The organism is Pseudoalteromonas rubra (assembly GCF_000238295.3).
GTDB classification, from domain to species: domain Bacteria; phylum Pseudomonadota; class Gammaproteobacteria; order Enterobacterales; family Alteromonadaceae; genus Pseudoalteromonas; species Pseudoalteromonas rubra.
Genome location: NZ_AHCD03000030.1, coordinates 1 through 57671, shown reverse-complemented (window position 1 = coordinate 57671; position 57671 = coordinate 1). Strand labels below are relative to the sequence as shown.

At 48.1% G+C, this 57671-nt stretch carries 53 protein-coding genes, 3 tRNA genes and 5 pseudogenes (1 of these 61 running past the window's edge); 35 read left to right on the top strand and 26 right to left on the bottom strand.

Annotation, left to right across the window (positions count from 1 at the left end; genetic code table 11):
* The 3 genes in view from PRUB_RS07265 to cyaY are tightly spaced (at most 17 nt apart) and all read right to left on the bottom strand, a layout consistent with a single transcriptional unit that may run on beyond the window.
* On the bottom strand, positions 1-577 hold the 5' portion of the coding sequence (locus PRUB_RS07265) for a DUF2914 domain-containing protein (protein ID WP_010387073.1). The gene continues 293 nt to the left of window position 1, outside the view; 577 of the gene's 870 nt are visible here — the first part of the coding sequence; it begins with the start codon at positions 575-577; its stop codon lies off the left edge, out of view.
* A gap of 17 nt (positions 578-594) precedes the next feature.
* Positions 595-1248: an alpha/beta hydrolase gene (locus PRUB_RS07260; protein WP_010387072.1), complete on the bottom strand. Its 654-nt coding sequence runs from the start codon at positions 1246-1248 to the stop codon at positions 595-597.
* Positions 1248-1568, bottom strand: coding sequence for an iron donor protein CyaY (cyaY, locus tag PRUB_RS07255; protein WP_010387071.1), 321 nt, complete (start codon positions 1566-1568; stop codon positions 1248-1250). The genes PRUB_RS07260 and cyaY overlap by 1 nt, the downstream gene beginning before the upstream one ends.
* A gap of 127 nt (positions 1569-1695) precedes the next feature.
* Here cyaY and lptM point away from each other — a divergent pair, with 127 nt between their 5' ends.
* The 12 genes from lptM (at position 1696) to PRUB_RS07195 (ending at position 13276) form a co-directional block, all read left to right on the top strand.
* Positions 1696-1893: an LPS translocon maturation chaperone LptM gene (gene lptM, locus PRUB_RS07250; protein ID WP_010387070.1), complete on the top strand. Its 198-nt coding sequence runs from the start codon at positions 1696-1698 to the stop codon at positions 1891-1893.
* The gene (lysA, locus tag PRUB_RS07245) at positions 1894-3147 is read left to right on the top strand and encodes a diaminopimelate decarboxylase (protein ID WP_010387069.1); all 1254 of its coding nucleotides are present in this window, start codon (positions 1894-1896) and stop codon (positions 3145-3147) included.
* A gap of 89 nt (positions 3148-3236) precedes the next feature.
* Positions 3237-4067, top strand: a complete 831-nt coding sequence (dapF, locus tag PRUB_RS07240) for a diaminopimelate epimerase (protein ID WP_010387068.1) — start codon at positions 3237-3239, stop codon at positions 4065-4067.
* On the top strand, positions 4064-4708 hold the full coding sequence (locus tag PRUB_RS07235) for a DUF484 family protein (RefSeq protein ID WP_010387067.1): 645 nt from the start codon (positions 4064-4066) through the stop codon (positions 4706-4708). The genes dapF and PRUB_RS07235 overlap by 4 nt, the downstream gene beginning before the upstream one ends.
* Positions 4705-5649: a tyrosine recombinase XerC gene (xerC, locus tag PRUB_RS07230; RefSeq protein WP_010387066.1), complete on the top strand. Its 945-nt coding sequence runs from the start codon at positions 4705-4707 to the stop codon at positions 5647-5649. Before PRUB_RS07235 ends, xerC begins: the two co-directional genes overlap by 4 nt.
* Positions 5650-5709: 60 nt before the next feature.
* On the top strand, positions 5710-6414 hold the full coding sequence (locus PRUB_RS07225) for an HAD-IA family hydrolase (RefSeq protein WP_010387065.1): 705 nt from the start codon (positions 5710-5712) through the stop codon (positions 6412-6414).
* A 118-nt stretch (positions 6415-6532) separates the two neighbouring features.
* A complete protein-coding gene (locus PRUB_RS07220) occupies positions 6533-8032 on the top strand; it encodes a peptide MFS transporter (RefSeq protein WP_010387064.1) in 1500 nt (499 codons plus the stop codon).
* Positions 8033-8310: 278 nt separating this feature from the next.
* Positions 8311-9192, top strand: coding sequence for a dTDP-4-dehydrorhamnose reductase family protein (locus tag PRUB_RS07215; RefSeq protein WP_010387063.1), 882 nt, complete (start codon positions 8311-8313; stop codon positions 9190-9192).
* Between the two features lie 6 nt (positions 9193-9198).
* A complete protein-coding gene (locus PRUB_RS07210; RefSeq protein ID WP_010387061.1) occupies positions 9199-10332 on the top strand; it encodes a retropepsin-like aspartic protease family protein in 1134 nt (377 codons plus the stop codon).
* Between the two features lie 43 nt (positions 10333-10375).
* The gene (locus PRUB_RS07205) at positions 10376-11068 is read left to right on the top strand and encodes a pseudouridine synthase (RefSeq protein WP_010387059.1); all 693 of its coding nucleotides are present in this window, start codon (positions 10376-10378) and stop codon (positions 11066-11068) included.
* Between the two features lie 194 nt (positions 11069-11262).
* Positions 11263-12135, top strand: coding sequence for a multidrug transporter (locus tag PRUB_RS07200; protein ID WP_010387058.1), 873 nt, complete (start codon positions 11263-11265; stop codon positions 12133-12135).
* A 79-nt stretch (positions 12136-12214) separates the two neighbouring features.
* Complete coding sequence (locus PRUB_RS07195; protein ID WP_010387057.1) at positions 12215-13276, top strand: GGDEF domain-containing protein; 1062 nt, start codon at positions 12215-12217, stop codon at positions 13274-13276.
* Here PRUB_RS07195 and PRUB_RS07190 read toward each other — a convergent pair.
* Positions 13273-15564: a penicillin acylase family protein gene (locus tag PRUB_RS07190; RefSeq protein WP_010387056.1), complete on the bottom strand. Its 2292-nt coding sequence runs from the start codon at positions 15562-15564 to the stop codon at positions 13273-13275. The two genes, PRUB_RS07195 and PRUB_RS07190, sit on opposite strands and share 4 nt — an antisense overlap.
* 238 nt (positions 15565-15802) lie before the next feature.
* On the opposite strand from PRUB_RS07190, the gene PRUB_RS07185 reads away from it, so the two are divergent.
* The 6 genes from PRUB_RS07185 (at position 15803) to folX (ending at position 22617) form a co-directional block, all read left to right on the top strand.
* A complete protein-coding gene (locus tag PRUB_RS07185) occupies positions 15803-19129 on the top strand; it encodes an ATP-binding protein (RefSeq protein ID WP_155946213.1) in 3327 nt (1108 codons plus the stop codon).
* Positions 19130-19248: 119 nt separating this feature from the next.
* On the top strand, positions 19249-19866 hold the full coding sequence (locus PRUB_RS07180) for a YceH family protein (protein WP_010387054.1): 618 nt from the start codon (positions 19249-19251) through the stop codon (positions 19864-19866).
* A 114-nt stretch (positions 19867-19980) separates the two neighbouring features.
* Positions 19981-20817, top strand: a complete 837-nt coding sequence (gene nadE / locus PRUB_RS07175; RefSeq protein ID WP_010387053.1) for an ammonia-dependent NAD(+) synthetase — start codon at positions 19981-19983, stop codon at positions 20815-20817.
* A gap of 127 nt (positions 20818-20944) precedes the next feature.
* Positions 20945-21652 (top strand): dihydromonapterin reductase, encoded by a 708-nt coding sequence (gene folM / locus PRUB_RS07170; protein ID WP_010387052.1) that lies wholly within the window; start codon positions 20945-20947, stop codon positions 21650-21652.
* Between the two features lie 35 nt (positions 21653-21687).
* The gene (gene folE, locus PRUB_RS07165) at positions 21688-22242 is read left to right on the top strand and encodes a GTP cyclohydrolase I FolE (protein WP_010387051.1); all 555 of its coding nucleotides are present in this window, start codon (positions 21688-21690) and stop codon (positions 22240-22242) included.
* A gap of 9 nt (positions 22243-22251) precedes the next feature.
* Positions 22252-22617, top strand: coding sequence for a dihydroneopterin triphosphate 2'-epimerase (gene folX / locus PRUB_RS07160; RefSeq protein ID WP_010387050.1), 366 nt, complete (start codon positions 22252-22254; stop codon positions 22615-22617).
* Positions 22618-22635: 18 nt separating this feature from the next.
* Here folX and PRUB_RS07155 read toward each other — a convergent pair whose 3' ends face one another.
* Entirely contained in the window at positions 22636-23061 is a 426-nt protein-coding gene (locus PRUB_RS07155; protein WP_010387049.1) for a YqaA family protein, read from the bottom strand.
* 128 nt (positions 23062-23189) lie between these two features.
* Here PRUB_RS07155 and PRUB_RS07150 point away from each other — a divergent pair, with 128 nt between their 5' ends.
* Positions 23190-23696, top strand: coding sequence for a TlpA family protein disulfide reductase (locus PRUB_RS07150; RefSeq protein WP_010387048.1), 507 nt, complete (start codon positions 23190-23192; stop codon positions 23694-23696).
* Positions 23693-24157: a DUF2721 domain-containing protein gene (locus PRUB_RS07145; RefSeq protein ID WP_010387047.1), complete on the top strand. Its 465-nt coding sequence runs from the start codon at positions 23693-23695 to the stop codon at positions 24155-24157. The genes PRUB_RS07150 and PRUB_RS07145 overlap by 4 nt, the downstream gene beginning before the upstream one ends.
* A 447-nt stretch (positions 24158-24604) precedes the next feature.
* Here PRUB_RS07145 and PRUB_RS07140 read toward each other — a convergent pair whose 3' ends face one another.
* The gene (locus PRUB_RS07140) at positions 24605-28708 is read right to left on the bottom strand and encodes a S8 family serine peptidase (protein WP_010387044.1); all 4104 of its coding nucleotides are present in this window, start codon (positions 28706-28708) and stop codon (positions 24605-24607) included.
* Between the two features lie 366 nt (positions 28709-29074).
* On the opposite strand from PRUB_RS07140, the gene PRUB_RS07135 reads away from it, so the two are divergent.
* A complete protein-coding gene (locus tag PRUB_RS07135) occupies positions 29075-29524 on the top strand; it encodes a c-type cytochrome (protein ID WP_010387043.1) in 450 nt (149 codons plus the stop codon).
* A gap of 103 nt (positions 29525-29627) precedes the next feature.
* On the opposite strand, the gene PRUB_RS07130 is transcribed toward PRUB_RS07135, so the two are convergent.
* Positions 29628-29810 carry a PA3496 family putative envelope integrity protein gene (locus PRUB_RS07130; protein WP_010387042.1) on the bottom strand — a complete coding sequence of 61 codons (183 nt, stop codon included), beginning with the start codon at positions 29808-29810 and terminating at the stop codon, positions 29628-29630.
* Between the two features lie 313 nt (positions 29811-30123).
* On the opposite strand from PRUB_RS07130, the gene PRUB_RS07125 reads away from it, so the two are divergent.
* Positions 30124-30906: a DUF2884 family protein gene (locus tag PRUB_RS07125; protein ID WP_010387041.1), complete on the top strand. Its 783-nt coding sequence runs from the start codon at positions 30124-30126 to the stop codon at positions 30904-30906.
* A 51-nt stretch (positions 30907-30957) separates the two neighbouring features.
* Here PRUB_RS07125 and PRUB_RS07120 read toward each other — a convergent pair whose 3' ends face one another.
* Positions 30958-32403 carry an aminotransferase-like domain-containing protein gene (locus PRUB_RS07120; protein WP_040644524.1) on the bottom strand — a complete coding sequence of 482 codons (1446 nt, stop codon included), beginning with the start codon at positions 32401-32403 and terminating at the stop codon, positions 30958-30960.
* Positions 32404-32499: 96 nt separating this feature from the next.
* Here PRUB_RS07120 and PRUB_RS07115 point away from each other — a divergent pair, with 96 nt between their 5' ends.
* Positions 32500-33420: a DMT family transporter gene (locus tag PRUB_RS07115; protein WP_010387039.1), complete on the top strand. Its 921-nt coding sequence runs from the start codon at positions 32500-32502 to the stop codon at positions 33418-33420.
* Here PRUB_RS07115 and PRUB_RS07110 read toward each other — a convergent pair.
* Positions 33386-34249: a diacylglycerol/lipid kinase family protein gene (locus tag PRUB_RS07110; protein ID WP_040644520.1), complete on the bottom strand. Its 864-nt coding sequence runs from the start codon at positions 34247-34249 to the stop codon at positions 33386-33388. The two genes, PRUB_RS07115 and PRUB_RS07110, sit on opposite strands and share 35 nt — an antisense overlap.
* Before the next feature lie 298 nt (positions 34250-34547).
* Here PRUB_RS07110 and PRUB_RS07105 point away from each other — a divergent pair, with 298 nt between their 5' ends.
* Positions 34548-34697, top strand: coding sequence for a hypothetical protein (locus tag PRUB_RS07105; RefSeq protein ID WP_155946211.1), 150 nt, complete (start codon positions 34548-34550; stop codon positions 34695-34697).
* 203 nt (positions 34698-34900) lie between these two features.
* Positions 34901-35467, top strand: a pseudogene (locus PRUB_RS07100) (DMT family transporter); the annotation flags it as partial.
* On the opposite strand, the gene PRUB_RS07095 reads toward PRUB_RS07100, so the two are convergent.
* The gene (locus PRUB_RS07095) at positions 35433-36296 is read right to left on the bottom strand and encodes a diacylglycerol/lipid kinase family protein (protein ID WP_040644520.1); all 864 of its coding nucleotides are present in this window, start codon (positions 36294-36296) and stop codon (positions 35433-35435) included. The pseudogene PRUB_RS07100 and the gene PRUB_RS07095 overlap by 35 nt on opposite strands.
* 298 nt (positions 36297-36594) lie before the next feature.
* Here PRUB_RS07095 and PRUB_RS07090 point away from each other — a divergent pair, with 298 nt between their 5' ends.
* Entirely contained in the window at positions 36595-36744 is a 150-nt protein-coding gene (locus tag PRUB_RS07090) for a hypothetical protein (protein ID WP_155946211.1), read from the top strand.
* Positions 36745-36943: 199 nt separating this feature from the next.
* Positions 36944-37034 (top strand) — tRNA-Ser (locus tag PRUB_RS07085).
* 3 nt (positions 37035-37037) lie between these two features.
* Here PRUB_RS07085 and PRUB_RS07080 read toward each other — a convergent pair.
* Complete coding sequence (locus PRUB_RS07080) at positions 37038-37580, bottom strand: diacylglycerol/lipid kinase family protein (RefSeq protein ID WP_198452335.1); 543 nt, start codon at positions 37578-37580, stop codon at positions 37038-37040.
* Positions 37581-37878: 298 nt separating this feature from the next.
* Between PRUB_RS07080 and PRUB_RS07075 the strand changes: the two genes are divergently transcribed.
* From PRUB_RS07075 to PRUB_RS07065, 3 genes are all read left to right on the top strand, one after another.
* Complete coding sequence (locus tag PRUB_RS07075) at positions 37879-38028, top strand: hypothetical protein (protein ID WP_155946211.1); 150 nt, start codon at positions 37879-37881, stop codon at positions 38026-38028.
* Between the two features lie 199 nt (positions 38029-38227).
* Positions 38228-38318: transfer RNA gene (locus PRUB_RS07070), tRNA-Ser, on the top strand.
* An 18-nt stretch (positions 38319-38336) separates the two neighbouring features.
* Positions 38337-38429, top strand: a tRNA-Ser gene (locus PRUB_RS07065).
* Positions 38430-38560: 131 nt separating this feature from the next.
* On the opposite strand, the gene PRUB_RS07060 is transcribed toward PRUB_RS07065, so the two are convergent.
* Positions 38561-38872, bottom strand: coding sequence for a hypothetical protein (locus PRUB_RS07060; RefSeq protein ID WP_010387037.1), 312 nt, complete (start codon positions 38870-38872; stop codon positions 38561-38563).
* Positions 38873-39384: 512 nt separating this feature from the next.
* On the opposite strand from PRUB_RS07060, the gene speD reads away from it, so the two are divergent.
* The 4 genes from speD (at position 39385) to PRUB_RS07040 (ending at position 44660) form a co-directional block, all read left to right on the top strand.
* Complete coding sequence (gene speD / locus PRUB_RS07055; RefSeq protein ID WP_010387036.1) at positions 39385-39822, top strand: adenosylmethionine decarboxylase; 438 nt, start codon at positions 39385-39387, stop codon at positions 39820-39822.
* Positions 39823-39841: 19 nt separating this feature from the next.
* Positions 39842-40804, top strand: coding sequence for a polyamine aminopropyltransferase (gene speE, locus PRUB_RS07050; RefSeq protein WP_010387035.1), 963 nt, complete (start codon positions 39842-39844; stop codon positions 40802-40804).
* Between the two features lie 150 nt (positions 40805-40954).
* Positions 40955-42748, top strand: a complete 1794-nt coding sequence (locus PRUB_RS07045; RefSeq protein ID WP_010387034.1) for an ABC transporter ATP-binding protein — start codon at positions 40955-40957, stop codon at positions 42746-42748.
* A gap of 439 nt (positions 42749-43187) precedes the next feature.
* Positions 43188-44660: an FAD-binding protein gene (locus PRUB_RS07040; RefSeq protein WP_010387033.1), complete on the top strand. Its 1473-nt coding sequence runs from the start codon at positions 43188-43190 to the stop codon at positions 44658-44660.
* Positions 44661-45103: 443 nt separating this feature from the next.
* On the opposite strand, the gene PRUB_RS07035 is transcribed toward PRUB_RS07040, so the two are convergent.
* From PRUB_RS07035 to PRUB_RS26420, 11 genes and pseudogenes are all read right to left on the bottom strand, one after another.
* Complete coding sequence (locus tag PRUB_RS07035; protein WP_155946210.1) at positions 45104-45736, bottom strand: hypothetical protein; 633 nt, start codon at positions 45734-45736, stop codon at positions 45104-45106.
* Between the two features lie 219 nt (positions 45737-45955).
* Complete coding sequence (locus PRUB_RS07030) at positions 45956-46459, bottom strand: hypothetical protein (RefSeq protein WP_010387028.1); 504 nt, start codon at positions 46457-46459, stop codon at positions 45956-45958.
* A 280-nt stretch (positions 46460-46739) separates the two neighbouring features.
* A complete protein-coding gene (locus PRUB_RS07025; RefSeq protein ID WP_010387026.1) occupies positions 46740-47252 on the bottom strand; it encodes a hypothetical protein in 513 nt (170 codons plus the stop codon).
* A gap of 132 nt (positions 47253-47384) precedes the next feature.
* Positions 47385-47747, bottom strand: coding sequence for a hypothetical protein (locus PRUB_RS07020; protein WP_010387024.1), 363 nt, complete (start codon positions 47745-47747; stop codon positions 47385-47387).
* A gap of 213 nt (positions 47748-47960) precedes the next feature.
* Positions 47961-48473, bottom strand: coding sequence for a hypothetical protein (locus PRUB_RS07015; protein ID WP_010387026.1), 513 nt, complete (start codon positions 48471-48473; stop codon positions 47961-47963).
* 132 nt (positions 48474-48605) lie between these two features.
* Positions 48606-48968: a hypothetical protein gene (locus tag PRUB_RS07010; RefSeq protein WP_010387024.1), complete on the bottom strand. Its 363-nt coding sequence runs from the start codon at positions 48966-48968 to the stop codon at positions 48606-48608.
* Positions 48969-49212: 244 nt separating this feature from the next.
* Complete coding sequence (locus PRUB_RS07005; protein ID WP_198452334.1) at positions 49213-50184, bottom strand: transposase; 972 nt, start codon at positions 50182-50184, stop codon at positions 49213-49215.
* Between the two features lie 190 nt (positions 50185-50374).
* Positions 50375-51256, bottom strand: coding sequence for a tetratricopeptide repeat protein (locus PRUB_RS07000; RefSeq protein ID WP_010387019.1), 882 nt, complete (start codon positions 51254-51256; stop codon positions 50375-50377).
* Between the two features lie 558 nt (positions 51257-51814).
* Complete coding sequence (locus tag PRUB_RS06995; protein WP_198452333.1) at positions 51815-52786, bottom strand: transposase; 972 nt, start codon at positions 52784-52786, stop codon at positions 51815-51817.
* A 376-nt stretch (positions 52787-53162) separates the two neighbouring features.
* Positions 53163-53468, bottom strand: a pseudogene (locus PRUB_RS06990) (transposase); the annotation flags it as partial.
* 309 nt (positions 53469-53777) lie between these two features.
* Positions 53778-53900 (bottom strand): annotated as a pseudogene (locus PRUB_RS26420) (transposase); the annotation flags it as partial.
* A 131-nt stretch (positions 53901-54031) separates the two neighbouring features.
* Here PRUB_RS26420 and PRUB_RS06985 point away from each other — a divergent pair.
* On the top strand, positions 54032-54664 hold the full coding sequence (locus tag PRUB_RS06985) for a DUF2971 domain-containing protein (RefSeq protein WP_010387416.1): 633 nt from the start codon (positions 54032-54034) through the stop codon (positions 54662-54664).
* 65 nt (positions 54665-54729) lie between these two features.
* On the opposite strand, the gene PRUB_RS06980 is transcribed toward PRUB_RS06985, so the two are convergent.
* The 3 genes and pseudogenes from PRUB_RS06980 to PRUB_RS26735 form a co-directional block, all read right to left on the bottom strand.
* Entirely contained in the window at positions 54730-56085 is a 1356-nt protein-coding gene (locus PRUB_RS06980) for a Fic family protein (RefSeq protein WP_010387415.1), read from the bottom strand.
* A 361-nt stretch (positions 56086-56446) separates the two neighbouring features.
* Positions 56447-57109, bottom strand: a pseudogene (locus tag PRUB_RS06975) (transposase); the annotation flags it as partial.
* Positions 57101-57671, bottom strand: a pseudogene (locus tag PRUB_RS26735) (transposase); the annotation flags it as partial. The pseudogenes PRUB_RS06975 and PRUB_RS26735, both read right to left, overlap by 9 nt.

Here is a 57671-nt window from a genome sequence, read left to right as displayed (position 1 = left end):
GGTTCATCACTTCTGTGGTCAGCACGGCACGGCTAATGTGCTTAGTATCCACCTGAGCAGCCATGGCCACACTGGCAACCTGTGCGTCCTCAGCAAAACGCTTAGTCGGACCATTGTTGGTGCCTTCGTCAACGGTCAGATCAGCGGCCTCCTGTTCATCAGCGACCACCTCTTGTTCATCGGTCAGCTCAACAGGTTCAACCTGACTGTTTACCGCTGCTGACGACACAACCAAATTCGCTGTGACTTGCGGCAATGCAGCCACTACCGGTTCGGAGACTAATGGCGCAGAGACAGGCTCACCTTCGGGCTCATTGATCGGCTCAGATGTGTCCATACCAGTAGCATCATTTACACTGTCGGCCTGAGCCGTTTGCTGGTAGGTATTCATCGTCGTCACAGGCTGCTCATCGGCACTAACCGAATTCACGATCCCATAAAACAAAGCAGCCAGGCCACATGCTGCCGCGCTGCCGACCACACCAATGCGGCGCCAATGGTACTGGTATGTGATGGACTTAGCCGGGGCCTCATTTGCTTTCGTTACCGCTGTTTTAATCACAATGCGTTGTGTCATGGGGGATCACTCTGTTATCACGTTAACCTGGCCAGTAACCAGGTGCGAATTGCCTCCAGCTCTTCCTGACAAACCTGATGCTGCATCGGGTAATCCTGCCAGCTTACTTCATAGCCTTGTGCTTGTAAGGTGTCAAATGCTTGTCGCCCTGCAACCATAGGAACCACGGGATCCAGGCTGCCATGGGCCATAAACACGTTCAGGTCGGTTTGTACTGCTTGTTGCGCAAGTTTTTCAGGGGCACACATATAGCAAGATAACGCCATCACGCCACCCAGGCGCGCTTTAAAACGCGGCGCCACATGCAGGGCCATCACCCCGCCTTGCGAAAAACCAGCCAGGATGATGCGTTCTGCTGGGATCCCAGCCGCCAGTTCAGCCTCAATAAGCGCTTCAACCAACTTCGCAGAGTCTCTCACACCCGCTTCGTCGGCTCTTTTATCCAGATCAAAGGATTTGATGTCATACCAGGAGCGCATCACCATACCATTGTTCACGGTGACGGGTTGTTCTGGCGCATGCGGAAAAACAAACCGTACGCCCAGTTCAGCAGGTAATCGTAACTCAGGGGCAATCGGCAAGAAGCCCTCTCCTGAATCACCAAGACCATGTAACCAGATCACGCTTGCCCTGTGGGTTCCCTGGGCCGGGTATTCTACAAACGGCAACATCAGTCGTGCTGCCATTCAATGGTCTGACCGGCCTGACGCGTGGCAGCATCACTCATAAACTGCCAGAACTCAGCGCCGCTGCGGTTATCTATCCACTGCGTATCGCGCAACTCAAAATGATGCCCATTAAACTTAGTAGCGACCCACACCTGATGCAGCGGGGCTTGCTTATTAATCACAATTTTACTGCGGTCCGGAAAAATGATTTCCAGGATCCCGGATGCCGATTCATAATCCAGGTCGACCTCGCAGTCGTCAATTTGTTCCTCAATGGTCAACATTAACGCATCGGCTAACTCATGATATTCATGATCTGTCATAGCTTGATCCTTACTGTGCAAACCCCGAAAGTCCGCCGCTCGGACGGAATTAAATTTACTTTCTAAGCTGCTTTTTTTACCAATTCTGTTACTCTGCGATTATAAAGGCACTGACATCATTAATCTAATGAAAGCGACATACACTCAATTTAGCCTATTTACCCTGATCTTGACCAGCCTCTTGCTACTAAGTGCATGCGGTCAAAGTGGGCCTCTGTATTTACCCGAGCAACGTTCACAACCGGCCAATGCGCCCGAGCAAGCACCTCAGCCTGCTCAGGATACTACACCGTCTGAAGACGATGATACGAAACAGGAGTCGTAAATGGATTTCTTTCACTACCAGGATAACCAATTGCATGCCGAGCAAGTGCCCATAAGTGACATCGCCGCACAATATGGTACGCCCTGTTATGTGTATTCACGCAAGACGCTGGAGCGTCATTATCATGCATTCACCGATGCAGCACAGGGACATCCGCACCTGGTTTGTTATGCCGTCAAAGCCAACAGCAACCTGGCGGTACTCAATGTCCTCGCAAGACTCGGTGCAGGCTTTGATATTGTCTCGCAGGGTGAGCTAGCACGGGTGCTCAAAGCAGGCGGCGACCCGGCCAAAATTGTGTTTTCTGGTGTAGCGAAAACTGCACAGGAAATCGCTTTTGCACTCAAAACAGGCATCAAGTGTTTTAATGTCGAGTCCGCTGCTGAACTGCATCGCATCAGCGAAGTCGCCAGAGAGCTCAATCTGCTCGCGCCTGTTTCAATTCGTGTTAATCCGGACATAGATGCCAAAACACACCCCTATATTTCCACCGGGCTAAAAGAAAACAAGTTTGGTATCGATATCAAAGAAGCCTTTAATGTCTATCAACTGGCTTGCGCTTTGCCGGGTCTTGAGGTGGTGGGCATAGACTTCCACATCGGCTCACAGCTTACTGAAGTTACCCCCTTTATTGCCGCACTGGATAAAGTACTGGCCTTGGTTCAGACGCTGGAATCAGCCGGTATCACACTGAAGCATCTGGACATTGGCGGTGGCCTGGGTGTGCCGTACGACAGCGAAAAGCCACCTCATCCCAGTGCCTATGCGGCTGAGGTCAAAGCGCGACTGGCTGACTATCAACATCTGGAACTGATTTTTGAACCTGGCCGTGCCATTGCCGCCAACGCCGGGCTGTTGGTCACCAAAGTGGAATACCTCAAGCCAACCAAGGATAAACACTTTGCCATTGTTGATGCGGGCATGAATGATATGTTGCGGCCGTCGCTGTATCAGGCCTGGCAACAAATCATCGCCGTTGCCCCCAGACAGGACGATACCCCATTGCACACCTATGATGTTGTGGGCCCGGTGTGTGAAACAGGTGACTTTATCGGTAAAGACAGACCGCTGGCTATTCAACCCGGTGATCTGCTGGCGCAACGCGGTGCGGGTGCCTATGGCTTTACGATGAGTTCGAATTACAATTCACGCCCTCGGATTGCAGAAATCATGGTCGATGGCGATACTTGTCACTTGATCCGCAAAAGAGAGACTTTGGAATCACTGTGGCAGGGTGAGCAAGTGCTTCCGTAATGGCGCACAGCATGGCAAAGTAGGGTTATCACAATCATAAAATAGGTGCGGCGCATACTGGCCGCCGACACCAAAATAGATAAGGCTTTATGTTTGTAAATTTTTCTAAGATGCATGGTTTGGGTAATGACTTCGTTGTCGTGGATAACGTGACCCAGAATGTCTTTTTGTCACGAGACCAGATCCGTAAACTGGCACACCGTAATTTTGGCATCGGTTTCGATCAGCTGCTTTTGGTTGAGCCGCCCTATTCCCCGGACCTGGACTTTCACTACCGCATATTCAATGCCGACGGCACCGAAGTAGAACAATGCGGAAATGGCGCGCGCTGCTTTGCCCGCTTTGTACGCATGAAGGGTCTGACCAATAAGCATAAAGTGAGTGTCTCCACCAAAGGTGGCAACATTACCCTGTTCACCGAAAAAGATGGTCAGGTTACGGTCAACATGGGCAAACCCGAGTTTGCGCCTGCGCAGGTCCCATTTAAGGCAAAGCAACAAGAGCAAACCTATATTTTGCGTGCCGAGGAACATACCGTCTTTTGTGGCGTGGTTTCCATGGGTAATCCCCATTGTGTGATAGAAGTCGAGGACATTGAACAGGCAGACGTTGACACGTTGGGCCCTTTACTGGAGCAACACGAACGTTTTCCAAAGCGTGCTAATATTGGCTTTATGCAAATCATTAATCGTGAACACATCAAGCTGCGTGTCTGGGAGCGAGGAGCTGCGGAAACGCTGGCATGCGGCAGTGGAGCGTGCGCCGCTGCGGTGATCGGTATTGCTCAGGATAAACTGGCCAGCACAGTGCGCGTCGACTTACCCGGTGGTAGTATTCAGATACGCTGGAACGGGCCAGGGCAAAGCGTCAAAATGACCGGTCCGGCAGAACACGTCTTCGACGGACAAATTGCATTATGAGCCACTCTTCAGAGCCACTGACACCCGAGCAGGTACAGGCATTTCTCCACCAGCACCCTGATTTTTTGCTGGCGCATCCTTACCTGCTGCTGGAGCTGAATCTGTATAATGAGACGCAAGGTGCGCCTAACCTGGCGTTATTGCAACAACGCACATTGCGTGAGCAAAATCAGCAACAGCAAAAACAAATTGCGCAGATGGTCGCGCATGCACAAGAGAATGAACAAATTTATCGTTTGTTCAGCGAGTGTCAGCGACGCCTCTGGCAATGTCAGGATGTCGGTGCGCTGAGTGAGTTATTGAGTGATGAATTAACACAGCTGCCTAACGTCAGTCACTGCCAACTGGTCAACCTCAATGACGACAGTGAGCAGGCCCGTGCGGTCAACGCGCTCAGGCACAGCCGTCTGAAGGAGTGTAACCGTTACCTGGGTCGTCTGAGCGCCTCAGAACGTAGCAGCCTGATCACAGACACCCGCTGTCAATCCTTTGCTCTCTATCCACTCGGAGAGAGCGATAACACACATGCGGTATTAGTCTTTGCAAGTCACTGCGCCGATCACTTTGCCCCCGGCAATGGGGATTTGTTTGTCAGTGAGCTGGTGTCTTCTTTGCAGCTCAGATTGCAGCATCTGGCATGAGCAAGCCGCACCTTGATGCAAACCCCAATGCGCTCGGCCCGGGCTGGCTGGAGCCAATTGCTGACTTTGCCGCGTATCTAAAGTTTGAGCGCCAGTACTCGGCACACACACTCGGACAATATCAGCGCCAATTATTGCAAGCCGCCGCGTTTTTTGCCCCACACTGTGATCACTGGCTGGCCGTCAACAGTGAGCTGGTCAGGCGTTACTCAGTGCAGTTGCGCAGCCGACAGTATAATCCACGTAGTATCAACCTAAAGCTCAGCTGTGTACGCAGCTTGTACAAGTTTTTACAGCATAAGCAATCCGTCAACCATGACACCCATAACCCGGCACAAGGGCTACGAGGGCCAAAGTTTCAAAAACCGCTCCCTAAAAGTCTGGATGTGGATCAGATGGCGCAACTGCTGGATATTGAGGATGACGATGTGCTTGCCGTGCGCGACAAGGCCATGATGGAACTGATGTATTCCAGCGGGCTGCGAGTCAGTGAGCTGGTCAATGCTAACCTGCATGATATCCGCGATGGCGAAATCCGGGTACTGGGTAAGGGTAACAAAGAGCGAGTTGTGCCGGTTGGCTCCAAAGCCCTGGACGCCATTGCACAGTGGTTAAAACACCGTCCGCAATTTGCCCATGCCGATGAGCCAGCGCTGTTTGTCAGTAAACGAAAAAACCGTATTTCGGCCCGCCATGTGCGTGCCAGAATGCAGGAGTGGGGGATCCGCCAGGGAATAACGGGCACCATTCATCCCCATAAACTACGCCACTCCTTTGCCACGCACTTGCTCGAATCCAGTGGTGATCTGCGGGCCATACAAGAGATGTTAGGCCACACCAGTTTATCTGCTACCCAGGTCTACACCCATGTCGATTTTGGCCACCTGGCCAAAGTGTACGACAGCGCGCACCCCAGAGCCCGCAAACAACGCAAAGACTGAGTAGGCTTTCAGGCATTCTTTAGGTACACTCAAGCGGACCAAAAAACCAAGAGAGATGTTATGCGATTTAACCGTGCCATTGATGAGATTCAGGTGCTGAGCTTTGACCTGGACGATACACTGTATAACAACCACCCCGTGATCGCAGCTGCGGTTAAAGCGATGAACGATTATGTCAATGCACTGGCCCCCTGGCGTGCTCAGGGCCCGCAGTTTTGGCTCGCATGTCGTCAACATGTCGCATCACAACACCCGGAACTCACCCATGATGTCACCCGTTGGCGTCAGGTTGCACTGCGCTACGGCTTACAAAAAGCCGGATTCAGCGCCTCAGAAATAGATCTGCATGCCAAGGCAGCCTACCAGGCGTTTGCTATAGCCCGCAGTCAGATCGTGGTTGACGCGTCGGTACTGGCGCTATTGGCACGCCTGAGAAAGCGTTTTCGGCTCATCGCCATCACCAATGGCAATGTGGAAGTTGACCGCTTCAACCTGGCCGATCAGTTCGAATGCGTACTCATGGCAGGTCGAGATGGTCGCGCCAAGCCCCATGCCGATCTGTTTGAAGCCGCATGCCAACAGTGCGCAGTAGCGCCGCACCAGTTGTTGCACATTGGGGATAGTCTGGATACAGACGTACAGGGTGCAAACCTGGCAGGATGTCGCAGTGTATGGCTGAATAACCAGGATACTTCCTACCGTTATCAGGGCCTTGCAGATCTCGAGATTTCAGACATTCATGCCCTGTCTGTGCTGGCTAACTAAACGCACAAACACGTATATTTCAAAGACCGACTGGCGACCTCGTCGTCAGTTGCAAAATTTTAACAAATCACGTACTAATAAAACTTTCGTATAATAAAACAACAATCGGAAGTCTATTATGTCATCACAGGATACCCATCAGGATACCGGGTTTTATGGCCACCCCCGGGGCCTCTCTACTCTCTTTTTCACCGAAATGTGGGAGCGCATGAGCTTTTACGGGATGCGTGCCTTACTCGTGCTCTTTATGACCGCCTCTTTACAAGAGGAAGGCCTTGAATTTACTGTTGCCGCAGCAGCCGCCATCTACGGTTTATACACAGGTGCCGTGTACTTTCTGGGTTTGCCAGGTGGCTGGATAGCGGATCGATTGCTGGGCGGACAACGCACCGTCTGGTATGGCGGGATCATCATAATGTGTGGTCACATTGTACTGGCCATTCCCGCCCATGAGACTTTTTTCATTGGGCTGATACTGGTTGCGGCAGGCACTGGTCTGCTCAAACCCAATATCAGTGCAATGGTTGGCCAGCTTTATCGTGATGAAGACGAACGGCGCGATAGTGGCTATGCCCTTTATTACATGGGTATCAATTTAGGCTCTGTGCTGGGGTATACGATCTGTGGCTATTTCATGGAAAACCTGGGCTGGCACTGGGCGTTTGGTGCTGCCGCAGTGGGTATGGGTGTGGGCCTTATTCAGTATCGCAAAACCCTGGGTAATATTGCCCATGTCGGAGATCAACCCAGCAACCCGTTACCTGCAGAGAAGGCACGCAAAGCCTGGTCGATTATCGGGGCGGTAATTGCCGTCGTCGCTGGCGTCGTGGCGCTGACCTACACTGGGCTGATCACCATTAACCCGGTTGTCGTTGCCCAATATGTCGCTGTGGCGTTTACCCTCATCTTCTTCGCCTATTATGGGTTCATCTACTTTGCCGGTGACCTGGCGCACGATGAGAAACGTAAAATGTGGGCACTCTTTTTGGTCTGTGTGGCCTCAGCCTGCTTCTGGTCCGGGTTTGAGCAGGCCGGATCTTCACTGAATCTGTTTGCCCGCGATTATACTGACCGACTCATTGGTGACTTTAATATTCCCACAGCCTGGTTTCAGTCTACCAACTCCTTTTTTATCATCATCTTGTCTCCTTTCTTTGCAGCCCTGTGGATCAACCTGGCAAAGCGCATGATCTCCCCGTCATACACCGTAAAATGTGCTGTTGGGCTGGTGATCATGGCCAGCGGTTTTATCGTCATGTTCTTCGCTGCGCAATATGCTGCTCAAGGTCTTAAAGTGGCTCCTATGTGGCTGGTAACCACTTACTTCCTGCATACAGTTGGTGAATTATGCCTGAGTCCTGTGGCGCTGAGCGCCGTCAGCAAACTATCGCCAAAACGCTTTGCCGGACAAATGATGGGCGTGTTTGTGTTAACTTACTCAATCGGAAATATTATCTCTGGCCTGATGGCAGGAAACTTTGACCCCAACAACGTTGAACAGATGCCTAACCTGTATCTGCAGATCAGTCTGTTCTGTATTGGCATAGGGATCCTCGTTGGCCTGTTTGGCATACGCGCTAAAATCTGGGAAGGTCAGACTCAGCAACAATCCGCTTAGTGGGTTCGGGCCGGCTTCGCCCGGCCCGGGTTTAAACTACGGTCGCAGAGACAATGAAAAACCGCGCGTCGCATCTGGACACTGTCTGTAAATTGGGTAAGCTGGCAAAGGTTGCCACACTTCACGGTGGTCGGTGAAATACACCGCACATTCATGCAACCTTGCCGATGTGGAGCGCTTATTGAGTAACACAAAAAGCGTGTGGCACAATGATCCGTTCGCGAGTGATATGATTTTCACTCCTTGTATAAAACAGCCAGACAATCAACGGAGTTGCTATGCAAACCATCGCCATTACCGGCGCGACCGGGCTACTGGGACGTGCACTTGTCAACGTACTGAAGACGCAGCACACAGTCATAGGGTGTGGCTTTCGCCGTGCCGCCCCGCCACTGGTGTCGCTGGATTTATCCGACCAGCAAGCCGTCAATGCCTTTCTCGATCAGTATGCACCGGATGTGCTTATCCACGCTGCGGCAGAGCGAAAGCCGGATGTCTGTGAAACAGATCATGCTCAGACGCTGGCACTGAATGTGGCAGCCAGTGAGCACCTGGCAACACAATGTAGCCAAAGAGGTATTCGCTTATTCTTCATCAGCACCGATTACGTCTTTGATGGCACTCACCCCCCTTACACTGAACAGGCGCGCACCAATCCGCTGAACTTTTATGGCCAAAGCAAGCAACAAGCCGAGCAAGCTGTGCTATCGATCGACCCCACACACAGTGTGATCCGAGTACCGGTACTGTATGGGGAGGTTGAATACCTGGCAGAGTCAGCGGTCACAGTGATCGCTGAGCAACTCAAACTGAATGCGACGGGCGCTCATGATGACTGGGCTATCCGCTACCCCACCCATGTTGAAGACATTGCTCTGACGCTGGCGGATCTGGTAGCACTCCCGGCAGAAAAGCTGGGCGGTATTTATCATGTATCGGATAACCAGGCGATGACCAAATATCAGATGGCACGCACCATGGCACCGCTGTTGGGCATAGATGGTGAACAACTCATCGCAGTGCCAGAACCCACTCAAAGTGCAGCCCGGCCACATAACTGTGCGCTCAAGGATACTCGTCTGCATGTGTTGGGTATCACCCACCAGCGGGAATTTGGTGCTGCGATTGCCGCTGTGCTGGCCCGGCACGAACAGGAGTAATACACAATGCAGGTGAAATCGATACTCTTAGGGCTGTCTTTGCTACTCAATGGCTATTTGGGCTGGCAGCTATATCGTCCTTTACCTGCTGTGTCAGATATTCCTCCCGCAACATCGACTATCCCTGTTGCGGTGGCAACCCCGCCTGATGGCCGCCAGACTCCCATATTAATTACCCAGGCACAACAAGCATTCCAACAGGCTCGCTATGAGCAAGCTCTGACCAGTCTGCTGCAAGCGCGAGAAGCACATCCAAACGCCGTGAGCCAATCCGCTAAGCAGTGGTGGCAGTGGATCAACGCACAGCTGAACCAGGCTTCGCAAGCTCAGCTTTTTGCACAGCTCGCCCTGGTACAGGGCTTCCTCAGAGCTGAGCCACAAGCACTACCAGCACAACGTCTAGAGATCCTCTTATATCAGGCACTTGCACAGCCAGACGAAGCACTCAATCGCCTCCTCATTGCGTACCGACTCAACCCCCATTACGCTGACTGGCAATCTCTGATCGATACGCTTTTGGTATCGCGCCTGGTCGAGCTGAGCGAGCAACAACAATGGCATGAGCTGCTGACTCTTGCGGCGCCCTGGTACGAAGAAAAGCCACACAAGTTGCCATTGCTGACACACCAGGTTGAAGCACATCTGGCCTTATCTCAACCTGACGAAGCGCTGTTTTTAATTGCACAAGCAGACGACACCTTGCGTCACCATCAGGAAACAACAGCACTGCAACAACAGGCGCTGGCTTTACAGCAAGGGATAACACATGTGCCATTGCGCCGTCTCGGTAGCCATTTTGTGCTTGAGGCCCAGCTGGCAGGTACCACCATCGAATTGATGATCGACACCGGCGCCAGCGTCACATCGCTGACTCAGCAACAATTTGCCACGCTGATCCAGGCTGTGGATTACCTTGACACCCGGACCGTATCGACAGCCAATGGGCTGGCCAATGTGGAGTTTTATCAAAGTGAGCAAATGCAGATTGGCGATCAGGTACGCGGGCCTATACAGTTTGCCGTGATGAATGAAATGCGCGCCGGACCGGGGTTGCTGGGCATGAATTTTCTGCGTCACTTTGATTTTGACATCGATCAGCGTAACGCCGTACTGATTTTGCGCCCCCGCAGTCAGAATTGATATACTGCGCTTTTGCTTCCCGGTTTTCCTTTGTATGCAGCCAATGCGCCTAGCCAAATATCTGAGCCACTGTGGTGTCTGTTCCCGCCGTCAGGCGTCACGATTAATCGAAGCCGCCGACGTCACGGTGAATGGCCGCCCGGCCAACCACATAGATCATGTCACAGCAGCCGACCATATTCTCGTCAGCGGCCAGTTGGTTAAGGGACCGGCCCCCAAACAACTCTACATGTATCACAAACCGATTGGTATCGACTGTAAATTACGCCCGGACGACCCAAGCAGCTTGAGCCACCATTTACCACCTGGTGAACGTATTTACCCCATTGGGCGATTAGACAAAGACAGCCGTGGACTGTTACTACTGACCAATGACGGTGAGCTCTGTAACCGCCTGATCCACCCGAAACATCATCAGGAAAAAGAGTACCGGGTGGTGGTCGACCGCCCCTTTGATGAACAATTTTGTGCACGGATGAGTGCGGGTGTGCCGGTCGACGGGGTGATAACCCAGGCCTGCCGGGTTGAGCCAATCGCTGCGGATACCTTTACCATTGTCCTCAGGCAGGGATTAAATCGTCAGATCCGTAAAATGGCACGTTACTGCGGTTACCGGGTGGTGGATTTATACCGGGTGCGAATAGCAAACCTGCAACTCGATCCGCAAGTTTTGCCAGCAGGGCACTTTCTGCCGATTGCGATAACAGAGCTTAAGCTCGAAGAGGAAGAAAAATAGTACCGCCCAATCGACTGTCTGGGCGGTAAAAGTAGCATCGATAAGCAGTATAGCGCGCAGCCGATTGCAGCACACTGCGGCATATTGTCGCACCACCATTTCCACGCGTTATGCTGAATATTTTTCAAGGGTCTGGCATTTCTCTGCGGGTCCGGTTAGTTTCAGTGTTCCGATATTCATCAAAGCCGAAAAATATGGAATGGATTGCCTTTACCTGCCTGGCCGCCTTCAGCCAGGCCTGGCGTAATGCGCTGCAAAGTCGCCTGAGTCAACACGCCAGTGTCGCCAGCGTCACTCTGGCCCGCTTTCTGCTGGCCACGCCCCTGGCCGCGTTATACCTGCTGGGCCTGTACCACTGGCAAACAGCACCCACGCTCACCCTGAACCCAACACTGATAGGCTATGTTGCAGGCGCGAGCATTATGCAGATCATCGCGACCGGGCTCATGGTGGTCTTGTTCAAACGCAACAATTATGCGGTCGGTGTCGGACTGGCAAAAAGTGAGGCTTTGTTAGCCGCTATCCTGGGCATGGTCTTCTTCGGCTCTCATCTGAGCGCGCTGGGCTGGCTGGGTGTCCTGCTGGGTGGTATTGCGGTACTGTTACTCAGTGGTGTTACACTGCGCCATTTTCAGCTGACGACGGCCCTGTTGGGGCTTGCCTGCGGTGGTGCCTTTGCCCTCACCTCTTTATGGGTCCGAGAAGCCAGCATCGCCACCCAATTGCCTTTCCCACACAGCGCGGCCTGGGTGCTGTTGCTGGTGTTATCCTGCCAAACCTTAATACTGGCCTGCTACCTGAGCTATGCAGAGTCGGGCTCCTGGCGACAGCTGTGGCAACACCGCCGGCTCACCTTTGCCATCAGTACCACCAGCTGTATCGGCTCCGTTGGCTGGTTCAGTGCGATGAGTCTGCAACACGTTGCCTATGTCAAAACACTCGGCCAGATCGAGGTATTCTTCTCGCTTGCCATCGCAGTGTGGTGGCTAAAAACCCCGGTTGCCCGGCGTGATACGCTGGGATTATTGCTCATCGCATTGGCTGCAATCCTGGTTATGATGAGTTAGGTGACTGGCCTGGCGTAAATTTTCAGGGAAAAAATGCCGGCACTTCCTATACTGAAGATATTGCAACAATGACAACTGAGTGCCTTACGTGCCGATTGCGCAACATTTTTATAGTCAGCCAGATGAAGTAGAGCTGGTCAAAGTGAAGCTGTTTAAGCAAGTCGCATACTATTGCTTATGCTTACATTTGCTGTTTATTTTTGCTTTTTGGTACAGCCATGTCTATATCCTGTCCATCGCCAACATCGCCAGCGTTGCAGCCTGGGCAACGGGGATTTATCTGCTTAACCGGGGTCACAGCCACCTGGCATTGCGGATTTTTTGTGTCGAAGTGACGGGTCACTCGGTACTGGTGTGTGCCACCTTAGGGATGGATTATGGCTTCCAGTATTACCTGTGGACCATCGCCTGTATGTTGCTGCTGGATATGAAGCTAAAGTTGCGACTGGCCATTGTACTGTCCCTCAGCATGATTGTGTTGTTTGCGTTGTTGTTTGAGCTCTACAGCACCGTAAATACCCCTTTTTTGTTCCAGGAGTACGCCCGCTCAATTCACTTTATTAATGTGTTCGTATGCGGTTTACCCATGATCTACGTCATTGGCCATGTGCGCGAAAGCACCTTTATTCAGCGCCGCCAGCTGGCTAAGTTGGCAGCCAGAGACCCACTCACAAATTTGTTTAATCGTCGCTATGCCAAAGAACTGATCCTCAGAGCGCACAGCAGCTGTGCACACAACGGACAAAGCCTTTGTGTGGTCATGGCCGATCTCGACCATTTTAAACAGATTAACGACCAACTGGGTCATGATATGGGGGATGAAGTACTGCAAACCGTCTCTGATATCTTACGTGAGCATGTCACCGATCAGGATATCGCCGTCAGGTGGGGAGGTGAGGAGTTTTTGCTCGTGCTGGTTGATTGCACCCAGGAAGAAGCGCTCATACGCATTGAAACATTACGACAAACCCTTGAAAAGCAGCGCTTTAATGGCGAAGAACTCACTGCAACGATGAGTTTTGGCGTGGCTTTGTGGCATACCGCTTTGCCTTTTTCCGTCACTTTGCAGCTGGCCGATGATGCACTCTACACCAGTAAAGCACAGGGCCGCAATCGAGTGACTGCGGCCCACACCAACTAGTTGATCGGGGTAAATGTGATGCGATGATTAATGGCTCCGGGTAATAAAGGAACTGCTTCGCCCTGTGCATAGGCGCTGAAGCCAGCCCGGTAAAAGGGTGACAGCGGATGACCACTTTGCCCACCCGCGACACTCATTATCGCTTTATCCAGGTGACCGGGTTGGGCAATAAAACGTTGAGATGCGCCAAATGCCGGCTTTTGTACCGCTGGCATATAACTGTCACCAAACCCAGCCACCACCGGCATATCCAGCAAGCCACTGAGCAGCGGTATTTGCCTGCTAAACGGGTGCTTCACTTCAAGCTGGTTGACCCGCCCCCATTGCCACGCGGCCATATCCCGGCCTTCACTTTCACGCAGCTGCGCTTTCGCCGACTCATAAGCAGCCAGCAACATGGCATCCCAATCACTGTACTGCTGCTGCCAGTGCGCTGGTCGCTCGTGGATCAATTGCCATGCAGCGGGCTCAAGATAGCGCTTCAGGGGCGACAAGCTGCCGTCAACTTGTTGCAAAGTGTGCTCAACCGGCGCAAACAGCAGATCCAGGGTATGATCGCGAAAACGCCTGACTAAGGTATAACCAACCGACTCAGGACAGGCACAAGCCTGCCAGTCAGACAAATACCCGCGGTCTCGCGCATAACTGTCACCCTGACTGGCAAGCAGCGTACTCAGCAACTGATGCCAGGGGGCCATAAAGCGTGCTTCATTGTCGAGTTGCAAGCGCATAAAATCCGCTTCATCAAATTGATTTTGCGCCATCAGGCGATCACGGATCTGTACTGCCCGCGCGCCCAGTGCATAGCCACCATCACCGAAACGCTGATGTTGCTGCGCCGATACCACCCGTGAGTTGGCAGTCCAGATCTTGCCATGGGTCGGGTTCTTAACCACTGGCCGTTGCACTTCATTACGTTGCCAGTCGTCACTGTAAGCCTGACTGGGTATGGCTGTATCGCTAGGTACAGCACGCCCTGGTAAAGCCCCCGTTGGGCGCCAGGCTGCATTCCCTTGGGCGTCCACAACCACCATATTCTGAACCGGAATAGCTATCTGCGCAGCACGTTCCAGTGCCTCATCGACACTCCCCGCCGACTCCAGTCCCAGTAGCCCCAGATTGACCGCGTAATCCTGATGCGCCACCCAGCTCAATGCATAAGCTTCGTCACGGATCTGCTTAACCGGCCCGTAATCACTTAGTGTCAGGGTAAACGCTTCACTCCTGCCATCCGGTAACTTAAGTTGCTCAGTGACTTGCCAGGTCGTGTCGACCTGTGGGTCCAGCTTGATCCAGTCAGCCGTATCCAGATAACCATTGGTAAATCCCCAGGCTACCTGATTGTTACTGCCCACAACCACAGCTGGCGCGCCAGGCAGAGTAACCCCGGACACCTGGATCACCTCACCTGAGGCGGTGTCATAATTAAGCTGGGCGCGGTACCAGATAGCAGGTGTGTTTAAGCCAAGATGCATATCGTCAGAAAGCATTGCTGCCCCCGTTTTAGTATGCTGTCCTGTTACTGCCCAGTTATTACTACCAAAAATTGAAAGCTCTTTAATATGAGGTACACCTTCCAATTTAGCAATGTCGCCAAATTTAGGTATTTCGACACCATTTTTAACGACTTCACTATTATCGAGCGCTGCCTGATAATTACTTGGCTGAATAATAAAGTGCTTCATTTCTTCACCAAGTAAAGATTCAACCAGAATAACTGCCTCATCTCTTTTTAGTGTGCTTTCTTGTAAATCCAGGTACATACTAAAAATAACTAACAAGCTGTCTTCTGGTTGCCAAGGGCGGGCCTCTGCACCGAGTAGGAGGTACTCAAAGCCCTGTACGCCACTTTGCGCCTGTCCTTCATTAACCCCCTGAGTGTAACGCGCCAACAAACGCTGCTCTGACGCCGGTAGCTGCTGTAATATGCGCTGACTCAGCGCACGAAAGCGATGAAACCTCAGCCGTTTATCCAGTCCAAGCGCAGCTTCACCAAATAATTCACTCAACTCTCCGGCCGCATTGCGCCGCAGCAGGTCCATCTGGAAGAAGCGATCCTGACCATGCGCAAAGCCGAGCGCGTAGGCAGCATCCTGCCGGTTCTGTGCGGTGATCACCGCCTGACCAATCGCATCCCGCTCCAGTGTCACAGATGCACTCAACGCCGTCGACTGACCCTGCCCATCGAGCGCGGGCAAACTCAGTGATAAAATGCCATATACCACTGCACTGGCAGCCAGTGCGAGTAACACCAACACCGCAATCCCGCGTTTCAGCCACATCAGCATATTTTTCCCTCACTTGATTGATTAATGACCTTAGCCAGCTTAGCGTTAATTAAGATTGATTGCATTACATGTCAGTGACATCTAATCCAGCGCTACCTTACCAACAAAGAACTCCGCCAGATGCGCACCACTGATTAGCATGCCGAAGGTTTTTCCATCATAAATTCGTCTGAGTCTTGGCGAGTTTTCACACAGACAACTATAGTTAAATGATTCAAGGATACTTTTTCACGTTCACATGCAGACCATACACGTGCTGTCGTCAAGGAAAGCTTTTTTAACCCGTTTTATGGTGGGTGGATTACTATTGGTGATCCTGGCAGCTGGCTGGTACATAGACGGAGTGAACGAACGTCGCCTGATCGAAGTCGAAAAAAACCGCACATTTGAAGAACTCAATGTCTACCGCACCCAGTTAGAAGGCACACTGGCTGCGAATATTCAGCTGGTACGGGGGTTGGCCATTGCACTGGCGCCGCAGACAAGCCTCGACCAAAAGCAGTTTGAACGCTTTGCAGCGCCGCTCTTTGAGACCAGTAAAGTGCTCCGTAATGTCGGTGCCGCACCGGATATGGTGCTACAAATGATCTACCCGCTTGAAGAGAATAAAAAAGCGATAGGGCTCAACTACCTCACTCACCCACAACAAAAAAAAGACGCCATCAAGGCCAGAGATTCCCGTACCATTGTACTGACCGGCCCGCTTGAGCTGGTACAGGGTGGGATGGCGCTGATCGCCCGCATCCCGGTCTATGTTGATAATGACACATTTTGGGGGCTATTGTCGGTAGTGATTGATATGCCCAAACTGTACGAACAAGTGTCGCTGAATAACCTCGAGAGTGATTACCTGATTGCCATTCAGGGCCGAAATGGCCTGGGGGACAGTGGTGAATATTTCTATGGGTCACCCACGATACAAGAGCATAACCCCCTCGCTTTCACGATCCATGTCCCATCGGGCAGCTGGGTGCTATACGCCGCTCCGCGTTACGGCTGGAAGGCCTCTTCCGCCGCGTTGTGGCCATTTCGCCTGGCACTGTTGACCATAGTGTTGTTCTTTTTGTTCGCATTTTCGTTTTACACACGCTTACTCTCCGAGCTAAAAAGCAAAACCAGTGCACTGACCAACATGGGCTCTCTGGCCCAGGTCGGTGCCTGGTCCGTTGATCTGGCAAGTCATCAAATCACCTTGTCAGAAGTCACACGTCAGATTTTTGCCATCTCACCCTATTATCAGCCAACCTGGATGAGCAGCACCGAGTTCTTTAAAGAGGGCCCACATCGCAAAAAGTTTCAGGATTACATGAACCAGGCAATCAAACATGGCAGGCCTTTTGAGGATGAATTCATTGTTCAGCCACAAAAAGGGCTGGAATGCTGGGTACTCATTAAAGCGCAAGCAAAACAAGAAAATGGCTGGACATTACAAGTGTTTGGTTCGGTACAAAACATCAATGACCGTAAACTGATGGCGATAGAACATGAAAAAGTGGCCAGAAATAATGAATTGCTGGCACAACTCAGTACACATGAAGCCATTCTCAACAATCACACAGAACGTGCACAGGAGCTGTGCACCGATGCAGTCTGTCAGGCAGCCCGCGCATCACGTGCCAGTATCTGGCTACTTAGCGAAGATCACGCCCAACTTTACCCCACGTGCTTCAGCAATACCCGACGAGACAGCCTGCAACATTTCCCGCCCTGGCGCAAGGCGACACTGCCCGGCTTGTTTTCGGCAGTACTCAGCAAGCAGCTCATAGAAGCAAGCACAGCCACTAAACACCCGATAACCCGGCCTCTGGCTGATCAATACCTTGAGCCATTCGAAGTCGAAGCGATGCTGATTATACCAATTCTTCATCGCGGTGCGGTCTGTGGTATTTTGTGCACTGAATACGGCGACCCTTACCCCGACTGGACTGACAGTGATCGGCGCTTTATTCAGGCCATCGCCGCGATGTTAGCCAGCCTGTTCAGTGGCCAGCAACAGCAGCAGGCTAAGCGCAAAGCGATCATTGAAAAAGAGCTGGCAGAGCAATCCGCTAAAATCAAAGCCGACTTTCTGGCCAGTATGAGTCATGAAATTCGCACGCCTATGAATGGCATCATTGGCATGCTCGAGATCCTGGGCAATTCGCAGCTTACCGACACACAGCAACGTAACCTGGCGCTGGCGCAAAGCTCAGCGGAATCTCTGCTCACCATTATTAACGACATACTGGATTTCTCTAAAATTGAAGCTGGCAAGCTCAATATTGAACAAATTGAATGTGACCTGATCCAGATAATCAGCGACTGTTTTGCTGCCTTTGCACCTCGCGCAAACGACCAGCAGACCGAGTTGTTCATTGATAGCCGAAACATGCAATATCAATATGCCAAAACAGATCCCCACCGGCTCAAGCAGATCCTCAATAATCTGATCAGCAATGCAGTCAAGTTCACTGAAGGGGGTAAAGTCACTCTGACCTGTTATACGGAGCGGACCAGTGAGCAGTCTCGCCTGTGGTGCAGTGTTGAAGACACAGGGATCGGGATCAGCAAACAACAGCTCAGTAAAATTTTTGACTCCTTCACCCAGGCCGACCCTTCTACCACCCGTAAGTTTGGGGGGACCGGGCTTGGCCTGACCATTGCCAGACAATTGTGCGAGTTAATGGGCGGGGCACTCAATGCCTACAGTAAGCCGAATATAGGTAGCACGTTCACCTTTTACGTTGCGCTCGAAGATCCCCAGCCGATTCGGACGCTCGATACCAACAATGACAGCCTGTATGTGATAGATGCACACTCTCCGTCCGATCTGGCTGCACGGCATATGCTGGATGCCTGGCATATCCCCACAGAGCATTTTGAAAGCGTTGCGCAGATGCTTCAAACATACGATGCACATACGTCACACAAACCCGCTTTGATCATTGCCACAGAGGTACTGAGTACGACACCCGAACCGGATCTCAAAAGTCTGCTGAAACACATTAAAGCAAAGCAGCTCAGCTACGCCCTGTTGTGCCATACCATGCAGGAAACCCAGGCCTGGCCGCAGTTCTCAGCGAACAACTTACTACTTTGCCCACTCACTCCTGCCAATGCATTGTCCCTGGTTAAACGCAAAGAACCACTGGCAGCAAATACCACAGAAGAGGTTTGTCTGGATGTGGATATTCTGCTGGTAGAAGACAATAAGATAAATCAAACTGTGGCAACCACACTGCTTGAGAAATTAGGCGCACATGTCACCTGCGCACACAATGGCCTCGCCGCCATTAAACACCTTAAAGTACGCGAAGAAGCCTATGCGATTATTTTAATGGATTGCCAGATGCCTGAAATGGATGGCTACACAGCGACCAAAGAGATCCGTGCCGGCGTTGCAGGAGAACAACACCAGCAAACGCCCATCATTGCCCTCACAGCCAATGCAATGGAAGGGGATGAAGAAAAATGTCTGGCTGCCGGTATGGATGCCTACCTGAGCAAACCAATCAACTTTGCCGCGCTGAGCAAAATGCTGCAACGTTGGGTAGATGAAACCAAGGCATGTCGAGTCACACATTGAATTTCCCGCTATTCACCTGAGGCCACTATGCAAGGTCGCGCAAATCGCATAGAGTAAAGTCATGAAAATCAACCTGATCTGCTGCAAAAGTATCACAGCACTTCATATAGGGAATAGAGATGAACTTATCCAAGATTGAACAACGGATCATCGGCTGTCTGCTGGAAAAGCAAACCACCACCCCCGATCAGTACCCTTTATCACTCAACGCGCTGACCAATGCCTGCAACCAAAAATCTAATCGCGAGCCGGTCATGGCTTTGTCCGAATCCGACGTGCTGGACACCCTGACACAACTCGAACAAAAACGTATTGTCGTGTGTGATGAGGGCTTATCAGGTCGAGTAAGTAAGTACAAACATCGCTTTTGTAACAGTGAGTTTGGCAGTCTGAAGCTCACAGAGCAACAACGCGCCATTGTCTGTCTGCTGCTATTACGCGGACCACAGACACCAGGCGAACTGCGTACCCGCAGCGGCCGGCTAGCCGAATTTGGCACCGTCGCTGAAGTCGAGAGCGCACTGAATGAACTCATACAACAAGAACTCGCCACCCGCCTGGCCAGAGAACCTGGCAAACGAGAAGCACGTTATCAGCACTTATTCGACGATACAGCAGATCAGGAACAGGCCGAGACCAGCACTGCTGAACCCGCTGTAAATCTGGACGAACTGCTAGAGGAAATCGATCAGCTTAAACAGGAACTTCAGGCCATCAAGCAACATCTTGGCCTGTAACCGGGCGATCACAGTAAGAAACAGATCTAATTGGTAACAATTTCAAGTAAACTTAGGGCAATCAATCATATTTAGGCCAGCCAGGTAATTAAACGTTGGCCAGAGGGAAATCCCATGCGTGAAGCTATCATTGCTGAAATGAAAGTTCAGCCAACCATTGATGTTGCGGCGGAAGTCGCCCGACGTGTTCAGTTTATTAAACAAACGCTGATCTCAGCCCATTGTCACAGCCTGGTACTGGGGATCAGTGGTGGCGTTGATTCTTCTACCTGCGGCCGTTTGTGCCAGCTGGCCATTGACGAACTGAATGCTGAAAAAGGCCGCCAGGGCTATCAATTTATTGCCATGCGCTTGCCGTATGGCACCCAGGCTGACGAAGATGAAGCCCAACAGGCTCTCTCCTTCATTCAACCCACTAAGCGCTTAACGGTTAATATAAAAGCCGCAGCCGACGCCATGCACGATCAGGCGCTTCAGGCAATGCAAGGCTCTGAAACTGAGCTGCCGAGCGCAGCCCTGGTCGACTTTGTGAAAGGCAATGTGAAAGCCAGACAACGCATGGTTGCCCAGTATGAAATCGCCGGTCTGACCCGCGGCCTGGTGGTCGGTACTGACCACAGCGCTGAGAATATCACTGGTTTCTATACCAAATTTGGTGATGGTGCCTGTGACCTTGCGCCGCTGTTTGGCCTGTCTAAGCGCCAGGTAAGAGCATTGGCCGATCACCTGGGAGCACCACAGTCATTGGTACACAAAACCCCCACCGCAGATTTGGAGTGCGACCGTCCGGGTCTTGCTGACGAAGAAGCCTTAGGTCTGAGCTATGACGATATTGATGACTTCCTGGAAGGTAAACCCATTAGCCTGGATGTCGAGCAACTACTGGTTGATATTTATCAAAAAACTCAGCACAAGCGTAAGCCTATCCCCACCATTTACGACGATGAGTAATACCCGGACATAGATAGTCTTAGTGATCTGGCCTGCGTTTAATCACGTACAAGGCCAGACGCACACTGCGGGTACAGTCGCGGGATCACCCGCCACCCGTTAACTCTGCAAAGAAGGATACATGCCAATGACAGCGCCCATTTTAATCACCGGAGCCGCACAGCGTATTGGTCTGGCGATGGTTCAGCACTTTATCGCTGAAGACATTCCGGTGATCATGACCTATCGCACACAACGTCCGATCATAGATACCCTGACTGAACAAGGCGTGATCTGTATCCAGGTGGACTTCGATCAGGCAGACGCAATCGCATCACTGATTACCCAAGTTCAGCAGCATACCGATACATTGCGGGCGGTGATACACAATGCCTCAAGCTGGGATTGTGAAGCGCAGAATCCAGATCACAGTGCTTTATTTGATGCCATGATGCATATCCATGCCAAAGTGCCGTATCTGCTCAACCTGGGCCTCGCACCTTTGCTGCAAAACTACTCAGGTACGGCCGACATCATTCACATCACCGATTATGTGGTTGAAAAAGGCAGCCCGAAACACATCGCCTATGCTGCGAGCAAAGCTGCTTTGGATAACCTCAGTCGCTCTTTCGCCGCCAAGTATGCACCACACATCAAAGTGAACTCCGTCGCCCCCTCACTGATCATTTTTAATGACGATGACAGCGAAGAGTACAAAGAGAAGACCCTGAAGAAATCCATTATGGGCATTGAACCTGGCTGCCGCGAAGTGATCGACGCCGTAGAGTTGCTGCGTAAAAGTAATTACATCACCGGCCGGACTTTGGCCGTGGACGGAGGCCGCCACCTGAAATAGCAGGCCTGAGCGAATTAACTACAGTGAGTTTTATTATGCATGACGAATTAAAAAGCAGTTTCCAACAGATCATCACCGCCGTAGGCGAAGACAAAGACCGTGAAGGGCTGCTTGATACCCCTAAACGTGCTGCCAAGGCCATGGAATACCTCACTCAGGGCTACCGTCAGGAGCTCAGTGATGTGACCAACAACGCCGTATTCAGCTCTGATGCCGATGACATGGTTCTGGTCCAGGATATCGAGCTTTATTCTATGTGTGAACATCACCTGCTGCCCTTCGTTGGCCGCGCGCACATCGCTTACATTCCTAATGGCAAGGTGTTAGGCTTATCTAAGTTTGCACGTATCGTAGACATGTACGCTCGTCGCTTTCAGATCCAGGAGCAGCTCACGCATCAAATCGCCAAAGCCGTGGAAGAAGTGACCGGTGCCCGTGGTGTTGGTGTGGTTATTGAAGCGAAACACATGTGTATGATGATGCGTGGTGTTGAAAAGCAAAACTCGCAGATGCGTACCTCAGTGATGCTGGGTAACTTCCGTGAAGATGCCAAAACACGTAATGAATTCTTACAACTACTAAAACGCTAAGGACCGCTTATGCACACGGCGATCATCAATATTACCAACCTAAGGTTGCGCACCTTCATCGGATTCAACCAGGAAGAAAGAGAGAAAAAGCAAGATGTTGTGATCAACATCGAGATCCATTATCCGGCCGATGCGGAGTGCTTGTTTCACGATGAAGTTGGCCATGCACTGAACTACAAAACCATTACCAAAGCGGTGATCGCCAAAGTCGAAGAAGGCCACTTCCTGTTATTAGAAAAACTGGTTGCAGACATCCTGACAGAGTGCCACCAACACCCTGATGTCAGCTATGCGAAAGTGAAGGTCGATAAGCCACATGCGCTGCGCTTTGCGGATTCCGTGTCACTGACGCTCGAATGGCGTAAACCAATGTGATCATACACTGGCAGCCACTTACATAAAGCCGGCTGCCAGCCCTATCACAACCGCGTAACGCAACCCCTTACCTACCGCGACCAGTAATAAAAAGAGACTGAACCGGGTTCTAAATACGCCGGCAACCAGCGTCAGGGGATCACCCACCACGGGCAACCAGGCAAACACCAGACTGTATACCCCATACTTTTCGAATTGACGCTGTGCCTTACCCATAGCCTGCTTAGAAACAGGAAACCAGCGCTTGTCTTCCACCCGACTGATAATAGTACCCAGGTAATAATTAATCACACTGCCGAGCACATTGCCGACGGTTGCGCTGAGCCATAGCAAAAACAGCTCCCCTTGCTGCTTTACCACCAACCCGGACAGCAACAACTCTGAAGAAGCAGGCAACAAGGTGGCAGAGATCAGGGCCGAAAAAAACAAAGAGAGATACAACATAACTATAATACTCGGAGCCGGGATACCGTGACATCCTGTCTCAGCGTAGCGATCCAGACACCACTGAAGCTTGCGCTCACCTTAAAAATACGCATTAATGAAGGTATTGTACCGCAAGGACCATAATAATGATAAAACGTCTCGCTATTGCCGCTTTCATAACCGCACTGGGCAGTCAACTGAGTGCCTGTAATGCCACCCCATTGCCAGAGGCTCATCCAAAGGGCTATGAAACCTATATCAACCCCGGCGACACTTTCAGGCACACACAGCTCATCAACATAGATGGAGAGCCGGTTCAGCTGGCTCAGGGCAACAAGCTGATCATCCTGTTTGCCAGCTGGTGCTCTGACTCTCAGCGCACGCTGAACGAGTTAAAAGCGTCTCAACTGCTGGCCGATCTGCAAGTACAAATTATCGCCATAGGCCGCGAAGAAGATGCCGACACCTTAAAAGCCTTCCGCACCTCCTTTGGTATCGACTTTAACCTGATAGCCGACCCCGACAGAGCCATTTATAGTCAGTATGCCAATAAGGGGATCCCACGTTTGATTATGCTGGATAAACAGAACCGGGTTGTGAAAACACTGATTGGCGAACAGGCAGGTATTATTGAACAGGTACGTTGGCAATGAGTACGGATGTCGTAAGCATACTGACCATGGCTAAGGTGATACAAACGGCAGTCGCGCCTGTGTTTCTCATCACAGGTATTGCTGCCACATTGGGTGTGTTGTCGAATCGGCTGGCACGGATCACTGACAGAGCCAGGTTACTGGATCGCAAATTAAACAACAGCCAGGATGAAGAGCTGAAAGACCATCTCACCCGCGAAATGCGGGCATTGCTCAAACGCTCGCGCTACATTCACATTGCATTTAACATGAGCGTACTTTCTGCGCTGCTAGTATGTGCCGTCGTCATGGTGTTATTTATTTCCCACCTATATTCTTTGTCGCTGGGCGTCACCCTGTCGAGCTGCTTTATTGCCGCTATGCTGTTACTGATCTGCGCATTTTTAGCCTTACTCGCTGAAGTCTTTCTCGCCACCCGGAGTATGCGCCGGGGTATGATCTTTAAAGATATCGGTGAATAGCACGCAAAAGACCCCTTAAATCATCCCGGCTATACACCTTAGACCCCTTCGTCGGGCTGTAAAAGCAGCCCGACATCACCACCTTATACCAATTTCACTTAATACCTGGTCTATTTGAAGGAGCAAATAGGACGCTAACAGCATTAAAATTTCTCATTTAGAACCTTATACCTTAGACATAGGTTCACAAATTTTTGCCTCGCCTACATGGATGTAGGTGCCTCAGCAGTAGCAGGACGCGGGAGCGGTGTTATCGACCCTATTTTCTCGCCTCAAAATTGATCACTTAATTAAGCAAATTGGAATTACGTTTTGTCCGTGCTCTGCGCATCAGCTGCAAGGCATGATCCCCACGCGCCCCAATCAACCAACACCATAAAACGCCCATAAAAAAACCGCCCCGGGTTACCCCGGGGCGGCTTCTTCAACTAATGATGTATTAGTTGCTTACTTGCGCTTGCGGCGACGTAGTGCTGCAAACGGTGCTGCTAGTAACGTCAACCAAGCCAGTGAACCTGAGTCGTCGTCATCATTGTCATCACCACCTGTCAGGTCGTTCACACGAACTTCAACCATCACAGGGTCAGACGATTTACCCATCTCATCCACAGCCACAACGTTGAACTTGATTACACGCTCGTACTCAAAGTCAATGTCGCCAGCTACAGTGATGATACCGTCTTCGTCAATAGACACCAGGTTAGTACCTGTCACTGCGAACTGAGTCACATCACCATCAACATCAGAGAATGCTAGTCGGCCAATCTCAGTGCCGATTGCCGCATTTTCATTTACGGTGAAACGTTGGTTCATTTCAACCATTGGCGTACCTTCATACTCGTCTTCAAGTACATAGAACACCACTTCTACTGGCTCAGACATGTTACCCGCTTCATCGTGCGCAGTAACCTTAACAGTGATCATGTCGCTTGCATCGTAGTCGATAGGACCAACAACCGTGATGTAACCTTCTTCATCGATTGCAAAAGAATCGCTGCCTTCAATGCTGAAAGACACAAGGTCATCGTCCTGGTCCATTACCATCAGCATGCCAACTTCAGTACCTTCTTCAGCATTTTCCATCACTTCAAAGCTCTGGTCTGCTGCAATAACTGGCGTCTGCTCTTCGACAGTATCTGCTTCGTTGGTGATCATCACTGTGATGTAACCTTGCTCAGATACGTTACCTTGTACGTCAATCGCTACAACAACCAGCTCAACCTGATGTACGCCAGCATCGTAATCTAACAGGTCACCGTTGGTTACAACAATGTCACCTTCTTTAGTTACTGTGATACCTTCGTTTGACTGGAAGCGAACATAGAACTCAGAAACATCGACTGTGCCTTCTTGCTCTTCAAGCTCTACCTGACCTAATACCGTACCTGTTTCTGTATGCTCAGGCGTCTCATGCATCGCGCTGATAATCATAGGAGGTGTTGCCGCATCAGGACCAGCCAGTACTTCTTCAGTTACGGCTGCCAGAATTTCAGTTCCGCTTGCGTCTGCAATTGCAAATGGAGCTTCTGTATTCACATAAGCTTTCTCACCTGGTGCCAGCTCTCTCACAGCGTTGCCATCTGCATCCACGAGCGTTGCAGCTGAAGTACCGAAGATTGTATTACCAGTCAATGAATCAGTTACCGTGCTGATGCCAAGCTGGTAGTTATCCCAACCAACCTGCGCTTCGATGCTGATTTCGTTGCCTAATTCATCGGCAGTCAGACCAATAATGTCGGTACAACCAGAGAATGTCACTGTGCTAGAACCTGTTTCATGGAACATACCCGTCAGGAATCTCCATGCTGGTGCACCATCAACAATTGGGCCTGATACGGTACGACCACGGCCAGGTACTGCAGCGCTGCGGCCTACATCATTGTAAATCGCCAGTGCATAGTCAAAAGTGCCGTCATTATTGGTATCAAAGTTCATGTGATAACCAGCCTGACGCAGATGCGTTACATCATCACGTAATTTCATTGATGCTGTAAAGAATAGGCCTGTATCTGCACACCCTTCTGATGCAAACACATTGAACGTTGTACCCAGGATATTAAAGGCTTTTTCTTCTTCACTCGCTTCTTCACCAACTGCAACCAGTTGATCTGACAGCGGGTTAACTGTTCTGAAACCGTTGTTCATGGCAACAAGCATCGGCTCGCCGTTAACCATTTCATGGTGTAGATCAAGGCCAACATGCGCTTTAGGCAACATGTGGTAAACCATGTGCAGGTCGTGGTCACCTTCTGTTTCAACGTCATTGAATACCAGTGCTCCGTCCATTTCTGACAGGGTCAAAGCAGCAGTACGAGGACCAAGTTCATCAGCTGATAGCGGGTTAGTCATACCCCACTCAGGTAGCTTAGCAGGATCAACTGTCACAGATACGTCAAACGCAATCGTCTGGCCCGCTGGTACTGTAACTTCTTCTGGGTACTCCCAGCTTAGTGCACCAGCATCTTCATCATTTTCATAACGCGCTTCGATGCGAAGTTCATAAGTCTTAGGTGCATCAGAGAAGTTCTTCAGCTCAACCGTTTTAGTGTAGGTTGTCTCTTCTTCAAGTTGGTCATAGCCAAACGACAATGCACCTTGATTTGTTTCATATTCAGAAACCCAGTTCCATGCAGCAACCGGCGATGCCATCGCTTTTTCAACATCAATCAGACCCGCACCGATACGGCTGATTGGCGCCAGTGGTGACTCAGGATCAACATTCAGTGAATCAACATGGATATCCAGGTTGGCTGTGTTCATCAGCATGGCTTTGATTTCAAAAGCATCCAGCTCAGGACGACCTTCTTTCATCAGTGCCACGGCACCCGCCACAATTGGGCTCGCCATAGATGTACCAGACATTCTGTGCAGCTGGTCACCAGTAGACGGCGCTGCCGCTAAAATGCTTGAACCAGGTGCCGCAATTTCAGGCTTCAACAAACCGTCCATTGAAGGACCACGTGAAGAGAAGTCAGATACGCCGCCGGTCGTTGCTTTCAGCACACCGCTTACGCTATAAGTTGCCGCGCCATCACGTAGTTGGTTCTTAAGGGCATCACCTGCCTCAAAGTTGATACCTACTGATGGAATGGTCACTGAAGCATCGCTACCACCCATAGGAGCAGGAGAGCCATCATTGTTATTGTTCGCAATCAGTACCAGTACCGCACCTTTTTCCTGTGCGTTAAGTACTTTCTCTGTGAAGGCACAAGCACCACGGTCAATAAGCACGGCTTTACCAGCAAAGTCCATGTCAGCAAAAGGATTTACAGGTTCTGCGTCTGGCTCATCCTCACCAGGGTAAATTGTACAACCGTTTTGGTTTTCGCTTGGATAAACCAGTTCAGCGTCGTCTTGTGTAAAATTAAACGCTTCTTGCGGACCAAAGCTGGCAGGCTGGATCACAGTTTCTGCACCAGCCATGGTGCCTTCACCAAACAAGCTTTCATGTGTAGGGTGAGTCAAAGACGCCACAGATATTGCGTTAGGAGTTGTACTTGGACCACCAACACGGAACGGAATGTCGTCGTCGTTACCGGCCGCGATGATCATGTTAGTACCCAGCTCTACCGCACGCTGGATCAGGTATTGCGTACCGTCGCCTGTGTAGGTATTACCAAACTCGCCACCCAGTGACATGTTCATCAGGTCAACACGGTCACTGATGTCGCCGTCACCATTTGGATCCATTGCCGCTTCAAGTGCACTGATCTGTGCAGCCCAGGTACAACCGCCGCCACATACAGAATACACATACAATTCAACGTCAGGTGCAATACCCGTTACGTCGTGTGAAACGTGTGTACCGTGATCAGTCAGCTCATCTTCGTCACTCGCGTCTGCACGGTATCTTGGATCATCTTCAATCGGGTCAGCGTCATCACGTACAAAGTCGTAACCGCCTTTTACCTGACCTTGTGGCCAAGCAACTGTAGTCGGATCAGCTGCTTCGGCTTCATACGCCTCTACAGTACCAGCCGCTTCGTTAAATACTTTGTGCGTGTAATCGATACCAGTATCTAATACAGCAACCTTAACCCCTTCACCAGTTACGCCCAGATTTTGTTTTACTGAGTCAGCACCGATGTAGCCCGAGCTTTCTTCAACAAACAGTCGAGAATCTCTCAGTGGTAGAATGCGCTCAACCGCTGCATTGTTACGTAGTTTGTCTAGTGTGCTGTCTGATGCTTCAACAATCAGAGTAGAAGCCAATACTTTCGTTGAACCAAGTACCTTTGCACCTGAATCAAGCTGTTGAATTTGCTGTCTTAGGTTAGACTGAGCAGCCTGTACGCTGGCAAATGTGTGCTTTGCTGCCGCTTCGCTGTATACACCTTTTGCGACCAGGTCTACCGCTGTGTTTTGTTTCATCACAACCAGGTAGGCGTTGGTGCGCGCTTCAGCGGTGTTGCCTTGCTCGAAAGCAACCTGGCTGGCTTTAAGTGATGTGCTTGGTTGAACTTGTGCGGTCGCAGCCGTTGCAGATGCTGCCATCAATGCACCTGAGACAGCAGATGCTACCGCGGTGGCTTTAAATGAATACTTGGCCATAGTTTCCCCTAGGACTTGTTGTGTAAAAGATGTTTCTTTTAGTTTTAGAGAGTAGATTCGCCCATCAATATAGTGTGACTCGGCTGTTAATTACAATATTAAACAAACAAAGAAGTTACAAACTTTTCATTCAAATCACAACTCTCTTTGCAACCTACTGTTTATTAAGAATTTTAAAACTGTAAACGAACGTAAACCAACCCGCAATAATGTTGTCATATTGAGGCTGTTGTAAAGCAAGATGAACAAAATACACACAAATTGAGTATCAAATGTAGTTCATAATTCCGAACTCGTCTAAGAGACTTGCAATATCTTTTGTAAAGACATAGAAAAGGGGCAGTTTTTTTTAATTAAGGGGTCGAAATGAGAATTACACTATTATTAACAAGTTTATTAACCGGACTGTCTTTGAACGTACAGGCAAGTTCATTATTCGAAAAACCAGAAGACGCTATTGAATACCGTAAAGCAGCATTTCAACTGATCCGTTATCAGATTGGTGATATGGGCGACATGCTGAAAGGCAAAGTCCCGTTTGATGCAGAGCGGTTTAAGCAACGTGCTAACAATGCAGCACATTTATCAGCAATGCCATGGGAAGCCTTCCCGGCAGGTTCAGACAAAGGGGCAACCGACGCATTACCTGCAATCTGGTCTGACCGAGCAACGTTTGATAAAAAGGCACAAGCTTTTGCAGATTACGCACAAAAGCTGGCTGTTGCAGCAGAGTCAGGCGACAAAAAAGTGATCGGCGCAGCATTCAAGAACTGGGCAAAAGGCTGTAAAGATTGCCACAATTCATTTAAAGACTAAGCAATAAATAGCAATAAGGCAGCCTCCGCTGCCTTATTATGTGGCCTGCATCGCGGCACGCATGTTCTGTGCACCCAGGCTCTCATCCACAAGCCACGTCGGCTTAGTCATCAAAAAAGTCTAAATCGTCCTCACCAAGATTACGCTTCAGACGCTTTTGCTCCAGATAATCATCCAGGCGACGTTTCACCTGCTTCTTTTGCTGTGCCTGTAGTTCTTTATCCAACGACCCGAAGTCGTCTTCATAATCATCATCTAACGGATCATAGGAAAATGTTTTACCCACGATGAGCTCCAAACTTAATTATGCTAAATGGTCCAGCAGTTCACACTATGATGACGCTGCATAAGTTAGTATTTAGCGCTAAAAGCTGGCGCTGAAAAGCAAGTCTTTTTTATCTATACGATAAAAATTTTTTATTGCTAATTCCTCCATCAAAGACTCTGGCTAAAATCACCACTTTTTGGTCATATTACTAACAAAGTGAAATCGCACCTCAGAGACTAAAATAACAAAAACCCAAATTTTTCAATAACATAATAAAGTGGCACTGTTCTTGTTATTCCATACTGGTCATCAACACATCAAGGAACACATTATGAAAACCATGCTGCTTGCTTCAACTCTGGTTTTGTCCACCCAGGTCGCTGCCCATTCAGACAGCCACTTTTCTGTCAGTACAGATGAATGTGCCGTCGATTTTAAAAACGACGTGCACATTACACCTGATCAGGTGTACATCAAAAACGGCTCTGGCCAGCCGTTGATGATAGATGCTCAGGGCTTTCTTTATATTGCAGATCAACCGGTGCAGCTGAGTCAGGATGAGCGCATGGCGATGCAAACGTATGCGGATACGCTGCGAGGCGAGCTGCCCAAAGTCGCCAGTATTGCATTACAAGGCGTGGAACTGGCCGGCGTCGCCATTGAAGAAGTCGCCAGCGCCTTTAACCTGCACAATTTCGAGTCACTATCAGGCCTGATGGATGAGCTGCATACCGAAATTGAGGGGGCGTTTTATCAGCAAGGTACTTTTGTGATGGGTGAGCAAACCTTTAATGACTTTGGTGAACACTTTGAGCATCAGTTTGAAGAGAAAATTGAGCAAGCCATTGAAGGTGCCATGATGGAGTCCATAGGCAGCCTGCTGGTTGCTATTGGCTCTGAAATGGTCAGCTCAGGTGGCGATATGGCGCGATTCGAGCAACGCATGGAAAACCTCGGCGCCGAAATTGAACAAAAAGTTGCACAACAGGCAGACATGCTGGAGCAGCAGGCCGATGCGCTGTGTGGCAACTTCAAAACCATTGCAGAGCAGGAATCACAGCTCAGTGCAATGATCCCTCAGATGGAAGGGTATCAGTTATTCGCTTATCGCTAAGCCCCGGTTATCCCTGTGCAGTCAGCCACACTTGTCTAAGCTAACTGCTTATCACAGGTGTGGCTGCTTTTTTGCCAGGACCACCAACTCGCCCAGGGTGCGCACATAGCCTTCCATCTTGTCGCACCAGGGCAGACCATAGCTGATCCGCACACAACTGCGGTACCGCTCATAAGCACTGAATATCGCGCCAGGTGCAACACTGATCCCCGCCTGCAGGGCCAGCTGAAAGAACAGCCCACCGTCATATTCTTCCCCCAGGTCCAGCCATAAAACACAGCCACCTTTGGGGTCACTAACACGCACATGGTCAGGAAAGTACTTCTGAACCGCCAGACGCATCTTTTGTTTATTATCAAACAAGCGCTTACGCAGTTGTCGCAAATGACGCTGAAACTCACCACTGGCCATAAAATCCGCCAGCGCCCATTGATTCATCATAGGTGCAGAGCAACTCAGTGCCCGCTTAAAACGCTTTGCCCGGGCACTGTGCGGCCCTGCCAGCATCCAGCCAACGCGATAGCCTGGCGCCACGGTCTTGGAAAACGACGAGCAGGTCAATACCTCACCCGGCTGTGCAAAGCACTGCGCAGGCCTGACTCTTTGCTCACCAAAATACAGGTCTCCATATACATCGTCTTCGATCAGCACCACATCGTGCGCACGGAGCAGCTGCAACAACTGCTGCATACGAGATTCAGGCATCTGACTGCCCAGTGGATTATTGATACTGGTTGAGAACAGACAGGCCTTGATCGGATGCCGCGCCAGAGCGGCACTGAGATCATCGAGCCAAATGCCATCATCCGGACAAACGGGAATTTCGATCGCTTTCAGACCGAGATTTTCGACCAACTCAACAATCCCAAAGTAACAGGGTGACTCAATAGCCACGATGTCTCCGGGCTGAGTGACACACTGTAGCGCAATGGCTATCGCTTCCTGGGCACCATTGGTGATGATCAGCTCATCACTATTTACCGTGAGTCCCAGTGCCAGATAATATTGCACCACCTGCGCTTTAAGCATCTGCAGGCCATCAATGGCCCCATAGTCCAGCATACGCGTCTGAGCCTGTCGCATTGCCTGGCGCATACTTCTGGCCAGCGCCTGTTGCGGACTTGACGCTGCAACCGGGTTTGCCAGCCCCAGCGGAGCAACATTTGACAGATGGATCCCCTCGTACACGTGCTCAATTAACTGCTGCTTGTTTACCATCACAGGTTTGGCCGGTAATTTGCTGCGCTGCGGTGTCGCCGCCTGTTGACCATCTTGCAAAAAATAACCCGACTTCTCACGCGCCACAATCTGACCCGACATTTCAAGGTGCTGGTAAGCCTGCTGAACGGTGGGAATACTGACCCGCAAGCGGCTTGCCATGGCCCTTAGCGACGGTAATTTATCGCCCGGGTTGAGCAGCTCCTGCTCGACCATGTCACGTATTACGGTAATCACTTGCTGATATAAGTAATCAGGCTTCAAAGTTGAATGACTCATCTGTATAGGTGTAAAAACACATTTTTTGTATCTGGCATGTACAGAATATATCGCTAAACTGGCCACGCTGACTAGTCCTTCTTGTGAGTTAAAAGAATGAATAACGTTTTTCTGTATACGATTACCGTCCTGATCTGGGGCTCCACCTGGCTGGCGATCGAGTTCCAGCTGGGCACGGTAGACGAAGTGGTCTCTTTGTTTTACCGCTTCGCAATCTCTGCCGCCTGTATGTGGTGTTATGTGTTGATCAAACGCCCGCCGATGCGATACTCACTCACAGATCATGGCTTCTTTATGCTGCTGGCACTGGGTAACTTTGGCTTAAATTACCTTTTCCTGTACTGGGCGCAAGGCAGCCTGACCTCCGCGATGGCCTCCATTGCCTTTTCACTGCTGCTGGTCGCCAATATCATCAATACCCGATTGTTTTTTGCCAAGCCTATTGCGGGTCGCATCTACCTTGGTGCAGCACTGGGACTCGGTGGCATCGTCAGCTTATTTTGGCAGGACTTGATCAATGCCGATCTCAACAGCGACGCTTTCATCGGGTTACTGCTGGCACTGGCTGGTATGTTTATCGCCTCGCTCGGCAACATGGTCAGTGTGCGTAATTCCAATCGCCAGATCGGGGTGTTGCAGGGAAATGCCTGGGGTATGCTGTATAGCGCGCTATTTTTAGGCGGCTATGTGGCGTTCAGCCCATTACAGTTTAGTATTGAGGCCGATGCGCAATATTGGGGGTCATTATTGTACTTGTCGGTGTTTGGCACGGTGATCGCGTTTGCCTGTTACTTCCACTTGCTAAAAAACATTGGCCCGGAAAAAGCCAGCTACCTGATTGTGCTGTTTCCACTGGTCGCAGTGACACTCAGCACCTGGTTTGAAGGGTTTGTTTGGCAGCTCAACACCTTTATCGGCTTCTCTTTGGTGCTGATTGGTAACGCCATTGTGCTCACTCCGTACCAGCGTATTCGCGCCTGGCTCAGTCCGACGACGCCGTCCCGGGCAAATTCCTGAGTTGTATGGCCCCAGGCAGGCTGCGGATCGTCACTGGCGTTGTGGCTACCAGGTCGCCGTCTGCCTCCACGGCCAGCCCTGACGTCACAATATCCAGCTGGGTGCGCTTTTCCCGGTGCACCCAGGGTAAGCGCTGATGGCATCCCATCAGCATCGCCGCAAACACAATCAGCCGCTGCCACCAAGTTTTGGCAGAAAACCACACACACTCCAGTTGACCATCCTGCAACTGTGCTAAAGGCGCAGGTTGCAGCCCGGCAGCAAAAAAACGGCCATTAGCCAGAAGTAACATCATGCCCTGTGTTAAGCCCCTGCCCTGAGCCGTTTTGAGCTCAATAGTTGGCGCACAAAACAACTGCTTGAGACCGCCCCAGACATAGCTCAGTGCCCCGCCATGCTTTTGTCCTCGCAGGCTTTGCACAACATCTGCATTAAATCCTACTCCGGCAATATTCACAAAACAGCGCTCGCCTATTGCGCCCAGGTCTAATGCGATACAGTGTGATGAAAAGACCGTCGCGCGCCATTGCTTTTCTGTGTAACCAAACTGACGGCAAAAATCATTGCCCGTGCCCGCAGGCAGACATGCCAGCTGAGCCGATGATCCACACATCGCATTGACAACCAGGTTGATGGTCCCATCACCCCCGACCACCACAACCGCCGACTCAACCTGGAGCAGCAACCGGATCGCGTCATAATCCCGGCCATAAAATCCGGTTGTCTCATACCAGCTGAGGGTGATCTGGCGTTGCTCAGCCTGCGCGCGTAACCAACGTACATGGCGTTGCAATTTTCGCCCACTTCCCGGTTTATATACAACTAACAAACAACCCCCAAAACAACAAAATCAATTTATCTGAATAATTACCCAAAACAAATTCGGGAAAATTAAAATCAAAACGATAAATAACTAAAAATAAAACGAAAAAATCAACAATCACGTATTCATAAAAGTGAATAAAAAATAAAACCCACATCTAAATAGGATATAAAAACCTTATTTACATTAGTTTTTTTAATCCGTCACCAGCAATTTTTATCGTTTTATTTTTAGCCACAATGCACGCAAAATAACCATGTCGATACAGACAATCATTACATTAAAAGATCTTGAGGAGTCAGACATGCTTAATTCAGCTGCAGCGTGCAGCAACACGCAAACCACCCTAAACACAGTCGAAGCGCCAGTCATCAAGCGTCGCTTTAAACTAACGGCTTGGTTAAATAACATGGGTAAACAACTGATGTTAAGTCAGGTGGTTATGTATAAGTAAGTCTGCCTCGGGCATGAGCTCCCCCAACCGTTCATGCCCTCTTCCCCCTCATTACCTCTATTTCAATATCATAAAATACACCCAACCGGCCATAAATCGGTCAAAGTCGTAAAAAACTGCACTTATCCGTACAAAATTTAAGCAAACAATTCAAAAACTATTTACAGCGCTAAATTCGCTAAGTATTATCGTTGCCCATGGGTCGCATCTACCTTGGTGCAGCACTGGGACTCGGTGGCATCGTCAGCTTATTTTGGCAGGACTTGATCAATGCCGATCTCAACAGCGACGCTTTCATCGGGTTACTGCTGGCACTGGCTGGTATGTTTATCGCCTCGCTCGGCAACATGGTCAGTGTGCGTAATTCCAATCGCCAGATCGGGGTGTTGCAGGGAAATGCCTGGGGTATGCTGTATAGCGCGCTATTTTTAGGCGGCTATGTGGCGTTCAGCCCATTACAGTTTAGTATTGAGGCCGATGCGCAATATTGGGGGTCATTATTGTACTTGTCGGTGTTTGGCACGGTGATCGCGTTTGCCTGTTACTTCCACTTGCTAAAAAACATTGGCCCGGAAAAAGCCAGCTACCTGATTGTGCTGTTTCCACTGGTCGCAGTGACACTCAGCACCTGGTTTGAAGGGTTTGTTTGGCAGCTCAACACCTTTATCGGCTTCTCTTTGGTGCTGATTGGTAACGCCATTGTGCTCACTCCGTACCAGCGTATTCGCGCCTGGCTCAGTCCGACGACGCCGTCCCGGGCAAATTCCTGAGTTGTATGGCCCCAGGCAGGCTGCGGATCGTCACTGGCGTTGTGGCTACCAGGTCGCCGTCTGCCTCCACGGCCAGCCCTGACGTCACAATATCCAGCTGGGTGCGCTTTTCCCGGTGCACCCAGGGTAAGCGCTGATGGCATCCCATCAGCATCGCCGCAAACACAATCAGCCGCTGCCACCAAGTTTTGGCAGAAAACCACACACACTCCAGTTGACCATCCTGCAACTGTGCTAAAGGCGCAGGTTGCAGCCCGGCAGCAAAAAAACGGCCATTAGCCAGAAGTAACATCATGCCCTGTGTTAAGCCCCTGCCCTGAGCCGTTTTGAGCTCAATAGTTGGCGCACAAAACAACTGCTTGAGACCGCCCCAGACATAGCTCAGTGCCCCGCCATGCTTTTGTCCTCGCAGGCTTTGCACAACATCTGCATTAAATCCTACTCCGGCAATATTCACAAAACAGCGCTCGCCTATTGCGCCCAGGTCTAATGCGATACAGTGTGATGAAAAGACCGTCGCGCGCCATTGCTTTTCTGTGTAACCAAACTGACGGCAAAAATCATTGCCCGTGCCCGCAGGCAGACATGCCAGCTGAGCCGATGATCCACACATCGCATTGACAACCAGGTTGATGGTCCCATCACCCCCGACCACCACAACCGCCGACTCAACCTGGAGCAGCAACCGGATCGCGTCATAATCCCGGCCATAAAATCCGGTTGTCTCATACCAGCTGAGGGTGATCTGGCGTTGCTCAGCCTGCGCGCGTAACCAACGTACATGGCGTTGCAATTTTCGCCCACTTCCCGGTTTATATACAACTAACAAACAACCCCCAAAACAACAAAATCAATTTATCTGAATAATTACCCAAAACAAATTCGGGAAAATTAAAATCAAAACGATAAATAACTAAAAATAAAACGAAAAAATCAACAATCACGTATTCATAAAAGTGAATAAAAAATAAAACCCACATCTAAATAGGATATAAAAACCTTATTTACATTAGTTTTTTTAATCCGTCACCAGCAATTTTTATCGTTTTATTTTTAGCCACAATGCACGCAAAATAACCATGTCGATACAGACAATCATTACATTAAAAGATCTTGAGGAGTCAGACATGCTTAATTCAGCTGCAGCGTGCAGCAACACGCAAACCACCCTAAACACAGTCGAAGCGCCAGTCATCAAGCGTCGCTTTAAACTAACGGCTTGGTTAAATAACATGGGTAAACAACTGATGTTAAGTCAGGTGGTTATGTATAAGTAAGTCTGCCTCGGGCATGAGCTCCCCCAACCGTTCATGCCCTCTTCCCCCTCATTACCTCTATTTCAATATCATAAAATACACCCAACCGGCCATAAATCGGTCAAAGTCGTAAAAAACTGCACTTATCCGTACAAAATTTAAGCAAACAATTCAAAAACTATTTACAGCGCTAAATTCGCTAAGTATTATCGTTGCCCATGGAGAGATGGCTGAGTGGTTGAAAGCACCGGTCTTGAAAACCGGCATACGTTAATAGCGTATCTAGGGTTCAAATCCCTATCTCTCCGCCATTTTCAAGTTTTTGCGCGTGTTAAGCCCCTGCCCTGAGCCGTTTTGAGCTCAATAGTTGGCGCACAAAACAACTGCTTGAGACCGCCCCAGACATAGCTCAGTGCCCCGCCATGCTTTTGTCCTCGCAGGCTTTGCACAACATCTGCATTAAATCCTACTCCGGCAATATTCACAAAACAGCGCTCGCCTATTGCGCCCAGGTCTAATGCGATACAGTGTGATGAAAAGACCGTCGCGCGCCATTGCTTTTCTGTGTAACCAAACTGACGGCAAAAATCATTGCCCGTGCCCGCAGGCAGACATGCCAGCTGAGCCGATGATCCACACATCGCATTGACAACCAGGTTGATGGTCCCATCACCCCCGACCACCACAACCGCCGACTCAACCTGGAGCAGCAACCGGATCGCGTCATAATCCCGGCCATAAAATCCGGTTGTCTCATACCAGCTGAGGGTGATCTGGCGTTGCTCAGCCTGCGCGCGTAACCAACGTACATGGCGTTGCAATTTTCGCCCACTTCCCGGTTTATATACAACTAACAAACAACCCCCAAAACAACAAAATCAATTTATCTGAATAATTACCCAAAACAAATTCGGGAAAATTAAAATCAAAACGATAAATAACTAAAAATAAAACGAAAAAATCAACAATCACGTATTCATAAAAGTGAATAAAAAATAAAACCCACATCTAAATAGGATATAAAAACCTTATTTACATTAGTTTTTTTAATCCGTCACCAGCAATTTTTATCGTTTTATTTTTAGCCACAATGCACGCAAAATAACCATGTCGATACAGACAATCATTACATTAAAAGATCTTGAGGAGTCAGACATGCTTAATTCAGCTGCAGCGTGCAGCAACACGCAAACCACCCTAAACACAGTCGAAGCGCCAGTCATCAAGCGTCGCTTTAAACTAACGGCTTGGTTAAATAACATGGGTAAACAACTGATGTTAAGTCAGGTGGTTATGTATAAGTAAGTCTGCCTCGGGCATGAGCTCCCCCAACCGTTCATGCCCTCTTCCCCCTCATTACCTCTATTTCAATATCATAAAATACACCCAACCGGCCATAAATCGGTCAAAGTCGTAAAAAACTGCACTTATCCGTACAAAATTTAAGCAAACAATTCAAAAACTATTTACAGCGCTAAATTCGCTAAGTATTATCGTTGCCCATGGAGAGATGGCTGAGTGGTTGAAAGCACCGGTCTTGAAAACCGGCATACGTTAATAGCGTATCTAGGGTTCAAATCCCTATCTCTCCGCCATTTTCAAGTTTTTGCGCCGGAGAGGTGGCCGAGTGGCTGAAGGCGCTCCCCTGCTAAGGGAGTATAGGGTTTGTAGCCCTATCGAGGGTTCGAATCCCTCCTTCTCCGCCATTGCTTTTAAAAAAACCGTCCCATTGTGGACGGTTTTTTTATGCCCGAAAACGAATCCCTCACTCTTGTGAACATCGCTCGGGCACTATTGCACAAATATGCACTCGATAAGCGCCTGATTTAAGCAGCTGTCAGTGGTGCTGTTTTTCATTATCAGCTTCAGGGTCAAGACTCAATAAATAGTACACGTACCATACGCCTGCAATCCCGTATATGAACAAGCTTTCTAAACCGCCACCCAGCGCAGCAACGGCGATGCAATACGGCGTTTTTTTAAAAAGCCTTTTGTCATGTTCAGTAAATTCTTTCGATTCAATAACCTTTCGATAGGATAAGAAGTAATATATAGCAAAAAGAGGCACTCCTAAAAAGTAACCTCCTTTTGTACAAAGTACGATCGCAACACTCATTGGAAGCTTCAAAAGCAACAGTTTCTTATTCATTGGAACTACCTTCCACTTACATACTGGTCGCTGATAGTACAGCATCCATTAAACCACCACCGCCTGCTTTAGGGGTCAACCGCTTTCCAAAGACAAAAACTTTCAATGACAGTGCTCCTTTGTAGCGTGGTCCTCGACGACGATTCATCGCGTTAAACGCGCATTGTCCGGCTTATTTAAACACCTAGTCAAAACAACACATCATTTTTCAGTGCTTATCCTGGCCCAACCTGCTTGATTTGTGAAGTCACAACTTTATGAACCCATTGTGTTTTTTATAAGAACTGTAATAACCACCTACTGCGTACTAACCCGCCTGCTTCAGCATGCATGCCTGACTCCACACTCGTTGCACATTTCAATGATGGAATGTCTGCATTCACAACATGCTTGTTTCACTGGCCATCAATTGCGGTATACCCGATGCTTGAAAATTGGTCTGTACCAGTTCAAACACACTGGACAGCGCCTGGCCAGCCAAGCGGCAATTACACTCAGCATTAAGGAAACATATGACTATCCCCTCATCAGAGTCACAGTCGGTTTACCCTTTGGGTCAGCACATTATTGTCGACCTGTTTGATGCGTCTAACCTGATAGGTGAAGCGCACATAGAAAAGATGATGATTGAGTGTGCCAACGCTGCAAACGCCACCGTTCTGAAAACCCATTTACACCCATTTGAAACCAATGGCGGTGTGTCGGGGATGATCATTCTGGCCGAAAGCCATATTTCTATTCACACCTGGCCAGAGTACAACTTTGCTGCCATGGACATTTTTATGTGCGGTGAAGCGCAGCCTGAACTGTGCCTGCCGGTAATAGAGGCGTGTTTTCAGCCGGGCCGAATGGTCATTAATACCCTCACCCGGGGTGGATCAGTGAGTCGCAACGGAGCATTTCAGCCCCTGTTAGATAACCAGTTACACGCAACCCTAAAAACCGCATAACAACGGAGTATTCACGCACATGACTAAAATTAATTGGCATTACGAGCAAATGACAAGTGGCGTTCACATTGCACTTCGTTCAGAAAAAGATTTGGTCGACGTAGAAACCGAGTTCCAGGATGTCAGCATCTTCGAAACCCGCCATCTGGGTAAAGTAATGCGCATAGACGATGGTATTCAGGTCACCACCAAGGGTGAGCACATTTATCATGAAATGATGGCGCATGTCCCAATCCTGTTTCACGGCAAAATTAAAAACGTGCTGATTGTGGGTGGCGGAGACGGCGGCAGTGCCCGTGAAGTCCTAAAGCATAAGAGCGTCGAAAACGTCGTGATGGTGGATATTGATGAGCAAATCATTCAATTAAGCCGCGAGTTTTTACCCGAGATCAACAACGGCGCATTTGATGACCCCAGGTTTGTCTTGCGCATAGGAGATGGCGCAGAAATCATCTCTCAGTACAGTGATTGCTTTGATCTCATCATCCTGGATGCAGCAGATCCAGATGGCGGCGCATCAGAAACCCTGTTTACCCAGTCTTTCTTTGGCAATTGCTTAACTGCATTGAAACAAAACGGGATTTTGGTCGCACAAGGCGGTACACCGTATTTTGAACCTTACATGATGCAATCTATGGTGTCGCGTTTAACCCAGGCATTTAACAACCCTGCGGGCATTTATATGGGTGGCTGTTACGACTACTTTGGCGGCTCTCATGCTTTTATCTGGGCAACACGCAGTGGCACTATAAACACACTGTCGCTTGATGAACTGGAATCACGCTTTACTCAGGCCGACATTCACACTAAGTACTATTCACCTGAGGCCCACTTTGGTGCCTTCTTCCTGTCAAAAGACATGCGGGAGTACGTCAATCAGGCCGTGAAGTGCGAAAACGTGGATGAGCTGTCGATGCCAGAAGCCGGAGACTGGGATGACTACACCCCGGCAACCTCCAATCAGAGTGACGATGACGAATAAGCCTTTCTCCTGCATGACATAAAGGTAAATTACCATCACACTCAGAGCCACTGTCACGACACCCTGTCCTCGTGCCAGTGGCTTATTTGTGCCAGGTTCCGGCAACACAGCCAGAGCAAAACCCGATCCGCCCAGGTACCACACAACACAATGAAATCACTATTTAAGCTATTTGAGAAATTAGGCCACAAAGACACCTTTGACAGCCAGTTAACACCAGCAGAGCACAACCTGCCGTTTATTCGCCAGTGCACCAAAGAGTTCTCTGGCTGGATAGCCATCGCCTTTATTATTTCTTTGCTGGGTGGCCTGTTACAGATTGTGACGTTCGACTTTTTAGGCGACTTAGTCGACTGGCTGGATAGCGCAAGCGGTAGCGTACAGCTCAATGACAAAGGGCACACGCTGGCCCTCGTCGCAGTGGCCATCGCCGTGGTGATCCCCACCATCACCCTGATTAAAAACCTGGTGTTTCATCAGTTGCTCGGACCAAACCTGCAAAAAAATACCATCATAAAATTGTATCGTACCCTGATTGCCTCTCCTGCCAGTTACCACGAAGAAGATGATCCTGGCGCAACCGCCATTGTCATAGTGGATACCTCTGAGGCTATCATCGATGTGGTATTGCAGTTTTGTGGGTTTGCCGGATTTTTACTGGCGTTTCTGGGGGCATTGCTATTTTATGTGGGCAACATTGACGGCTGGCTGGCACTGCCATTCCTGATCTGGACCGGCCTGTTTTTAGCGATGTTGCTGGGGCAATGGATCCCCAAAGCCAAAACCACCAACCGACTCGAAGCAGAAAGTTGCGCACAGATCACCGGGAAGTTCACCGAGCGTTTTGCGCGTATCCGCACCGTAAAAATGCTTTCTAACGCCGATTATGAACAACAGTTCGCCGAGAAATGGGCCACCCGACACCGCAGAGTGGTGGCGAAGGAATTCCGTGTGTTCTCTAACTTTGCCTCTGTGGTTGGCCTGCTCAATGGTCTGTTAGTGGTCGGTACGGGCGCATTGTGTTTGCAGCTGTGGATGCAGGGCAGCATTTCAATTGGTGAGTTTTCCATGGTGCTTGCCCTGGTTTACCGGGTGATATCGTTGTCAGAATGGTGTCAGGACGAGTTTGATGCCTTCTTTGTCTCCTGGGGTCAGGTTACGGTGGGCAGAGAGGTCGTCAACGAATTTTTGGAAGATGTAGAACCCATAGAAGACGAAGGCAACTTTAATGTCCCGAACGGCAAAATCACCTTTAAACAGGTGGAGTTTGGCTATGAGAACAAAGCGCCGCTGTTCACCGACCTGTCTTTAAAAATCAAAGCCGGTGAAAAAGTCGGGATCATCGGCCCTTCCGGTGCGGGTAAATCGTCGCTGCTGAATATGCTTGCCGGCATTGACGAAATTGAAGCGGGCGCGATTTATATTGATGGTAAAAACATCGAAGACTACCCAACAGACAAAGTATGCGGTGAGATTAGCTTTTTGAACCAGGATATCGGCCTGTTTAACCAAAGCATTTATGAAAATGTGGCGTTCGGTTTGAATAACGTCAGCCGGGAGGCTGTGAAACAAGCCCTGGCACAGGCCAATGCCCTGACGTTTGTAGAAAACTACACTGACGCCCGGGGTCGCACAGGCTTATCGGCCTTTATTGGAGAAAATGGCGGGCAACTGTCGGGTGGCCAGCGGCAGCGCCTGGCATTGGCCAGAGCAATACTCAGAGATAAAAAAATCCTCTTACTGGACGAAGCAACCAGCGCCCTGGACCCGGTGCTTAAAGCTGAGTTTATCGCGTCTCTCAAAACACTGATGAAGGGCAAAACCGTGATATCGGTTGCGCACTCTTATAACGTGCTCGCTATGATGGATCGCATTATTGAAATTAAAGACGGTAAAGTCACACAAGATGGCAGGCCAGAAGAGGTGCTTGAGCCTATGGTCTGACAAGGTTGAAACAACCTTTATACACAGCCTGCGCCCTGATGCACTGCACGGGGCGATAGGCACAGAGCTCCCCACCTCCACCCACCATTGTTCTATTGGCTCTTCTTCTTTGGTTAAAAACTTGTAAACTTTATGTTTATATTGATATAGTGATATTGCGGCTAACGCGTTAAATAAATCCTGTTCGTCGCACACTGTAAGGTAAGTGCCGCTGATGCAGGACTTGCCTGAATTCAGACATTTAATGGTACTGAACATATCCAATACACATATTTACCAAGCGCTGAGGCTCTGTGTCAGGAGTAAGCACATATAAGCAGCTGCCACTTGAATACCGGGGCAACAACCACTGAATACGGGCCTGCATTAAGCGCGAGTTTCTCAGTACTAAATCGGATTTTGAGCTTACCGTTTTGCGTCAGCAAGATAAGGAGAATGTATGATTAAAGAATCATCTCGCAGAGACTTTATTAAGAAAATAGGGGTAGGTAGCCTGGTTGTTGGGTTTAACTTGCAAAGTCAAAGCTGGGCAAATGAAACAGATTTACTCACTTTACCCCCAGAGGTGTTAGCCGATAACTTTCCGGTGTTCGAAGGTGAACTGATCACAGATGAAACCAGCCTAAACGAAGCCGCCGACGATTTTGGCCACATTCATCGCTATGTGTCCCGGGCGATTTTAAAACCAGCCAGCTATCAGGACATCATCGAGATGGTCCAGTTTGCCAACCAGCACGATATAAAAGTGGCGGTAAAAGGGCAAGGCTATTCTACCAATGGGGAAACGCAAACCCAGGGTGGCGTTGTCATTGACATGGTGACATTATCGGATGTCTACGACGTTAACAATCAACAAATTACTGCCCAGGCTGGCGCTCGCTGGATTGATTTACTCAGCAAAACCGTACCGCTCAACTTGGGGTTACCGATTGTCACAGACTTTGTTGATTTGAGTGTTGGCGGAACCCTGGCGGTGGGCGGTCTGGGTGCGCAGTCTTTCAAACATGGCTGCATGGCCGATAATATCTGCCACCTCAAAGTCATTACCGGTGACGGGCGTTTAATCACCTGCTCGCCATACCAAAACAGCATGCTATTCCATTCAATGAAAGGCGGGCTAGGTCAGCTCGGTATCATTGTAGAGGCCGGCTTTGAACTGGAGCCAGCCCCCAGCCAGGTCAGAGCCTACCAACTGGTTTATGATGACTTAGCGCATTACTTAAATGACAATCAACGCCTGCTGGACGAAGGGGTTTTTGATGGCGTTCAGGGTGGCGCAGAGCCCGATCCAGCCGGTGGCTGGCGCTATGTCATGCAACTGGCTAAGTACTTTGAGCCGGATACCCCTCCCGTTGATGCCGAGCTGCTCGACGGCTTGAATTTTGTGTATGGAGAAGAAGTCATTCAGGATCTGCCTTATTTTACGTTCCTGAACCGTCTGGCACCTGTGGTGGAACAGCTTAAAGCGGCCGGACTTTGGACATTGCCCCATCCCTGGTGCCCGCTGCTAATACCTGCATCAAAAGCCCAGGCATTTATTGAAGATACCCTGGCCAATACACCCCCCAATGATGTCGCAGGCCCGGTATTGATGTCGATGCAGCAAAGAGATGCGTTTGGCAGCTTGTTTTTCAGCGTGCCTGAAGAAGACAAGTTCGTTTACTTCTCCTTGATGCGTACCGCCATTCCACCCACACCCGAGCGGGTTGAACAACTCACCCAGGCTAACAGAAGCATTTACGAAGGCGCACGGGCGCTAGGCGGCTTCCAGTATCCGGTGGGTGCTATCCCCATGAGCTCAAGAGACTGGAAAAAGCATTACCACAGAAAGTGGTTTTTACTGAAAATACTGAAAAACTGGTTCGACCCGAATAACCTGTTAGGCCCGATGAGAGGGATTTTTAAGCGGTAGGTTATGTTAGAACTAGCTGGGCGTTGTCTGACGCCCGGTTGTTTTTCCTGATGCTCATCTTTAAGGTTGTTGCAGCTGCCTTGGAGCTGGATGTTTGATACAAACTACTATTTAAACACAAGGGCTGCTATGCCTTGAACCTAACAGAATTAGGCTCAGTGCGCTTCAATTCAAAGTATTCCGAGTTACTAGTTATAACAATGAATATGAAAAATGCAGCGATGAGTGAAACAATACCTTTTAACAGGAAGCCTCCTGTTAGCTCTTTCTTCCCCCAAAACCCGGTGAAAAAAGTCAACATACATTTTGCACCATACAAAAAAATTCCAACTGCAACAATTAAGAGAACAACTCCCAGAGGGTTCCCCATATTACCTCCTAGTAAACCGTTTATTTTCACAAACGTCCGTAAATTCACAGGCCAATTGTGGGCAGTTTCAAGATCAGCCTTGGTGACTGTCCTCGTTACTATGTATATAACTTTCTAGAAGCGCTAGATCTCTCTTTATAAACCCTTTTAGTCCATACTGTTTTTTCAATTCATCTCTTTGTACTTCAATATCATCCAGCGTAACTCTTTCCCCATTAGACAACTTAAACATAAACCCAAAGTACACGCCTTGGTTCTTAGTAAGTGCTTCAAAAAAGTTCTCTTCAGGAATTAGAGGTTCCGGATAATTAAAGCTATTTAGTGAAGCAGCATACTGTTCAACTAACTCATCTTTTTTTTCTATAAAGCTTTCTATGAAAGCTCTAAAGAACTTTTCATCAAAGACTTGTTCAATAGGCAGCACCCTGCCATCTCGCAAAACCCGATAATTCAATGGGTGCTGTATTGTTAAACAGTAGTCTTCCGCCATATCAAAATCACTAACTTTCCGCCATACCTTTGCTAGGTAACGATCATAAATACCGTACTGAATTTGAGGTACATCCACAACTTTATGATTAGATATAATTATCCCTATCGAGTGTCGTTCATCGACACCATAAAAATATATAAGAGAACTATCAACCGACGGGCCTTTTTTAAACCCATAACTTTCAACAATTTTTTTCAGTTCTGTCTTTTTCATAACATCAATCTTGATCTTGGAAGCAGAAAAGCTTTCAGGAGACCCCCACACGTAAATTCTTAAATCAATTATGGGACAGGCCTCAAATGCACCCTCTGCTGGTCAGCAGTGCATGCCCGTGCTTATTGACATTGCAAACCATGCTAGCGCGATTGCTCAGAAAAAAGGCGCTCAACGAGCGCCAGTTTGGAGTTCGTGCCTTAGCAACTACCGCCTATTTTATCTATAGGTTACACCCTCGCTACAACTAAATTTCGATAGAAAATTAAGAAGCTCGGTCATTTTATTTTGAACACCAGTAACAGATTTTAAGTCTTCAACTATCGCTTCTTTTTTATCAATACCTATGTCTTGCAGCAACAACACATAATTCCATTTATATGCTTCCGGCGAGCTCATTTTTATTTCTTTTCTTACCACTTTTTGAATAGCTTCAATATCACACTGGTACGCAGACTCATACAATAGCTTTTCTTTCTCTTCCTTTGTGTAATTATCAAACATACCTTTCCTGTCACTATAAACAACTCTTTTAGCTGAAGAGAAACCTTCTTCCACTGCTTGATAAACAAACTTAATATATTTCTCTTTTGCAATCGTGCCATCAAAAACCAAACTTTTATAGGTTTCAAGGCATTCATTCACTGTATCTGAATTAAGAAGATCAACACTGTATTCTTCACATAACTTATAGGATAGTAGCGGCTTTGATTTGATACACAAAGCAAGACCATCTGCTTTCCCGCACCCTAAACTATAAAAACTGCCACTAAAATAAATTGTGAGTAAAACTATAAATTTTTTAATTTAATCCCCCTTATTAATTGAGAAACTCTCCCGCTAAATGATTTTCAGGAGACACCCACCCGTAAATTCACAAGGCGACTGTGTAGTGGTCAACTAACGCCGATTTAGGCGTGTCCACCTCATCCCCCACCCAAAAGCCCAGACTGAATGTCTAAGATTTTTGGTCGGTGTCCATGTAGCTTTTGCACTAACCTTACTAAATACCATCAACAGTTTCATATTCTCCAGCTTCTCTCAAGGTAAACTTAAGATCTTCTTTGCCAACTATTTCTGAGTCAATTAAGACATCAAAAGAAATAAAATTACCGCCACTAAAATCAAAGCATATTGGTACTACAATTTCAAAAGCTGTCTCACTGCGAACAATGTAACTAAGGTTGCATTGAGGAATATCATCTTTTTTATTTCTTCTAAACCTTTTTGGAACAATTTTAGGCGCTATTTGCTCTAGCCTCCCTTTAGAATACACAATGATGTTTGGCATTAATCCGCTACTGCCAATCGTAAAGAAAATACTGTAGTTTTCCCTTTCAAGCTTATAAGACAGAACGATTTCTTTCTCAAGCTTCACCTTTGGGTTATTGATAATCCCGCTCGCTACCTCAACAACTTTTTCATTCCCTTCCAAAGAAATATAACGAAAAGTATCTGTATACCGCTGGCATGAGACGGTCAAAGTTAAAAATATAACTACTATGATATATTTCAATCTATCTATTCCTTCTTTCCAAAACATTTACTATGCAAAGGCTTGCCAACACCTTAATAGAAGCCTAAGTCGATGAGGGCGTGCCCCCCTCACTGAGCGCCGATTTTGAATGGATGCCACATGAGATTTTCCTTAATGACGTGGCGATACTCCTTTTGGATCAACCACTATCTCATCAGAACAATTATGGTAGCCGTTACAAGTCTTAAATACTCCCGTAATGTCATAAAGCTGGCTCGGCTTTTCCCGATTTAAATAGACATCAGCTTGTTCTACATTTAACTTAACAGAACTATATATAACTTCCCCTTTACTATAGAGAGAAAGCCAATAGAATCCCCTTGTGTACATCAAATACCCTGTAACCCTTATTTTTTTCCCATCATAATTATCACCAACACTTAACAATTTTGGTAATGAAACTTGAGATATCTTTTCAGATGCCAACACTAAGTCTGAGAAAAAAAATAAAAACAATGCAAAAAAACACTTCATTAACACTTACCTCCATTAGCCAGATTAGTTTTCAGGAAACACCCACCTGTAAATTCACAAATCAATTGTGGGCAGTTTCAAAGTCGAAATGCAAGACTAACAAATGTTGCGCTTCCTATAAGCCCTGAGCAATTAAAGTCGTATGTTTAGGCACAAAATTCTAGAAAATAATCAGATTCGGACAATACGAATGCGCATCCAAGCTTAACCTTACTAAATACCATCAACAGTTTCATATTCTCCAGCTTCTCTCAAGGTAAACTTAAGATCTTCTTTGCCAACTATTTCTGAGTCAATTAAGACATCAAAAGAAATAAAATTACCGCCACTAAAATCAAAGCATATTGGTACTACAATTTCAAAAGCTGTCTCACTGCGAACAATGTAACTAAGGTTGCATTGAGGAATATCATCTTTTTTATTTCTTCTAAACCTTTTTGGAACAATTTTAGGCGCTATTTGCTCTAGCCTCCCTTTAGAATACACAATGATGTTTGGCATTAATCCGCTACTGCCAATCGTAAAGAAAATACTGTAGTTTTCCCTTTCAAGCTTATAAGACAGAACGATTTCTTTCTCAAGCTTCACCTTTGGGTTATTGATAATCCCGCTCGCTACCTCAACAACTTTTTCATTCCCTTCCAAAGAAATATAACGAAAAGTATCTGTATACCGCTGGCATGAGACGGTCAAAGTTAAAAATATAACTACTATGATATATTTCAATCTATCTATTCCTTCTTTCCAAAACATTTACTATGCAAAGGCTTGCCAACACCTTAATAGAAGCCTAAGTCGATGAGGGCGTGCCCCCCTCACTGAGCGCCGATTTTGAATGGATGCCACATGAGATTTTCCTTAATGACGTGGCGATACTCCTTTTGGATCAACCACTATCTCATCAGAACAATTATGGTAGCCGTTACAAGTCTTAAATACTCCCGTAATGTCATAAAGCTGGCTCGGCTTTTCCCGATTTAAATAGACATCAGCTTGTTCTACATTTAACTTAACAGAACTATATATAACTTCCCCTTTACTATAGAGAGAAAGCCAATAGAATCCCCTTGTGTACATCAAATACCCTGTAACCCTTATTTTTTTCCCATCATAATTATCACCAACACTTAACAATTTTGGTAATGAAACTTGAGATATCTTTTCAGATGCCAACACTAAGTCTGAGAAAAAAAATAAAAACAATGCAAAAAAACACTTCATTAACACTTACCTCCATTAGCCAGATTAGTTTTCAGGAAACACCCACCTGTAAATTCACAAATCAATTGTGGGCAGTTTCAAAGTCGAAATGCAAGACTAACAAATGTTGCGCTTCCTATAAGCCCTGAGCAATTAAAGTCGTATGTTTAGGCACAAAATTCTAGAAAATAATCAGATTCGGACAATACGAATGCGCATCCAAGCTTCAACTTAGATAAATCGAAATGGTACTCACGGGAAGGTGTTAACCCAGTAAACGCTCGCACTGAGTCAAGTTGGCGCGTCGCCTTTTATGAAGATGTTCGCAGTAATCTGTCATCGCTTGCTTTCGCCCCACCGCGCCATGGAAGACCTTCGTAAATTGCGTAGTGAGCTTGAGCCAATTGTCTGGCTCTATTTGCAACCGTGTCAGCAATGGCTGGCTATCGCTGATATAACCCCGCTTATCTGCACGCACGCATCGGCCAGTTAATTCAACCAGCTGTATGTAATAGGTCAGCTCAAACGGCAACCCTTTAGGCATGTGCTTTCTTGGATTGCCCGCAAAACGTAGTAAGCTTTTGGGTTGCTTGCCTTGCTGTGCATGTTCAATACGCACCTTAATACTCGTGTAGTCCGACGCTTTCGGTGTCTCTGCCATTTTGGCTCTGACTGGGTTCAGGTCAACATACGCCAGGCACGCTGCCAGTGCTGCTTCATCCAGTAAGGCCTGTGACTTAAATCGCCCTTCCCAAAACCGGCCTGTGCAACCATCTTCTTTATTAGCTTTGCGCGCAATATCTTCATTAAGCACCCTCATAAACCAGCTGATGCTCGCAAGACGTATTCTGAATTCAGCAATATCAGCTGCCAGCATGCTGTATTCGGATACGCTCAGCTCATCACCACGAATGAACTTGTGCGTCAACCAGTTGCCCTTAAACAGTTTATGCCAGCGAAGCACTATCGCTTTATCTGATAACCTTTGTGCTTTCTTATCATCCACATACAACACGATATGCGTATGATTGCTCATAACGGCATAGCCACACACATCAATGCAAAACACCTTCGCAAGGGTCAGCAATTTTTCCTCAACCCAGTCTCGCCGATGTTCATAAGACTTGCCCGTGACGCGGTCTTTGCCGCACAGAAATGCCCGGCGAACACACCGGGATATGCAGTGGTAGTACTTAGTGTCTGATAAGCTGACCTGCTTCTTCCTTGCCATTGGCATAATCTAGCATCCTCAATCCATTGAGCATTACCTAAAGGTAGACGGCGTACATTCCGTACGCCAGTTTAGGGTGGGTGTCCATGTAACTTTCATTTAAACCATTCATCCCCCACCCAAAAACCCAGACTGAATGTCTAAGATTTTGGGTGGGTGTCCATGGCAGGTTCATTCAAGTTGAACCAGCCAGTAACTATCTTGGTTTGCTCTGTTGTATTTTTTCAAAAATATGAAGCGCTTTCTCATGCCCTAACTCCGCAGCTCTTCTTATATAATCTTTAAGTTTTTCGATATCCTGCTTTTCCCTATAGATCATAGCCAAATTAAAAGCTGCCCTTGCATTATCAAGTGAATAAGCCATTTCATAATACTCACTTGCTTTACCTATATTTCTTTCAACATATTCACCCTGATAGTATAAGTCACCCAAAAACATCATAGAACTCTCGTTGCCGAGACTAATAGAGCTATTGAATTTTTCGAGAGCCAAGTTCAACTCCCCTTTATAAAAAAGATCAAACCCGATAAAATAACTTGATATACCACTCTCATCCAACCCTTCTATATCTTCAAATATATCAACAGCCTTATGGCGATTAACACTCACCTCACCACTTAGAAATAATATCTGACCTTTTAACCTATAGTACCTAACTCTGTTTCTTTCACCTTTTATATAGTCGTTAGATATAAGACTCAAGTAATACAGACTTTCCTTATATCTATCTCGATAAAACTCTAACTCTGCCAAGTTCTGAGCGGCCGCTTCAACTCCACCTTCAAGCGCAATTTTAAAAAAGCTTTCAGATTTAATTACCATACTTTCATCTTTTGACAGAAGGTATGACACTCCGATTAAATTGAAAACATCATAATACTCCCTTGTACCTACTTCAAGAGAGGAAGCCATTTCCTTTAAGCGCAATTGAATACGTTCATCTGACAATTTCCCCCCACCTTTAACCAACCCATCCAAATGCGCTTTAATTTTTTCTACATCACCTTCTAAAGAGGGATTAGAAAAAGAGAAATTAGAACACAAAGAAAAAAACAAAAATAATAAAAATCTATTCATATCTTTTACTCTTCACAAAAGACTTAGGTATCCCCAGCATATCTTGTATATATATAAAAACATCTCCATCAACCACCGTTGTTTGGGGCGTAGTCGCCTTAATTATATTTCTGCTAGGTTTTCATGAGACACCCACCTGTAAGGGTTTTCATAAGACACCCACCTGTAAATTTACAGACCAATTGTGGGCAGGTTCAATAAAGAATTGCAAGACTATCAAATACGGCGCTTCCCATAAGCTATGAGCAATTCAATTCGTATGTTTAAGCACGAAATCTTGAAGAATAACTAGATTCAGACAATACGAATGCGCATCCAAGCCTTAGCTTAGATAAATGAGGGTTTTCATGAGACACCCACCTGTAAATTTACAGACCAATTGTGGGCAGGTTCAAAGTCGAATTGCAAGACTAACAAATGTTGCGCTTCCTATAAGCTCTGAGCAATTAAAGTCGTATGTTTAAGCACGAAATCCTAGAAAATAATCAGATTCGGACAATACGAATGCGCATCCAAGCCTCAACTTAGATAAATCGAAATGGTACTCACGGGAAGGTGTTAACCCAGTAATCGCTCGCATTGAGTCAAGTTGGCACGCCGCCTTTTGTGAAGATGCTCGCAGTAATCTGTCATCGCTTGCTTTCGCCCCACAGCGCCATGGAAGACCTTCGTAAATTGCGTAGTGAGCTTGAGCCAGTTGTCTGGCTCTATTTGCAACCGTGTCAGCAATGGCTGGCTATCGCTGATATAACCCCGCTTATCTGCACGCATGCATCGGCCAGTTAATTCAACCAGCTGTATGTAATAGGTCAGCTCAAACGGCAACCCTTTAGGCATGTGTTTTCTTGGGTTACCTGCAAAGCGCAGTAAGCTCTTAGGTTGCTTTCCTTGCCGTGCATAATCAATACGTTTTTTAATGCTGGTGTAGTCTGACGTTTCCGGTGTCTCTGCCATTTTGGCTCTGATTGGGTTCAGGTCAACATAAGCCAGGCACGCTGCCAGTGCCGCTTCATCCAGCAAAGCCTGTGACTTGAATCGCCCTTCCCAAAACCGGCCTGTGCAACCATCTTCTTTGTTTGCCCGGCGGGCAATATCTTCATTAAGCACCCGCATAAACCAGCTGATGCTCGCAAGACGTATTCTGAATTCACTGATGTCTGCATCAAGCATACTGTGCTCTGACTCGCTAAGCTCATCACCATTAATGAATTTGTGCGTCAGCCAGCTACCTTTGAACAGCTTATGCCAGCGAAGCACTATTGCTTTATCTGATAACCTTTGTGCTTTCTTATCATCCACATACAACACAATATGCGTATGATTGCTCATAACCGCATAGCCACACACATCAATGCAAAACACCTTCGCAAGGGTCAGCAATTTTTCCTCAACCCAGTCTCGCCGATGTTCATAAGACTTGCCCGTGAGGCGATCTTTACCGCACAGAAATGCCCGACGAACACACCGGGATATGCAGTGATAGTACTTAGTGTCTGATAGGCTGACCTGCTTCTTCCTTGCCATTGGCATAATCTAGCATCCTCAATCCATTGAGTATTACCTAAAGGTAGACGGCGTACATTCCGTACGCCAGTTTAGGGTGGGTGTCATTATAACTACCCCCCACTTTAGGGTGGGTGTCCTTATAACTACCCACCGGGATATACAGTGGTAGTACTTAGTGTCTGATAAGCTGACCTGCTTCTTCCTTGCCATTGGCATAATCTAGCATCCTCAATCCATTGAGCATTACCTAAAGGTAGACGGCGTACATTCCGTACGCCACTTTAGAGTGGGTGTCCTTATAACTTTATCTGCTTCTTCCTTGCCATTGAGCATTACCTAAAGGTAGACGGCGTACATTCCGTACGCCAGTTTAGGGTGGGTGTCCTTATAACTGGTGTTGGTTGCCCTTAAACAGTTTATGCCAGCGAAGCACTATCGCTTTATCTGATAACCTTTGTGCTTTCTTATCATCCACATACAACACGATATGCGTATGATTGCTCATAACCGCATAGCCACACACATCAATACAAAACACCTTCGCAAGGGTCAGTAATTTTTCCTCAACCCAGTCTCGCCGATGTTCATAAGACTTGCCCGTGAGGCGATCTTTACCGCACAGAAATGCCCGACGAACACACCGGGATATGCAGTGATAGTACTTAGTGTCTGATAGGCTGACCTGCTTCTTCCTTGCCATTGGCATAATCTAGCATCCTCAATCCATTGAGCATTACCTAAAGGTAGACGGCGTACATTCCGTACGCCACTTTAGAGTGGGTATCCTTATAACTTTATCTGCTTCTTCCTTGCCATTGAGCATTATCTAAAGGTAGACGGCGTACATTCCGTACGCCAGTTTAGGGTGGGTGTCCATGTAACTACTACTCATGGCAGGTTCACTATCCCCCATCCAAAAACCCAGGCTGAACGTCTAAAATTTTGGGTGGGTGTCCATGCTAATTCTCAACGTACATTCCGTACGCCAATTTAGGGTGGGTGTCCATGTAACTACTTTATAAGACTTGCCCGTAACGCGGTCGTTGCCGCACAGAAATGCCCGGCGAACACACCGGGATATGCAGTGGTAGTACTTAGTGTCTGATAGGCTAACCTGCTTCTTCCTTGCCATTGGCATAATTTGTCATCCTCAATCCATTGAGTATCACCTAAAGGTAGACGACGTACATTCCGCACGCCACTTTAGGGTGGGTGTCCATGTAACTCATTAATGTTGTACATCATGAAATAAAAAAGTTTTCTGCATCTATGAGGAGTCTGATTCCTCCCTCAGAACTAGAAGAAACAATACGACAGCTGTTTAAGCAACAAAGGTCGGCAATCGAAGAAAATTTTGAAAAAATGGGTGGTATCACTGCGACTACATTTAATGAACAGTCAAATCGCTTGATTGGTGTACTATCACTTTCAGAACTCAGCACAAACCTGCTTATGTGGTCACATTACGCACACTCCCATAAAGGATTCTGTATTGGGTTTGATAGTACAGCGCAGTTCTTTAATCAAAGACGAAGTGAAAGTGACGAGTTCTACCACTTGCGCAAGGTTGAATATTCTACACACAGGCCCACTAACCGTATGACTCAGCTTGATGGTACAAGCTTACTACTAGTCAAATCAGACGATTGGCACTATGAGCAAGAATGGCGTATGTGTGCTAGATTGAAAGACGCTGAAAAAGTCATTGAATCAACCCCTTACCCAATACACCTTTTTGAGTTTCCAAGGACAGCTGTCAAGGAAGTAATTCTCGGGGCATGTATAGAAAATGATTTTAAAAATCAATTGCTAGCCATAATAAGAAAAAAGTACAGCCATGCTACTGTGAAACAAGCTCATATTTCACCAACAGAGTTCAAGCTAGAATTCACTGTGCTCTAAGTAACCTAAGCGGTACGTCAGATATTAAATGGGGTTAATTCCTTTTAAGCCTTTTAGGTGAATAATTACCCCCAGCTCTCAATAATTGCTGTTTTGCTACGCATCGTGAATACCCACTCCTTGCCTGCTTTTTCTTTTTCAAATAAGTTCAGCTCAACCAGGCCGTTTAAGGCATCTCGTGCGGTATTGTATGAGCAGCCCAGGTTTTCTTTCACATTAACCGCTGTAAACTGCTTGGTCTTACCGCTTTTTGCCACCATAAACAGCGTTTTTTGTTTGTCACTGAGCTTACTGAACAGGCCCGAGTCCCATAGCCAGCGGGTGAACGCTTCAGACTCTCTCAGGTTATTCTCATAGGCATGCTTAAATTCGCCAATCGCACGACCTACAATTTTGCACTGGTAGTCAATGAAGTAGGTTAGATCCAGGTCATCCGTTTCAGTATATAAATAGCTTTTTCCATATTGGATAGGGGCTGCTTTAAGTAGCACGCTGATGGCTATATACCTGAAAGCCGCGTAGTCATTTTTGAACATGTACCAGTAAAATAACGAGCGCGCTACACGGCCATTTCCATCCCTGAATGGGTGCTCAAAGCCAATCACAAAGTGCATAACGATTGCTTTGATAAGCGGATGCAAATAGTGACTGCTTTCGACATCCTGATGGTCCTGATTTACCCAGGCAATAAACTGCTCCAGCCGCTCGTGAATTCGGTTGGCTGGCGGTGGGGTATGTACCGTGTTGCCCTCAGCATCAGCCACTTCAACATCATCTGTCTGCCTGAACGCGCCGGGGTGGTATTTTTCATCATCTATCGACTCCACACCGATTTGGTGCATGGACTGAATAAGGTCAATGGACAACCGTTTGTGGCGGTTTTGCCAGGCGAATTGCATCATTTTAAAATTGCCAATGATCATTTTCTCGTCTGGCGTCCTTGGCTTTCTTGCTCGCTTGAGCAGATCTTTTGCCACTTTTGTTGTGGTAGCAGCCCCTTCCAGTTGGCTGCTACTAATGGCTTCGTCCTCGATTAGGTCATTAAGCAGATATTCAAAGTGTTTTTCTTCGCCTACTTTACTGCACATGTACTCGAGTGAGGCGCTGGTTGCATGCCTGTCTGCCTCTGAGATTGCCTTCTGCATGGTCGGTGTCAGATAGAAACGGGCCTGCCGCTCGGGTTCATCCAATGGCAGTACCGGGCTCAGCTGTTTACTTCTGGCTTTCTTTATAAGGCTCCAGGCAATGTCCAGTTCCAGCCCTTTTGGCAGACGAAACCGTAATTCGTCATAGTGCAGATAGCGCCCCTTGTCATCAACCACGGAGGCGTGATCAAAATAACGGGAGAGCTCTTTAGGGGCATGCTCAGTGATCCAGGTTAGTGGATCAGTGTGAGTCAATTGCGGTGGATGCTTAATCATATACTTATCTCAAAATACCTGGATTTTGAGATAAGTATATTATAAAGATAAAAGATATGTCTCAAAAATATCACAAATTGAGATATAATTCCTGTTAATGTCCATAAACCTCACGGTCTCAACTACACATCTTCCCCGACGGGTTTTCATGAGACACCCACCCGTAAATTCACAGACCAATTGTGGGCAGTTTCAAAGTCGAAATGCAAGACTAACAAATGTTGCGCTTCCTATAAGCTCTGAGCAATGAAAGTTGTATGTTTAAGCACGAAATCTTGAAGAATAATTAGATTCGGACAATACGAATGCGCATCCAGCCCTGAACTTAGGTAAGTTGAATTGGTGAATAAAGAAAAAGGTGTTAACCCAGTAATCGCTCGCACTGAGTCAAGTTGGCACGCCGCCTTTTATGAAGATGTTCACAGTAATCTTTCATCGCTTGCTTTCGCCCCACCGCGCCATGGAAGACCTTCGTAAATTGCGTAGTGAGCTTGAGCCAATTGTCTGGCTCTATTTGCAACCGTGTCAGCAATGGCTGGCTATCGCTGATATAACCCCGCTTATCTGCACGCATGCATCGGCCAGTTAATTCAACCAGCTGTATGTAATAGGTCAGCTCAAACGGCAACCCTTTAGGCATGTGTTTTCTTGGGTTACCTGCAAAGCGCAGTAAGCTCTTAGGTTGCTTTCCTTGCCGTGCATAATCAATACGTTTTTTAATGCTGGTGTAGTCTGACGTTTCCGGTGTCTCTGCCATTTTGGCTCTGACTGGGTTCAGGTCAACATACGCCAGGCACGCTGCCAGTGCCGCTTCATCCAGCAAAGCCTGTGACTTGAATCGCCCTTCCCAAAACCGGCCTGTGCAACCATCTTCTTTATTGGCCCGGCGGGCAATGTCTTCATTGAGCACCCGCATAAACCAGCTGATGCTCGCAAGACGTATTCTGAATTCACTGATGTCTGCATCAAGTATACTGTGCTCTGACTCACTCAGCTCATCACCACCGATGAACTTATGAGTCAAGTTGGCACGCCGCCTTTTATGAAGATGTTCACAGTAATCTTTCATCGCTTGCTTTCGCCCCACCGCGCCATGGAAGACCTTCGTAAATTGCGTAGTGAGCTTGAGCCAATTGTCTGGCTCTATTTGCAACCGTGTCAGCAATGGCTGGCTATCGCTGATATAACCCCGCTTATCTGCACGCATGCATCGGCCAGTTAATTCAACCAGCTGTATGTAATAGGTCAGCTCAAACGGCAACCCTTTAGGCATGTGTTTTCTTGGGTTACCTGCAAAGCGCAGTAAGCTCTTAGGTTGCTTTCCTTGCCGTGCATAATCAATACGTTTTTTAATGCTGGTGTAGTCTGACGTTTCCGGTGTCTCTGCCATTTTGGCTCTGACTGGATTCAGGTCAACATACGCCAGGCACGCTGCCAGTGCCGCTTCATCCAGCAAAGCCTGTGACTTGAATCGCCCTTCCCAAAACCGGCCTGTGCAACCATCTTCTTTATTGGCCCGGCGGGCAATGTCTTCATTGAGCACCCGCATAAACCAGCTGATGCTCGCAAGACGTATTCTGAATTCA

Bases quoted from the DNA above. Each gene is read 5' to 3' on its own strand.
- PRUB_RS07260 (WP_010387072.1), bottom strand. From the start codon at position 1,248: ATGTTGCCGTTTGTAGAATACCCGGCCCAGGGAACCCACAGGGCAAGC.
- cyaY (WP_010387071.1), bottom strand. From the start codon at position 1,568: ATGACAGATCATGAATATCATGAGTTAGCCGATGCGTTAATGTTGACC.
- lptM (WP_010387070.1), top strand. From the start codon at position 1,696: ATGAAAGCGACATACACTCAATTTAGCCTATTTACCCTGATCTTGACC.
- lysA (WP_010387069.1), top strand. From the start codon at position 1,894: ATGGATTTCTTTCACTACCAGGATAACCAATTGCATGCCGAGCAAGTG.
- dapF (WP_010387068.1), top strand. From the start codon at position 3,237: ATGTTTGTAAATTTTTCTAAGATGCATGGTTTGGGTAATGACTTCGTT.
- PRUB_RS07235 (WP_010387067.1), top strand. From the start codon at position 4,064: ATGAGCCACTCTTCAGAGCCACTGACACCCGAGCAGGTACAGGCATTT.
- xerC (WP_010387066.1), top strand. From the start codon at position 4,705: ATGAGCAAGCCGCACCTTGATGCAAACCCCAATGCGCTCGGCCCGGGC.
- PRUB_RS07225 (WP_010387065.1), top strand. From the start codon at position 5,710: ATGCGATTTAACCGTGCCATTGATGAGATTCAGGTGCTGAGCTTTGAC.
- PRUB_RS07220 (WP_010387064.1), top strand. From the start codon at position 6,533: ATGTCATCACAGGATACCCATCAGGATACCGGGTTTTATGGCCACCCC.
- PRUB_RS07215 (WP_010387063.1), top strand. From the start codon at position 8,311: ATGCAAACCATCGCCATTACCGGCGCGACCGGGCTACTGGGACGTGCA.
- PRUB_RS07210 (WP_010387061.1), top strand. From the start codon at position 9,199: ATGCAGGTGAAATCGATACTCTTAGGGCTGTCTTTGCTACTCAATGGC.
- PRUB_RS07205 (WP_010387059.1), top strand. From the start codon at position 10,376: ATGCGCCTAGCCAAATATCTGAGCCACTGTGGTGTCTGTTCCCGCCGT.
- PRUB_RS07200 (WP_010387058.1), top strand. From the start codon at position 11,263: ATGGAATGGATTGCCTTTACCTGCCTGGCCGCCTTCAGCCAGGCCTGG.
- PRUB_RS07190 (WP_010387056.1), bottom strand. From the start codon at position 15,564: ATGCTGATGTGGCTGAAACGCGGGATTGCGGTGTTGGTGTTACTCGCA.
- PRUB_RS07185 (WP_155946213.1), top strand. From the start codon at position 15,803: ATGCAGACCATACACGTGCTGTCGTCAAGGAAAGCTTTTTTAACCCGT.
- PRUB_RS07180 (WP_010387054.1), top strand. From the start codon at position 19,249: ATGAACTTATCCAAGATTGAACAACGGATCATCGGCTGTCTGCTGGAA.
- nadE (WP_010387053.1), top strand. From the start codon at position 19,981: ATGCGTGAAGCTATCATTGCTGAAATGAAAGTTCAGCCAACCATTGAT.
- folM (WP_010387052.1), top strand. From the start codon at position 20,945: ATGACAGCGCCCATTTTAATCACCGGAGCCGCACAGCGTATTGGTCTG.
- folE (WP_010387051.1), top strand. From the start codon at position 21,688: ATGCATGACGAATTAAAAAGCAGTTTCCAACAGATCATCACCGCCGTA.
- folX (WP_010387050.1), top strand. From the start codon at position 22,252: ATGCACACGGCGATCATCAATATTACCAACCTAAGGTTGCGCACCTTC.
- PRUB_RS07155 (WP_010387049.1), bottom strand. From the start codon at position 23,061: ATGTTGTATCTCTCTTTGTTTTTTTCGGCCCTGATCTCTGCCACCTTG.
- PRUB_RS07150 (WP_010387048.1), top strand. From the start codon at position 23,190: ATGATAAAACGTCTCGCTATTGCCGCTTTCATAACCGCACTGGGCAGT.
- PRUB_RS07145 (WP_010387047.1), top strand. From the start codon at position 23,693: ATGAGTACGGATGTCGTAAGCATACTGACCATGGCTAAGGTGATACAA.
- PRUB_RS07140 (WP_010387044.1), bottom strand. From the start codon at position 28,708: ATGGCCAAGTATTCATTTAAAGCCACCGCGGTAGCATCTGCTGTCTCA.
- PRUB_RS07135 (WP_010387043.1), top strand. From the start codon at position 29,075: ATGAGAATTACACTATTATTAACAAGTTTATTAACCGGACTGTCTTTG.
- PRUB_RS07125 (WP_010387041.1), top strand. From the start codon at position 30,124: ATGAAAACCATGCTGCTTGCTTCAACTCTGGTTTTGTCCACCCAGGTC.
- PRUB_RS07120 (WP_040644524.1), bottom strand. From the start codon at position 32,403: ATGAGTCATTCAACTTTGAAGCCTGATTACTTATATCAGCAAGTGATT.
- PRUB_RS07115 (WP_010387039.1), top strand. From the start codon at position 32,500: ATGAATAACGTTTTTCTGTATACGATTACCGTCCTGATCTGGGGCTCC.
- PRUB_RS07105 (WP_155946211.1), top strand. From the start codon at position 34,548: ATGCTTAATTCAGCTGCAGCGTGCAGCAACACGCAAACCACCCTAAAC.
- PRUB_RS07090 (WP_155946211.1), top strand. From the start codon at position 36,595: ATGCTTAATTCAGCTGCAGCGTGCAGCAACACGCAAACCACCCTAAAC.
- PRUB_RS07075 (WP_155946211.1), top strand. From the start codon at position 37,879: ATGCTTAATTCAGCTGCAGCGTGCAGCAACACGCAAACCACCCTAAAC.
- PRUB_RS07060 (WP_010387037.1), bottom strand. From the start codon at position 38,872: ATGAATAAGAAACTGTTGCTTTTGAAGCTTCCAATGAGTGTTGCGATC.
- speD (WP_010387036.1), top strand. From the start codon at position 39,385: ATGACTATCCCCTCATCAGAGTCACAGTCGGTTTACCCTTTGGGTCAG.
- speE (WP_010387035.1), top strand. From the start codon at position 39,842: ATGACTAAAATTAATTGGCATTACGAGCAAATGACAAGTGGCGTTCAC.
- PRUB_RS07045 (WP_010387034.1), top strand. From the start codon at position 40,955: ATGAAATCACTATTTAAGCTATTTGAGAAATTAGGCCACAAAGACACC.
- PRUB_RS07040 (WP_010387033.1), top strand. From the start codon at position 43,188: ATGATTAAAGAATCATCTCGCAGAGACTTTATTAAGAAAATAGGGGTA.
- PRUB_RS07035 (WP_155946210.1), bottom strand. From the start codon at position 45,736: ATGAAAAAGACAGAACTGAAAAAAATTGTTGAAAGTTATGGGTTTAAA.
- PRUB_RS07020 (WP_010387024.1), bottom strand. From the start codon at position 47,747: ATGAAGTGTTTTTTTGCATTGTTTTTATTTTTTTTCTCAGACTTAGTG.
- PRUB_RS07010 (WP_010387024.1), bottom strand. From the start codon at position 48,968: ATGAAGTGTTTTTTTGCATTGTTTTTATTTTTTTTCTCAGACTTAGTG.
- PRUB_RS07005 (WP_198452334.1), bottom strand. From the start codon at position 50,184: ATGCCAATGGCAAGGAAGAAGCAGGTCAGCTTATCAGACACTAAGTAC.
- PRUB_RS07000 (WP_010387019.1), bottom strand. From the start codon at position 51,256: ATGAATAGATTTTTATTATTTTTGTTTTTTTCTTTGTGTTCTAATTTC.
- PRUB_RS06995 (WP_198452333.1), bottom strand. From the start codon at position 52,786: ATGCCAATGGCAAGGAAGAAGCAGGTCAGCCTATCAGACACTAAGTAC.
- PRUB_RS06985 (WP_010387416.1), top strand. From the start codon at position 54,032: ATGAGGAGTCTGATTCCTCCCTCAGAACTAGAAGAAACAATACGACAG.
- PRUB_RS06980 (WP_010387415.1), bottom strand. From the start codon at position 56,085: ATGATTAAGCATCCACCGCAATTGACTCACACTGATCCACTAACCTGG.